36 protein-coding genes and 1 other RNA gene are annotated in these 41,103 nt (G+C 72.5%); 24 read left to right on the top strand and 13 right to left on the bottom strand.

The window, feature by feature from the left end; all coding sequences use genetic code 11:
• Positions 1-119 precede the first annotated feature (119 nt).
• Positions 120-1,964 carry a dihydroxy-acid dehydratase gene (gene ilvD, locus AB0J67_RS19570; protein ID WP_363484382.1) on the bottom strand — a complete coding sequence of 615 codons (1,845 nt, stop codon included), beginning with the start codon at positions 1,962-1,964 and terminating at the stop codon, positions 120-122.
• 134 nt (positions 1,965-2,098) lie between these two features.
• On the opposite strand from ilvD, the gene AB0J67_RS19575 reads away from it, so the two are divergent.
• The 10 genes from AB0J67_RS19575 to AB0J67_RS19620 all read left to right on the top strand — a co-directional run bounded on the left by AB0J67_RS19575 (position 2,099) and on the right by AB0J67_RS19620 (position 15,648).
• Positions 2,099-4,477, top strand: a complete 2,379-nt coding sequence (locus AB0J67_RS19575) for an EAL domain-containing protein (protein WP_363484385.1) — start codon at positions 2,099-2,101, stop codon at positions 4,475-4,477.
• Positions 4,478-4,662: 185 nt separating this feature from the next.
• Entirely contained in the window at positions 4,663-6,483 is a 1,821-nt protein-coding gene (locus tag AB0J67_RS19580; protein WP_363484388.1) for an acetolactate synthase large subunit, read from the top strand.
• A gap of 2 nt (positions 6,484-6,485) precedes the next feature.
• Positions 6,486-7,004: an acetolactate synthase small subunit gene (ilvN, locus tag AB0J67_RS19585; RefSeq protein WP_144120461.1), complete on the top strand. Its 519-nt coding sequence runs from the start codon at positions 6,486-6,488 to the stop codon at positions 7,002-7,004.
• A 272-nt stretch (positions 7,005-7,276) separates the two neighbouring features.
• Complete coding sequence (ilvC, locus tag AB0J67_RS19590) at positions 7,277-8,287, top strand: ketol-acid reductoisomerase (protein WP_363484392.1); 1,011 nt, start codon at positions 7,277-7,279, stop codon at positions 8,285-8,287.
• A 384-nt stretch (positions 8,288-8,671) separates the two neighbouring features.
• Positions 8,672-10,273, top strand: coding sequence for a phosphoglycerate dehydrogenase (serA, locus tag AB0J67_RS19595; protein WP_363484395.1), 1,602 nt, complete (start codon positions 8,672-8,674; stop codon positions 10,271-10,273).
• A gap of 220 nt (positions 10,274-10,493) precedes the next feature.
• The gene (locus tag AB0J67_RS19600) at positions 10,494-11,435 is read left to right on the top strand and encodes a hypothetical protein (protein ID WP_363484398.1); all 942 of its coding nucleotides are present in this window, start codon (positions 10,494-10,496) and stop codon (positions 11,433-11,435) included.
• Complete coding sequence (locus AB0J67_RS19605) at positions 11,428-11,976, top strand: GNAT family N-acetyltransferase (RefSeq protein ID WP_363484401.1); 549 nt, start codon at positions 11,428-11,430, stop codon at positions 11,974-11,976. The genes AB0J67_RS19600 and AB0J67_RS19605 overlap by 8 nt, the downstream gene beginning before the upstream one ends.
• Positions 11,977-12,186: 210 nt before the next feature.
• Positions 12,187-13,212: a 3-isopropylmalate dehydrogenase gene (locus AB0J67_RS19610; RefSeq protein WP_363484480.1), complete on the top strand. Its 1,026-nt coding sequence runs from the start codon at positions 12,187-12,189 to the stop codon at positions 13,210-13,212.
• A 135-nt stretch (positions 13,213-13,347) separates the two neighbouring features.
• Positions 13,348-14,442 (top strand): branched-chain amino acid aminotransferase, encoded by a 1,095-nt coding sequence (locus AB0J67_RS19615; protein ID WP_363484404.1) that lies wholly within the window; start codon positions 13,348-13,350, stop codon positions 14,440-14,442.
• Between the two features lie 222 nt (positions 14,443-14,664).
• On the top strand, positions 14,665-15,648 hold the full coding sequence (locus tag AB0J67_RS19620; RefSeq protein WP_363484406.1) for a type IV toxin-antitoxin system AbiEi family antitoxin domain-containing protein: 984 nt from the start codon (positions 14,665-14,667) through the stop codon (positions 15,646-15,648).
• Positions 15,649-15,972: 324 nt separating this feature from the next.
• Here the strand turns inward: AB0J67_RS19620 and AB0J67_RS19625 are convergent, their stop codons facing one another.
• Positions 15,973-16,695, bottom strand: a complete 723-nt coding sequence (locus AB0J67_RS19625; protein ID WP_363484409.1) for a bifunctional DNA primase/polymerase — start codon at positions 16,693-16,695, stop codon at positions 15,973-15,975.
• 261 nt (positions 16,696-16,956) lie between these two features.
• On the opposite strand from AB0J67_RS19625, the gene AB0J67_RS19630 reads away from it, so the two are divergent.
• From AB0J67_RS19630 to AB0J67_RS19650, 5 genes are all read left to right on the top strand, one after another.
• A complete protein-coding gene (locus tag AB0J67_RS19630) occupies positions 16,957-18,183 on the top strand; it encodes a helix-turn-helix domain-containing protein (protein WP_363484412.1) in 1,227 nt (408 codons plus the stop codon).
• Positions 18,184-18,229: 46 nt separating this feature from the next.
• Entirely contained in the window at positions 18,230-18,796 is a 567-nt protein-coding gene (locus tag AB0J67_RS19635) for a flavoprotein (protein ID WP_363484415.1), read from the top strand.
• A gap of 73 nt (positions 18,797-18,869) precedes the next feature.
• Positions 18,870-19,694 carry a Nif3-like dinuclear metal center hexameric protein gene (locus tag AB0J67_RS19640; protein ID WP_363484483.1) on the top strand — a complete coding sequence of 275 codons (825 nt, stop codon included), beginning with the start codon at positions 18,870-18,872 and terminating at the stop codon, positions 19,692-19,694.
• A 45-nt stretch (positions 19,695-19,739) separates the two neighbouring features.
• Positions 19,740-20,480, top strand: coding sequence for a C4-type zinc ribbon domain-containing protein (locus tag AB0J67_RS19645; protein ID WP_363484418.1), 741 nt, complete (start codon positions 19,740-19,742; stop codon positions 20,478-20,480).
• Complete coding sequence (locus AB0J67_RS19650; protein ID WP_363484421.1) at positions 20,477-21,757, top strand: bifunctional RNase H/acid phosphatase; 1,281 nt, start codon at positions 20,477-20,479, stop codon at positions 21,755-21,757. Before AB0J67_RS19645 ends, AB0J67_RS19650 begins: the two co-directional genes overlap by 4 nt.
• Positions 21,758-21,875: 118 nt before the next feature.
• On the opposite strand, the gene AB0J67_RS19655 is transcribed toward AB0J67_RS19650, so the two are convergent.
• Entirely contained in the window at positions 21,876-23,279 is a 1,404-nt protein-coding gene (locus AB0J67_RS19655; RefSeq protein ID WP_363484424.1) for an RNB domain-containing ribonuclease, read from the bottom strand.
• Between the two features lie 51 nt (positions 23,280-23,330).
• Positions 23,331-23,792 carry a hypothetical protein gene (locus AB0J67_RS19660; RefSeq protein ID WP_363484427.1) on the bottom strand — a complete coding sequence of 154 codons (462 nt, stop codon included), beginning with the start codon at positions 23,790-23,792 and terminating at the stop codon, positions 23,331-23,333.
• On the opposite strand from AB0J67_RS19660, the gene AB0J67_RS19665 reads away from it, so the two are divergent.
• Positions 23,758-24,558 (top strand): hypothetical protein, encoded by an 801-nt coding sequence (locus tag AB0J67_RS19665; protein ID WP_363484430.1) that lies wholly within the window; start codon positions 23,758-23,760, stop codon positions 24,556-24,558. The two genes, AB0J67_RS19660 and AB0J67_RS19665, sit on opposite strands and share 35 nt — an antisense overlap.
• 178 nt (positions 24,559-24,736) lie before the next feature.
• Here AB0J67_RS19665 and AB0J67_RS19670 read toward each other — a convergent pair whose 3' ends face one another.
• From AB0J67_RS19670 to AB0J67_RS19685, 4 genes are all read right to left on the bottom strand, one after another.
• Entirely contained in the window at positions 24,737-25,234 is a 498-nt protein-coding gene (locus tag AB0J67_RS19670; RefSeq protein WP_363484433.1) for a tyrosine protein phosphatase, read from the bottom strand.
• A 125-nt stretch (positions 25,235-25,359) separates the two neighbouring features.
• Complete coding sequence (locus AB0J67_RS19675; protein ID WP_363484436.1) at positions 25,360-26,331, bottom strand: cation diffusion facilitator family transporter; 972 nt, start codon at positions 26,329-26,331, stop codon at positions 25,360-25,362.
• Positions 26,332-26,396: 65 nt separating this feature from the next.
• A complete protein-coding gene (locus tag AB0J67_RS19680) occupies positions 26,397-26,897 on the bottom strand; it encodes a DUF1877 family protein (protein WP_363484439.1) in 501 nt (166 codons plus the stop codon).
• Positions 26,898-26,900: 3 nt separating this feature from the next.
• Positions 26,901-27,425, bottom strand: coding sequence for a hypothetical protein (locus tag AB0J67_RS19685; protein WP_363484442.1), 525 nt, complete (start codon positions 27,423-27,425; stop codon positions 26,901-26,903).
• An 82-nt stretch (positions 27,426-27,507) separates the two neighbouring features.
• Here AB0J67_RS19685 and AB0J67_RS19690 point away from each other — a divergent pair, with 82 nt between their 5' ends.
• The 4 genes from AB0J67_RS19690 (at position 27,508) to AB0J67_RS19705 (ending at position 31,963) form a co-directional block, all read left to right on the top strand.
• A complete protein-coding gene (locus AB0J67_RS19690) occupies positions 27,508-28,356 on the top strand; it encodes a hypothetical protein (RefSeq protein ID WP_363484445.1) in 849 nt (282 codons plus the stop codon).
• 75 nt (positions 28,357-28,431) lie between these two features.
• Entirely contained in the window at positions 28,432-28,956 is a 525-nt protein-coding gene (locus AB0J67_RS19695) for a PadR family transcriptional regulator (RefSeq protein ID WP_363484448.1), read from the top strand.
• Entirely contained in the window at positions 28,953-29,648 is a 696-nt protein-coding gene (locus AB0J67_RS19700) for an ABC transporter ATP-binding protein (RefSeq protein WP_363484451.1), read from the top strand. The genes AB0J67_RS19695 and AB0J67_RS19700 overlap by 4 nt, the downstream gene beginning before the upstream one ends.
• Positions 29,645-31,963, top strand: a complete 2,319-nt coding sequence (locus AB0J67_RS19705; RefSeq protein ID WP_363484454.1) for an FtsX-like permease family protein — start codon at positions 29,645-29,647, stop codon at positions 31,961-31,963. Before AB0J67_RS19700 ends, AB0J67_RS19705 begins: the two co-directional genes overlap by 4 nt.
• 39 nt (positions 31,964-32,002) lie before the next feature.
• Here the strand turns inward: AB0J67_RS19705 and AB0J67_RS19710 are convergent, their stop codons facing one another.
• Both AB0J67_RS19710 and rnpB read right to left on the bottom strand, forming a co-directional pair.
• Positions 32,003-32,797 (bottom strand): DUF6193 family natural product biosynthesis protein, encoded by a 795-nt coding sequence (locus tag AB0J67_RS19710; protein WP_363484457.1) that lies wholly within the window; start codon positions 32,795-32,797, stop codon positions 32,003-32,005.
• A 132-nt stretch (positions 32,798-32,929) separates the two neighbouring features.
• Positions 32,930-33,345, bottom strand: an RNA gene (gene rnpB / locus AB0J67_RS19715) — RNase P RNA component class A.
• Positions 33,346-33,665: 320 nt separating this feature from the next.
• Between rnpB and AB0J67_RS19720 the strand changes: the two genes are divergently transcribed.
• Together AB0J67_RS19720 and npdG are read left to right on the top strand one after the other, a co-directional pair.
• Positions 33,666-34,418 carry a sulfite exporter TauE/SafE family protein gene (locus AB0J67_RS19720; protein ID WP_363484460.1) on the top strand — a complete coding sequence of 251 codons (753 nt, stop codon included), beginning with the start codon at positions 33,666-33,668 and terminating at the stop codon, positions 34,416-34,418.
• 36 nt (positions 34,419-34,454) lie between these two features.
• Positions 34,455-35,141, top strand: a complete 687-nt coding sequence (gene npdG, locus AB0J67_RS19725; RefSeq protein ID WP_363484463.1) for an NADPH-dependent F420 reductase — start codon at positions 34,455-34,457, stop codon at positions 35,139-35,141.
• A 60-nt stretch (positions 35,142-35,201) separates the two neighbouring features.
• On the opposite strand, the gene panB is transcribed toward npdG, so the two are convergent.
• The 3 genes from panB to AB0J67_RS19740 form a co-directional block, all read right to left on the bottom strand.
• Complete coding sequence (panB, locus tag AB0J67_RS19730; RefSeq protein ID WP_363484465.1) at positions 35,202-36,041, bottom strand: 3-methyl-2-oxobutanoate hydroxymethyltransferase; 840 nt, start codon at positions 36,039-36,041, stop codon at positions 35,202-35,204.
• Positions 36,042-36,161: 120 nt separating this feature from the next.
• A complete protein-coding gene (locus AB0J67_RS19735) occupies positions 36,162-37,913 on the bottom strand; it encodes an NAD+ synthase (protein WP_363484468.1) in 1,752 nt (583 codons plus the stop codon).
• Positions 37,914-38,158: 245 nt separating this feature from the next.
• Entirely contained in the window at positions 38,159-38,977 is an 819-nt protein-coding gene (locus AB0J67_RS19740; RefSeq protein ID WP_363484471.1) for a hypothetical protein, read from the bottom strand.
• Positions 38,978-39,135: 158 nt separating this feature from the next.
• Between AB0J67_RS19740 and AB0J67_RS19745 the strand changes: the two genes are divergently transcribed.
• Positions 39,136-40,488 (top strand): glutamine synthetase family protein, encoded by a 1,353-nt coding sequence (locus tag AB0J67_RS19745; RefSeq protein WP_363484474.1) that lies wholly within the window; start codon positions 39,136-39,138, stop codon positions 40,486-40,488.
• A 110-nt stretch (positions 40,489-40,598) separates the two neighbouring features.
• Positions 40,599-41,024, top strand: a complete 426-nt coding sequence (locus AB0J67_RS19750) for a DUF350 domain-containing protein (RefSeq protein ID WP_363484477.1) — start codon at positions 40,599-40,601, stop codon at positions 41,022-41,024.
• Positions 41,025-41,103: the final 79 nt, after the last annotated feature.

The raw sequence follows: 41,103 nt of genomic DNA on the forward strand, positions 1-41,103 counted from the left end.
TCGACGCGCCGGTCTACCCGACCGCGCCGGATCTTGAGCGAGGCGGCGAGGTCGCCGGCGCCGACCGGCGTGAGGGAGCCCTCCCGCGGGGGCGGTGCCTGCGCGGGGGCTCGGGAGTCCTAGGGGACGCGACGGTACGCGCCGTCACTGGCGCTGGTGGCCATCGAGGCGTACGCCCGCAGTGCCGCGCTCACCGGCCGCTGCCGGTCGACGGGGCTGTACGGTTTCTCCCTCTTGTCCTGAAGGATACGCCGCTCGGCCAGCACCCCCTCCGGCACCTCAAGCACCAGCGAGCGTGCCGGGATGTCGATGGCGATGGTGTCGCCGTTCTCGACCAGCGCGATCAGGCCGCCGCCCGCCGCCTCGGGGGAGATGTGCCCGATGGACAGGCCGCTGGTGCCGCCGGAGAAGCGCCCGTCGGTGATCAGTGCGCAGGCCTTGCCCAGGCCCCGGCCCTTGAGGAACGAGGTCGGGTAGAGCATCTCCTGCATGCCGGGGCCGCCGCGGGGGCCCTCGTACCGGATGACGACCACGTCGCCGGCGACGATCTCGCCGCCCAGGATCGCGGTGACCGCGTCGTCCTGCGACTCGAACACCTTGGCCGGGCCGGTGAAGCGCAGGTTGTCCTCGGACACGCCCGCTGTCTTCACGACCGCGCCGTCCGGGGCCAGGTTGCCGAAGAGGATGGCCAGGCCGCCGTCGGCGGAGTACGCGTGCGCCCGGTCGCGGATGCAGCCGTTGGCCGCGTCGGTGTCCAGGGTGGACCACACGTTCTCGGTGCTGAACGGCTGCGTGGTGCGCACCCCGCCCGGCGCGGCGTGGAACAGCCGCTCCGCCTCGGGCAGCGTGGCGCCGCTGCGGATGTCCCAGTCGGACAGCCAGCTCGCCAGGTCGGGCGCGTGCACCGCGTGCACGCCGGTGTGCAGCAGCCCGGCGCGGTTGAGCTCGCCCAGCAGGGCCGGGATGCCACCGGCCCGGTGCACGTCCTCCATGTGGTACTGCTGGCTGTTCGGGGCGACCTTGGCCAGGCACGGCACGCGCCGGGAGACGGCGTCGATGTCGGCGACGCCGAAGTCCAGCTCCGCCTCGCGGGCCGCCGCGAGCAGGTGCAGCACCGTGTTGGTGGAGCCGCCCATGGCCACGTCGAGCGCGACGGCGTTCTCGAACGCCTCGCGGGTGGCGATGGCGCGCGGCAGCACGGAGGCGTCGTCGCCGTCGTAGTAGCGCTTGCACAGGTCGACGATCAGCTCGCCGGCCTTCTCGAACAGCGCCTTGCGGGCGGCGTGGGTGGCCAGCGTGGAGCCGTTGCCGGGCAGGGCCAGGCCGATCGCCTCGGTGAGGCAGTTCATCGAGTTCGCGGTGAACATGCCGGAGCAGGAGCCGCAGGTCGGGCAGGCGGAGCGCTCGATCTGGCCGAGCTGCTCGTCGCTGACCGCGTCGTTGGAGGCGGCGATCATCGCGTCGATCAGGTCCAGCTTGGTGTGCACCACGCCCTCGACGGCGACGGTCTTGCCGGCCTCCATCGGGCCTCCGGAGACGAAGACCGTGGGGATGTTCAGGCGCAGCGCCGCCAGCAGCATGCCGGGCGTGATCTTGTCGCAATTGGAGATGCAGACCAGCGCGTCGGCGCAGTGCGCGTTCACCATGTACTCCACCGCGTCGGCGATCAGCTCGCGGCTGGGCAGCGAGTAGAGCATGCCGCCGTGGCCCATGGCGATGCCGTCGTCGACGGCGATGGTGTTGAACTCGCGGCCCACCCCGCCGGCGGCGGCGATCGAGTCCGCGACGAGGCCGCCGAGGTCCTTGAGGTGTACGTGCCCCGGCACGAACTGGGTGAAGCTGTTCGCGATGGCGACGATCGGCTTGCCGAAGTCGTCGTCGGTCATTCCGGTGGCGCGCCACAGCGCGCGGGCGCCGGCCATCGTGCGACCGTGAGTGGAGGTGCGGGAACGCAGCTCGGGCATGTCGTAAGTGTGTCACTCGAACGGGAGCGCGCCCAGCTCAGCACCCTTGTGTCCACAGGCCGGGACGAGGGGCGGGTGGGAATGTCGCACACGGTGTCTCGCTTTGTGCTCTGCGCTGCGGCAGAGTGGTTGACGTGGACCTCCCCCCGGGGCTCGCGACAGCCGTACTGGCGAGCGTGTTGACCGCTGTGCCCGCGGTCTGGGCACTGGCGACGAATCGGTTGGTCGACCAGCACGGCCTGGTCGTCCGCGCGAACCGGCTCTGCGCCGGTGCGCTGATGGTGTACGCCCTCGCCGCCCCGATCGCCTGGCTGCACACGGCCGGGTGGCAGGACGGCTGGGACACCCTGACGAGCAGCCGCATCGTGCTCGGCGGGCTGTTCGGGCTGCCCGCGTCCATCGCGGCCCTGCTGCTGGTGGCGGCGCTGCTGGAGATCACCGATCAGGTGGTGGGCGACGGCGCCCGGCTGCGCCTGATGCTCGAGTCGCTCATGGTGGCCTCGGGCGTGTTCATCGTGGCGTGGACGTTCGTGCTGGCACCGGACAAGCCCGGCCACCACTCGCTGCCCGGAGCCTGCGTGCCGGTGCTGGTCGCGGCGGTGCTGTGCTGCGTGGTGCTGGGGTTGAGCACGGTGCTGGTGGTGCGCGCGCAGCCGCGCCGCGGTCCGCTGCTGCGGCACTGCGTGGGCGCGGGGCTGCTCGCGCTCGGCATGACCGGGGTGGCCGGCGGTGCGTGTTACGGCTCGGGCCTGGTGGTGCTGGTGGGCGCGGTGACCATCCCGGCCGGCGCCGGGCTGTGGTTCATCGGGCCGCCGCCGGCGGCGCGGGTCAGCGACGCCGAGTCCGTGTCGCCCAGCTCTGGCCTGGCCACCGGCCTGTTCCCGGTGCTGGCCATCTCGATCGTGGCGGTGGACGGCTACTCGCAGAGCACCGGCATCATGCTGGAGACCGCGCTGGTCGGCATCCTCAACGGCTTCTTCATGGTCGGCCGGCAGTACCTGGCCATCGTGGACGTGCGCAAGGCCAACAACCGGCTGGCCGAGAGCGAGTCGCACTTCCGCGAGCTGGCCCACACGGACCCGCTCACCGGCCTGGCCAACCGGCGCGGCCTGCTGCGCACCATGTACCTCGACGCCGCGGGCGGGCCGCCGTGCGTGCTGCTCACGCTCGACCTGGACGGCTTCAAGAACGTCAACGACATGCGCGGGCACGACGTGGGCGACGCGGTGCTGATCGAGGTCGGGCAGCGGCTGCGGCTCAACCTGCGCCCCGGCGACCTGGCCGCGCGCCTGGGCGGCGACGAGTTCGCCGTGCTCATGTGGAGCCGCCAGGCCGAGGCGGCCAAGGTCGCCCAGCGGCTGCTCGCGGTGCTCTCCCGGCCGTACCAGCACGGTGCGGCGGACATCTTCCTGTCGGCCAGCATCGGCCTGGCCGGGTGCGGCGCCGACGACGACATCCCCACCCTGCTCCGCAACGCCGACCTGGCCCTGCGCGCGGCCAAGCAGCGCGGCAAGAACCGGGTCGAGCTCTACGACGAGGTGTACGACAGGCAGCTGCGCCGCCGCACCCAGATCGAGCACGAGCTGCGCGGGGCGATCGAGCGCGACGAGCTGTCGCTGGCGTACCAGCCGGTGGTGGCCCTGCCCTCGACCCGGCCGGTCGGCGCGGAGGCCCTGATCCGCTGGCACCATCCGGAGCTGGGACAGGTCGGCCCGCTGGAGTTCATCCCGATCGCCGAGGAGACCGGCCAGATCGAGGTGCTGGGCGCGTGGGTGCTGGACCAGGCCTGCCGCCAGCTGTCGCGCTGGGTGCAGAAGGGCTACGACGTCTGGGTGTCGGTGAACATCTCGCCCCGCGAGCTGCACTCCACCAAGTACGTGACCGGCGTCAAGGAGGTGCTGCGCCGCCACCGGGTGCCGGCGCAGCGGCTGGTGCTGGAGGTGACCGAGCACGCCGTCGCCACCGACCTCGACGAGTTCCAGCGCACCCTGGCCGCGCTGCGCGCACTCGGCGTACGCATCGCGCTCGACGACTTTGGCGCGGGCTACTCCTCGCTGCGCCAGCTGCGCAACACCCCCGTCGACATCCTCAAGATCGACCGGGACCTGGTCATCGACGGGCCGACCGATCACGGCCCCGGCGCGCCCATGGTCGACGTCGTGGTGCGGCTCGGGCAGCGGCTCGGGCTGCAGGTCATTGCCGAGGGCATGAGCGAGCAGCAGCACCGCCGCCTGGTCGAGGCGACGGGCTGCCCGTTCGGGCAGGGCCAGCTGTTCGGCATGGGCGTGCCGGCCGAGCACCTGGAGGCGCGGCTGGCCGCGTCCGCCTCGGGCGTGCCCAAGGCGCTGCCCGCCGCGCCGGTCCGCCCGGTGGCCAACGGCTCGCCGCTGACGGCGCCGCACGGCAAGCTCGCGCAGCCGCTCAGCGGGCTCTCGCCGGCCCGTGTCAGCGAGGCCACCGGCAGCACCGTGGGACGTCACGACACGGTCGTCCCAACATCCGGGAGCAGTTGACTCAGCCGCTGAGATGAGACAAGCTAAGCCCATGTCGACCTCTCGGCCGTCTGCCCGAGTACTTACCTGAGCGCACTCTCACCCTGACGAGAGTGCGCTAGCCCCCGTGCGAACACTGCACGAGGGCTTTTTTGTTGGGATCGGCAGCCGACGCGAGACCTTCCAGATGCCAAAGGTGATCTGAAATGACCAGACCCAGCCCGGAGACACTGGCCCAGCGGGCCGCGGCGCAACGGTCCGCGCCCCCCGCCGCCACCAGCGCACAGACCGCCCCGGTCTCCGTGACCGGCGCGCAGAGCCTCGTCCGGTCACTGGAGGCGCTCGGGGTAGAGGTCGTCTTCGGCATCCCCGGCGGCGCCATCCTGCCCGCGTACGACCCGCTGTTCGACTCGAAGGTGCGCCACATCCTGGTCCGGCACGAGCAGGGCGGCGGCCACGCGGCCACCGGGTACGCCCAGGCCACCGGCAAGGTCGGCGTCTGCATGGCGACCTCCGGGCCGGGCGCGACCAACCTGGTCACCCCGATCGCGGACGCGTACATGGACTCGGTGCCGCTGGTGGCGATCACGGGCCAGGTGGCCCGGCCGGCCATCGGCACGGACGCCTTCCAGGAGGCCGACATCCAGGGCATCACGCTGCCGATCACCAAGCACAACTTCCTGGTGCAGTCCGGCGACGACCTGCCCCGGGTGCTGGCCGAGGCGTTCCACCTGGCGGCCACCGGCCGCCCCGGCCCGGTGCTGGTCGACATCCCGAAGGACGTGCTGCAGGCGCAGACCACGTTCAGCTGGCCGCCGACGCTCGACCTGCCCGGCTACCGCCCGACCCTGCACCCGCACGGCAAGCAGATCCGCGAGGCCTCGCGCCTGATCATGGCGGCGAAGCGGCCGGTGCTGTACGTCGGCGGCGGCGTGCTCAAGGCGCAGGCCACCGAGGTGCTGCGCGAGCTGGCCGAGCTGACCGGGATCCCGGTGATCACCACCCTGATGGCCCGCGGCGCGTTCCCCGACTCGCACCACCAGCACGTCGGCATGCCAGGCATGCACGGCTCGGTGTCGGCGGTGTACGCACTCCAGCGCAGCGACCTGCTGATCACGCTGGGCGCGCGGTTCGACGACCGGGTCACCGGCAAGCTGGACAGCTTCGCCCCCGACGCCCAGGTCATCCACGCCGACATCGACCCGGCCGAGATCGGCAAGAACCGCCACGCCGACGTGCCGATCGTGGGCGACGTCAAGCACGTGATCGAGGAGCTGATCACGGCGCTGCGGGGCGAGACCCACCCGCCGCGCGAGGAGTGGTGGAACGCGCTCAACGATCTGCGCAACCGCTACCCGCTGGGCTGGGAGGAGCCGGAGGACGGCACGCTGGCCCCGCAGTACGTGATCAAGCGGCTGGGCGAGATCGCCGGCCCCGACGCCGTCTACGTGGCGGGCGTCGGCCAGCACCAGATGTGGGCCAGCCAGTTCATCTCGTACGAGAAGCCCGCGACCTGGCTCAACTCCGGCGGCCTGGGCACCATGGGCTACGCGGTCCCGGCCGCGATGGGCGCCAAGGTGGCCCGGCCTGACGCGGTGGTCTGGGCGATCGACGGCGACGGCTGCTTCCAGATGACCAACCAGGAGCTGGCCACCTGCGCGCTGGAGGGCATCCCGATCAAGGTGGCCGTCATCAACAACGGCAACCTCGGCATGGTCCGGCAGTGGCAGACGCTGTTCTACGACTCGCGCTACTCCAACACGGACCTGGGCACCCACAAGCACCGCATCCCGGACTTCGTGAAGCTCGCCGAGGCGCTGGGCTGCATCGGCATGCGCTGCGAGTCGGCCGAGGACGTCGACAAGACGATCGAGGCCGCGATGGCGATCAACGACGCGCCCGTGGTCATCGACTTCGTGGTGGGCAAGGACGCGATGGTGTGGCCGATGGTGGCCGCCGGCACCAGCAACGACGAGATCATGTTCGCCCGGGGCGTGCGCCCCACGTTCGACGAGGACGACATCTAATCATGAGTAAGCACACGCTTTCCGTGCTCGTCGAGAACAAACCCGGCGTGCTGGCCCGGGTCGCGGGGCTGTTCTCGCGGCGCGGATTCAACATCGACTCGCTGGCGGTGGGGGAGACCGAGCACCCGGAGGTCTCCCGCATCACGGTCGTCGTCAACGCCGACGAGCAGCCGCTGGAGCAGGTCACCAAGCAGCTCAACAAGCTGGTGAACGTGCTCAAGATCGTGGAGCTGGAGCCGTCCACCGCGGTGCAGCGCGAGCTGCTGCTGGTCAAGGTGCGGGCGGACCGGCCGGTGCGCTCGCAGGTGCTGGAGACCGTCGAGCTGTTCCGGGCCAAGGTCGTCGACGTGGCCCCGGACGCGCTGACCATCGAGGCCACGGGCACCGCGGAGAAGCTCGACGCCCTGCTGCGCGACCTGGAGCCGTACGGCATCAAGGAGATGGTCCAGTCGGGTCTGGTCGCGATCGGCCGCGGCTCCCGCAGCATCACCGCCAACCCCGCGCTGCGCCTCGCAGCCTGACCCACCCGCCCGGCGGCGGGCCTGCGGGCCCGCCCCTGCCGCCGCAACTCTTAAGGAGTCGCGCCGACACCGGCCTTCCTTTGCCGCGACTCATTAAGAGTTGCGGCGAAGGGAGGGGCGAGGCCGCGACTCGTTAAGAGTTGCGGCAGGGGGACGGCCGGGCGGGCCAGAGACGATCAACTGGTGGGACGTGGCGTGGCCGCGTGCACCGACCGCCGGGGCACAGGGCGAAGATGCCCTGGCCCGGCGTGTGACCTTGAGAGGGAACGAGAATGGTTGAGATCTTCTACGACGACGACGCGGACCTGTCGATCATCCAGGGCCGCAAGGTCGCGGTGATCGGGTACGGCAGCCAGGGCCACGCCCACGCGCTGTCGCTGCGCGACTCGGGCGTCGACGTGCGCGTCGGCCTCAAGGAGGGCTCGAAGAGCCGCGCCAAGGCCGAGGAGCAGGGCCTGCGCGTGGTCACGCCGGCCGAGGCGGCGGCCGAGGCCGACGTCATCATGATCCTGGCGCCGGACACCGCGCAGCGCTTCATCTACGCCGAGTCCATCGCGCCCAACCTGACCTCCGGCAAGGCGCTGTTCTTCGGCCACGGCTTCAACATCCGGTACGGCCTGATCACCCCGCCTGCCGACGTGGACGTCGCCATGGTCGCCCCGAAGGGCCCCGGCCACCTGGTGCGCCGCCAGTACGTCGACGGCAAGGGCGTGCCGTGCCTCATCGCCATCGAGCAGGACCCCACCGGCGGCGCGCAGGCGCTGGCGCTGTCGTACGCCAAGGCGATCGGCGGCAGCCGGGCCGGCGTCATCAAGACCACCTTCAAGGAGGAGACCGAGACCGACCTGTTCGGTGAGCAGGCGGTCCTCTGCGGCGGTGCGTCGGCGCTGGTCCAGGCCGGCTTCGAGGTGCTGACCGAGGCGGGCTACGCGCCCGAGGTGGCGTACTTCGAGTGCCTGCACGAGCTGAAGCTGATCGTGGACCTGATGTACGAGGGCGGCATCGCCCGCATGCGCTACAGCGTCTCCGACACCGCCGAGTACGGCGACGTCACCCGCGGCCCGCGCGTCATCGACGGCCGGGTCAAGGAGGAGATGAAGCGCATCCTCGGCGAGATCCAGAACGGCGAGTTCGCCCGCGAGTGGGTCGCCGAGGACGACAACGGCCGCCCGAACTTCACCAAGCTGCAGGAGCAGGGCGCGGTTCACCCGATCGAGGAGACCGGCGCGAAGCTGCGGGCGATGATGAGCTGGGTCGACCGGCCGATCACCGAGACCGCCTGATCTTTCCTCTCCCATTCGTCCGGCCGCCGGTGGGGAGTCCGCGGTGGTCCGCCGTTCAGGCGGGCCGCCGGGACGAGCCACTGGCGGAGCCGAAACAAACGGCGGCCGGGCCTTCCGGGCCGTGCCCAGGCGATCCCTGGGTGCGGCCCGGTTTATTTGTTTTGCCCTGTTCGTCAGGCCGGGCCCGCCGAGGCCGCGCCCGGGCGTGGTTGACCGGTTAACGAGCCAGGTCGAAACGGACTGAGCAGCACGAACGTGAGTACCGTCACGGCGGTCGTTCGGCGTGCGAAGCACGGGCGAACCCGTAGCATCGCGGGGGTAGGGCCCGAAGCGCAGTGCGGCGGTCCGGGCTGAAGTCATCCAACTCTCTCCGTGAGGCAAGCTGTGACTCCCGTCGTTCTCATTGCCGAAGAACTCGCACCCGCCGCGCTCGACGTGCTGGCGCACGACTTCGACGTCAGGCACGTCGACGGCACGGACCGGGCGGCGCTGCTTGCCGCGCTGGCCGATGCCGACGCCGTGATCGTCCGTAGCGCCACCCAGATCGACGCCGAGGCCATCGCCGCCGCGCCGCGCCTGAAGGTGGTCGCCCGCGCCGGGGTCGGCCTCGACAACGTCGAGGTGCCCGCCGCCACCGCCCGTGGCGTCATGGTCGTGAACGCGCCGACCTCCAACATCGTCTCGGCCGCCGAGCAGGCCATCGCGCTGCTGCTGGCCGTCGCCCGCAACACCGCCTCGGCGTCGAGCGCGCTGAAGAACGGCGAGTGGAAGCGCTCGAAGTACACCGGTGTCGAGCTGCAGGGCAAGACCGTCGGCGTGGTCGGCCTCGGCCGCATCGGCGTGCTGTTCGCGCAGCGCATCGCCGCGTTCGGCACCCGCCTGATCGCGTACGACCCCTACGTGCAGCCGGCCCGCGCCGCGCAGCTCGGGGTCCGCCTGGTCGGGCTGGAGGAGCTGCTGCGCGAGAGCGACTTCATCTCGATCCACCTGCCCAAGACGCCGGAGACCGTGGGCCTCATCGGCGCCAAGGAGCTCCAGCTGGTCAAGCCCGACGTGCGGATCATCAACGCCGCCCGCGGTGGCCTGATCGACGAGGAGGCGCTGGCCGACGCGCTCGCCGAGGGCCGGGTCGCCGGCGCCGGCATCGACGTGTACCTCAAGGAGCCGTGCACCACCTCGCCGCTGTTCCAGTTCGACAACGTGGTGGCCACCCCGCACCTGGGCGCGTCGACCCACGAGGCGCAGGACAAGGCCGGTCTCGCGGTCGCCAAGAGCGTCAAGCTGGCACTGCAGGGCGAGTTCGTGCCGGACGCGGTGAACGTCCAGGCCGGCGGTGTGGTCGCCGAGGAGGTCCGCCCGCTGCTGCCGCTGGCGGAGAAGCTGGGCAAGGTCTTCACCGCCGTCGCGGGCGGCGTCGCCGCCGGCGTCACCGTCGAGGTGCGCGGCGAGATCGTCAACCAGCACGACGTGTCGGTGCTCAAGCTCGCCGCGAGCAAGGGCCTGTTCAGCCCGATCGTCGAGGAGCAGGTCACCTACGTCAACGCGCCGCTGATCGCGGCCGACCGCGGCGTCGAGATCGACCTGACCACCAACCCCGAGGTCAACGAGCACAAGAACCTGGTGACGGTACGCGGCGCGCTGCCCGACGGGCGTACCGTCTCGGTCGCCGGCGCGGTGGTCACCCACGGCCTGCGCGAGCAGCTCAAGCTCACCGAGCTCGACGGCTTCGACCTGGAGCTGGACGCCGAGGGCAACCTGCTGTTCTTCCGCTACCAGGACCGGCCCGGCGTGGTCGGCGCGGTCGGCACCGTGCTCGGCGCGGTCGGCGTGAACATCGCCGCGATGCAGGTGGCCCGGCGCGAGGCCGGCGGCGAGGCGCTGATGACGCTGACCGTCGACTCGCCGGTCCCGGCGGACCTGCTCCAGCGCGCCGCCGAGAACATCGGCGCGGTCTCGGTCAGCGCCGTCGACCTCACCGATGAGTGATTGGACGCTTGCGTAGCGTATTGATTGCTGGGTAACCTGCAAGGGTGTCCACTGCGGACACGCCCGTTACGCGGGTACGGACGGGTCTTCGGGTGACCTCTCCGCCTCACGCGTAGCGAGCGGCCAGGCTAGCAACGGTCGGCCCGGTGAGCTGTTTGCCGCAGCTCCCCGGGCCGACTGCTTTCTGCGCCCTGCGCCGCGGTTGCCCGGATGCCGGAAGATGACCGGCATGTGGCTGCGCCGGCTGTTCCCGCCCAAACCCGTGCGCGTGGCGGCGCGGGCCGCCCGCGCCGATCGACCCGACGGCGACCCGGCCGTGCGCGACGCGCTGCAGCTGCGGGCGCAACTGCTCCGGTACGCCGCCGGGACCGCCGGGTACGGCGTGTTCACCGCGCTCGCGCTGCGTGCCCTCGTGCCCGCCTGGCGCGAGGCGGTGGCGCTGCCGATGATCGCGCTACTGCTCGGCCACTACCGGCTCGCCCGGCCGCGCGACCGGGCGATGCACCAGGCGGTCGCGCAGTGGCCGGCCCTCGCGGCCCAGGCTGAGGCGCCGCCGGTCCCGGTCCGGCTGCGCCCGCCCGCTCCGTGGCATCCGGCCACCTTGGCCGGCCTGGCCGGTCTCCCGGTGCTGCTGGCCGCCGAACTGCGCGACCCGGGGCTGCTCCTGCCGGACTGGCCGTCCTCCGCCGGGTTCCTCGCCACCGTGGCGCAGGTGGCCGTCGTGCTCTGTGCCGGGCTGGTGCTGGTGCTCCATGCCGCGCTGCTGCTGTGGCTGGTCGACACGGTCCACACCGCGTGGCGGCGGGGGCGCCGCCCGGTGTACCTGGAACTCGACGCGGCCGGTGTCCGGCTGCCGACCCGCGGCCTCGAATTCAGCTGGGCGCAGGTCACCGAGGTCGCCGTCTGGCCGCGGGCCGCGCCGACCGGCCTGGCGCTGCGGGTCCGCCACCCGGTGGTGGCACGGCGCGGCGAGTGGCGGTCGATCGGGGACCGGATCATGAGCCGTGCCCACCGCCCGGACGGTTGGGTCGCGGTCGGCGTCGTCGACGTACGCGAGCCGCTCCTGCCCGCATACCGGGCCGCGCTGGCCTTTCACGCAGCTCACGGTGAGGCCGATGCGGCGGCGCGGCGCGGGTCCGTGACAGCATTCGGGCATGAGTGAGTCGTCCCAGACGGAGATCGTCATCGCGCCGGTCGGCTTCGAGCACCTGCGCCAGGTCCTGGACCTCGGCTACCGGGTCTTCGACACGACCGTGAAGCCGTACACCTCGTGGTCGCTGACCGCGGTCGCGGAGCACCTGGACAGCGGGGACAGCGCCTGCTGGGTGGCGCTGGACGGGGTGAAGGTGGTGGGGTTCGTGCTCGGCTCGCAGACGTTCGAGCTGCGCGACGACTGGGGCTACCTGGAGTGGATCGCGGTGGACCCGTCCTACCAGGGCCGGGGCATCGCCGGGCGGCTGGTGAACGCGTGCTGCGAGGCGCTGTTCGCGGGCGGGGCGAGCCGCGTGGTCACCGACGTCGAGGCGACCAACAACGCCTCGGCCACCCTCATGTCGCGCAACGGGTTCGCCCCCGCGGTGACGGTCACCCTGTTCGTCCGCAGCAGCCAGCCCGACGCCGATCCCGGCCGCGCCGTACGCGGCGTCTCCAAGCGCCCGCTGATCCGCAGCGGCCGCCTCCTCGGCGATCACCGCACCCCCTGACCGGAGCGGTGCGGTGGGTGTGGGTCTCCGGGATCGGTGGTTTCGGTCAGCAGCCCGCGGTCTGGCCCCTGAGCTGGACCGGGGACGGCGATCACCGTCCCGGCCGCGCGCCGGCCGTCCACATGATGGAACGGGTGTACCGTTGGGTGGGAGCGGGGCTTAACGTTCGGTAGAACAGTGGACATGGTTGTTGCTGAGGAGCGGGCTGGCATGCGCATCGCGGTCGTGGCAGGGGACGGGATCGGCGCCGAGGTGGTGGCCGAGGGCCTCAAGGTGCTCGACGCCGTGCTGCCGGGTGTGGAGACCACGCCCTACGACCTCGGCGCGGCGCGGTATCACCGGACGGGTGAGGTGTTCCCGGACTCGGTGCGTGACGAGCTGGCCCAGCACGACGCGATCCTGCTCGGTGCGGTCGGCGACCCCAGCGTGCCGCCGGGCGTGCTGGAGCGGGGTCTGCTGCTGAAGCTGCGCTTCGACTTCGACCAGTACGTCAACCTTCGCCCGTCGCGGCTGTGGCCGAACACGTCCGGCCCGCTGGCCGGGGTGAAGCCGGGCGAGATCGACTTCGTGGTGGTGCGCGAGGGCACCGAGGGCCTGTACGCGGGCGCCGGTGGCGGCCTGCACCGGGGCACCCCGGCCGAGATCGCCACCGAGGAGAGCCTGAACACCCGCCACGGGGTGGAGCGCGTGATCCGGGACGCCTTCGAGCGGGCCGGCCGGCGCACCCGCCGCAAGGTCACCATGGTGCACAAGACCAACGTGCTGACCCACGCCGGCGGCCTGTGGGCGCGCACCTTCGCCGAGGTGGCCAAGGAGTTCCCGGACATCGCCACGGAGTATCAGCACGTCGACGCGGCCGCCATGTTCATGGTGACCAACCCGCAGCGCTACGACGTGGTCGTCACCGACAACCTGTTCGGCGACATCCTGACCGACATCGCGGCCGCCGTCACCGGCGGCATCGGCCTGGCCGCGAGCGGCTGCATCAACCCGACCCGGGCATTCCCGTCGATGTTTGAGCCGGTGCACGGCTCCGCTCCGGACATCGCGGGCCAGGGCAAGGCCGACCCGGTGGCGGCCATCCTCTCGGTGGCGCTGTGCCTGGAGCACCTGGGCCACGCCGACGAGGCCCGCAAGATCGAGGAGGCCGTCGCGGCCGAGCTCTCCGGGCGCACCGGTGAGCCGATCCGCACCGCCGAGGTCGGCGACCGGGTTTCCGTACTCGTATCCGCATGACCGCAGGACCCCCGGTCCGCGCGGTGGCCGGGGGTGGATGCGCACAAACTGCCCAAGGCCATCGGCCGGGCTGGGGATGAACGTTCGTTAGAGGTAAGTTTTCCCCAGATCCCCGACCGATGGAGGGCAGCGCGCATGAGCGGCGGTGGCACGATCGACTTCGAGATCCGTCCGAGTTCGCAGCCGGTATCGGCCACGGAGCGCGAGGCGCTGCTGGCCAATCCCGGCTTCGGCAGGGTCTTCACCGATCACATGGTGACCATCCGGTACGCCGAGGGCAAAGGCTGGTACGACGCGCGCGTCGAGGCGCGGGCACCGATCCCGATGGACCCGGCGACCGCGGTACTGCACTACGCCCAGGAGATCTTCGAAGGCCTGAAGGCGTACCACCGCGCCGACGGCGGCACGGGCCTGTTCCGCGCCGACGCGAACGCGCGCCGCTTCGCCCAGTCGGCGCAGCGCATGGCCATGGCACCGCTGCCGGAGGAGCTGTTCCTGAGCTCCATCCGCGAGCTGGTCACCATCGACCGCCAGTGGATCCCGACCAGCACCGAGGGCAGCCTGTATCTGCGGCCGTTCCAGTACGCCAGCGAGGTCTTCCTCGGCGTGCGCCCGGCCCGGGAGTACCTCTACTGCCTGATCGCCTCGCCGGTCGGCCCGTACTTCGCGGGCGGCCTCAAGCCGGTCAGCATCTGGGTCTCCGACGAGTACACCCGGGCGGCGCCCGGCGGCACCGGCGCGGCCAAGTGCGGCGGCAACTACGCCGCCTCGCTGCTGGCCCAGGCGCAGGCCGCCGACAACGGCTGCGACCAGGTCGTCTACCTCGATGCCGTCGAGCGCAAGTGGGTCGACGAGCTGGGCGGCATGAACGTCTTCTTCGTCCGCGCCGACGGCTCGATGTTCACCCCCGAGCTCAACGGCTCGATCCTGCCCGGCATCACCCGCGACTCGGTCATCACGCTCGCCCGCGAGCAGGGCCGCCACGTCGAGGAGCGCCCGGTCAGCATCGACGAGTGGCGCGACGGCGCCCGCAGCGGCGAGATCGTGGAGACCTTCGCCTGCGGCACCGCCGCGGTGCTCACCCCCATCGGCACCGTCCGCGGCGTCGACGGCGAGTTCAAGCTCGGCGACGGCGGCACCGGCCCGGTCACCGCCGCCCTGCGCGAGACCCTCGTCGGCATCCAGTTCGGCCGCGTCCCCGACCCCCACAACTGGACCACCACCCTCTAGCTCCGAAAGGAAGGGCACCTTCTTAACGCTATGCGTGGTAGAAGGTGCCCTTCTTAACGTCTCCTGTTCCTGAGCTGGGCCGCCGTGGTCCGGGCCGCCGGGCAGGGGGCGGCATACCAGATCATCGTGGCGCGGCGGCGGTTGTCCACAAGCGCCCCGTCGTCCACAGGAACGCGCCGCGCTCGATTGCCGGGCGGCGTCACGGTGGCGACGCTGCGGCGCATGACTTCGGAAGCCTTCGCCGCGCTGGACGAGACGGCACACGCCCAGCTCCGGTTGCTGACCCGTGCGCAGGTGCTCCAGGCCGGGCACAGCGACATGCTGATCTACCGCCGCATCCGCTCGGGCCGCTGGCAGCGGGTGCTGTCCGGCGTGTACTGCATCGACGGCGGCCCGCTGACGGTCGAGCAGCGGCGGGTGGCCGGCGCGCTGTACGCGGGACCCGACGCCCAGCTCACCGGCCAGTCGGCGCTGGCCTGGCACGGCTTCTGCACCCTCCCCGCCACCGACGAGGTGCACCTGCTGGTGCCGCACGAGACGCGGTGCCGGTCCAACGGGTTCGCCGTGGTCAAGCGGTCGATGGCGCTCGACGGCAACGCCCGCCGGGCGGCGCTCTACCGGCTGACCAGCCCTGCCCGCGCGGTGGTCGACGCGTGTCGAGAGCTGCGCGAGCTGCGTACCGTGCGAGCGGTGGTCGCGGAGGCGGTGCAGCGATTCCGGGTGCCGCCGCGGGTGCTCGACGAGGAGGTCCGGCGGGCGGCCAGGAGCCGGACCGCGCTGGTGCGCAGGGCGCTGGCCGAGATCGCCGGCGGGGCACGCTCGGCGCCCGAAGCGCAGGCGCGGGCGGTGCTCGAAGCCAGTCCGCAGCTCCGGGGCCGGGTGCTGTGGAATCCGCGCCTCGCCCTGGCCGACGGGACGGCGCTGCCCACGCCCGACGGCTACCTACCGGACGTGGGGCTGGCGATCGAAGTCGACTCCCGTGAGTTCCACCTGAGTCCCGAGGACTGGGCGCGCTCGCTGGAACGGCACAACATCCTTGGCAGGTACGGCGTGCAGGTCCTGCACTTCGTTCCCTCGTTCGTGGCAGGTCAGCCGGACGAGGTACGCAGGATCGTCGAGGAGGCGGCGTCCCGGAGAGCGGGGGTGGTCACCGGCGTCCGGGTGACATTGGACGGTGGTTCGCCGCTCTTCAGGGAAAGGCGTTAAGAAGGTGCCCTTCCTCTACGCATAGCGTTAAGAAGGTGCCCTTCCTTCGCGGGGTCAGCGGGTGGGGCGGTGGGTGCTGGTGGGTCGGGATCCCGAAGGGCGGGAGCCGTGGGGACGCGCGCCCGAGGGCCGGGTGCCTGCCCAGCGCGCTGCTGCTGTCGATCGTATGACCCCGAATTGGGACTCGACGTGCGACAGGTGCCGTTCTAGGTTGTCAGGTGCCATGTCGGACCTCCTCGATACCTCGTTCAACGACCGCGCTGCCGGGCGGTCGCTGCCCGGCGCGTGTCGCCGGGCGGGTTCGAGGGGTGGTGGGTCCGCTGGTCAGACGGCTCGGCGCAGGGTCGGCGTGGGCTTGAGCGCCACCGGCCGGGACAGCGCGGCCGGAGCCAGCCGGCGCCGGGCGTTGACGGGCAGGTCGAGGAACGCGGCGTCCAGCGCCACGAGCGCCCGGACGAGGGCGGCCTGCATCTGGTCGGGATCGGGCAGCTGCCAGCCGACCCGCTGCGGGGACACCTGCCAGCGCAGCGGACCCTCGGGCAGCACCGTCGGCGGCGCGGGGATCCAGGAGCCGAGCGAGTGGTACACCACGTCGCTGCGGTGGTCCAGTTCGGGCGCGAGCGTGCCGCCGGAGCGCATGAGGAACATCCAGCGGCCGGCGGCGGTGACCGCGACCGGTCCGCGGACGCGCCCGGCCGAGGTGGCCACGCCGGGCCCGGTGGGCGGGCCGCACACGGCGCGGGCGCCCAGGAGCGCGGGCACCTCGATGACGTCGAAGGCGCGGCCGGCGGGCAGCAGCACCGCGTGCGGGCGCTCACTCCACCACTCGTCCAGCTGCGCACCGGCGGTGCTCGACCGGGCCTGCCAGTCGTCGTACAGCGGGTGGCCGCTGCTGGCGAGGCAGTCCGCCCGGTCGCAGGCCATGCGGCGGCCGTTGAAATATCCGCCCGGCGTGACCGCCCAGCCGTGGTCGGCGTACCGCTGTGCCGCCAGGCGCAGCCGACGTCGTAACAGGCCTTTGCCGAACGGCGCCTGTGGCCACCGCATGAGTCCGCCCCCCACTTCCGGGTTACGCCGGCGGCGCTCAGAGATCGACATCCACTGTTGCCGTCACCATCGCCGCGCGCTCTCGTTACATCGACATCAGTCCAGTAGTGAACGTCTGAATGCATTGCTCGTCTGGATGCATGTCCACTGAATGCATTGTCCAACTGCAACTTGCATCTGAAGATACGAGTGTCGGACCGGATGTGGGCGCACAGACTGTGCGACTCGGTCAGACCGACCCGATGAGGGGAGGGCTGTGAGATGGACGAGCTGCCGATCGGGCGCCGGGTGTCGTACTGGCGCAACCGCCGGAAGATGTCGCAGCAGGTCTTCGCCGACCGCCTGGGCAAGTCGAAGAGCTGGGTGGACAAGGTCGAGCGCGGGGTGCGCCGGCTGGACAAGTTCTCCGTCGTCTATGAGATCGCCGACGTGCTCCAGCTCGACGTCCAGCTGCTGCTGGGCAAGGACCCGGAGCGCCGGCCCGACAGCATGAACTGCATCGACCAGATCGAGGTCGCCGAGATCCGGTCCGCGCTGGAGCGCTACGACCAGATCAGCGCGTTCTTCTACGCCGCGCCCGAGCCGCCGCCGATCGCGGAGATGCGCAAGGCCGCGCTGCACGCCTGGCAGACCTGGGAGCACGGGCGCTACGGGGTGCTCGCCCGCGCGCTGCCGAGGCTGCTGCGCGATGCCCAGGCCGCCGACACCGCGTACGCCGGCACGGACGAGTCGCGCGAGGCGGCGCACCTGCTCGGCCAGGTGTACCAGCTCGCCTCGTCGGTGCTGCGCAAGCTGGGCGAGCTCGACCTGAGCTGGCTGGCCGCGGACCGTTCCATCGCCGTCTCCCAGCGCGCGGGCGACCAGCTGCTGGCCGGGGTGGCCACCACGCGCGTCGCGAACGCGCTGCGGGCGCTGGGCCGGCACCGGGCGGCGCTCGAGGTCAACGTGAACATCGCCAACCGGCTGTGCCCGAGCGGCCCGGACACCACCGAGGACCGGCTGTCGGTGTACGGCTTCCTGCTACTGCAGGGCGCGATGGCCGCCTCCTGCATCGGCGACAGCGCGACCATGCGCGACCTACTCACGGGTGCCCAGGACGCGGCGGCCGGGCTGGGCGGCGACAAGAACCACTACTGGACCAGCTTCGGGCCGACCAACGTGCAGGTGCACCGCGCCGCGGCCGCGGTCGAGCTGGGCGAGGGCGGCCAGGCGATCTCCATCCACGAGGGCCTGGACCCGGCGGCGTTCAACGCGCTGCTGCCCGAGCGCCGGGCCCACCACTACCTCGACATGGCGCGCGGCTTCGCCCAGGTGGGCGACGTGGAGCGGGCGGGGGAGATGCTGCTGGAGGGCGATCTGCTCGCGCCCGCCGAGATCCGCTGCCGCCCGATCGCGCACGAGGTGCTCAGCGACGTGCTGCGGCGCACCCGTGGCACGCCTTCGGCGGCGCTGGCGGAGCTGGCCGAGCAGATGGGGGTGGGGGTGTGAGCGCCCCGGCCGCCACGCCGCGCCGCCGCGGCGACCGGGAGGCGGCATGACCGCCGCCGCCCGGACCGGCGCAAGGCCGGTGCTGTACGCGATCGCCTGCGGTTCGCCGGTCGCCCGTGACGTCGGGCTGCTGGTCACGCTCGCGCAGGAGCGGGGGTACGACGTCTGCGTGGTGGTCAGCCCCGACGGCCGCAAGTTCGTCGACGTGCCGTCGCTGGCCGCCCAGACCGGGCACCCGGTGCGCAGCACGTTCAAGAACCCCGGCGACCCGGACGTGCTGCCGTCCCCGGACGTGCTGGTCGTCGCCCCGGCGACGGTCAACACGGTGAACAAGTGGGGCGCCGGCATCGCCGACACGCTGGCCCTGGGCCTGCTCGTGGAGAGCCAGGGCAAGGGCCTGCCGATCGTGGCGGTGCCGTACACCAACGAGGCGATGGCGCGGCACCCCGCGTTCGGCGAGAACATCACCCGCCTGCAGGGCTGGGGCATCACCGTGCTGTACGGCGACGACGTGCTCAAACTGCCCGCGCCCGGCGAGGGCGACGCCTACCGCCACGAGTTCCCCTGGTCGCTGGCGGTGGACGCCGCCGTGCGGGTCTGCCCGCCCGCCTGAGGGGGTTCGGCGGCTCCCAGGGGCCGGGCGCCGACCGAGCTGGCGCGGGCGCCGTGGGCACAGGCACTAATCTATTCGGGTGACCTGGACTGTCGCGTCGTTCACGCAGTTGCTGGAGGCCGAGTTCCCGCCGCGCTGGGCGGAGCCGTGGGACCGGGTGGGCCTGGTGACCGGGCGGCCCGAGCAGCCGGTGACCCGGGTGCTGGCGGTGGTCGACGTGCTGCCGCAGACCGTCGCCGAGGCGCTCGACACCGGCGCCGACATGATCATCGCGCATCACCCGCTGCTGCTCAGCGGGGTATCGTCGGTCGCCGCCACGACGTACCAGGGCCGCGTGATCCACGATCTGATCGGCAACGGCGTCGCGCTGTACGTCGCGCACACCAACGCCGACGTGGCGCGCCCCGGCGTCAGCGACGCGCTCGCCGACGCGCTCGGCCTGGTGGACACCCGCCCGCTGCGCCCCACCGAGGACGGCCGCGGGTTCGGGCGCGTCGGCCGCCTGCCCGCGCCGCTCACCCTCGGCGAGTTCGCGCACCTCGCCGCGGCCGGGCTGCCGGTCGCCGGCTGGGGCGTACGGGTCGCGGGCGACCCGGCCCGGCCCGTCGCCACGGTCGCGGTGTGCGGCGGCTCGGGCGACGAGTTCATCCCCGACGCGGTGGCGGCCGGGGTCGACGTCTACCTGACCGGGGACCTCAAGCACCACCGGGTCGCCGACGTGCTGGCCGCGGCCGGGCCCGCGCTGGTCGACGCGGGTCACTACGCCACCGAGCGGCCGTGGCTGACACCCCTGGCCGCCTGGCTGCGCGCACAGACCGGACTTGAGATCATCGTCTCCGACACGGCCACCGATCCGTTCCGGTTCCACGCCTGCGCGACACTTGACCCTGTCGCCTGAGCGCGCCGCCACGACGCAGACAACCGCAGAGAGAAGGAGTGCCGAATGAAGGCCGACCCGAAGGATCAGCAGCGGTTGCTCGACCTGCAGGCGATCGACACCACGCTGCAGCAGCTGGCGCACCGCCGCAAGAGCCTGCCGGAGCTCGCCGAGCTGGACGTGCTGGGTAAGGCGATCAGCCGGCTGGAGGACGAGCGGGTGCGCGCCGAGGTGGAAGTAGACGACCTGGACCGCGACATCACGAAGCTGGAGCGCGAGGTCGACTCGGTGCGCCAGCGGCGCGTCAAGGACCAGCAGCGGCTCGACGACGGGCGGCTGCCCGCGCGGGAGCTGACCGCGCTGGAGCACGAGATCGGCTCGCTCAACCGGCGGCAGTCGGAGCTGGAGGACGCCGAGCTGGAGCTGATGGAGAAGCGGGAGACGGCGCAGGCCACACTCGACGGCGTCGACGAGAAGATCTCCGTCGCCCGGGAGAAGCGCATCGCCGCCGAGAACCGCCGCGACGACGCGCTGACCGAGATCGCCCGCGAGATCGAGTGGAAGCAGGCGGCGCGCCGTCCGCTCGCCGGCGACCTGCCCGCCGACCTGGTCCAGCTGTACGAGAAGATCCGCGAGCAGTCCGGCGGCCTGGGCGCCGCGCTGGTGCAGCACGGCCGGTGCGGCGGCTGCCGCCTGGAGCTGTTCGGCGCGGACCGCAACCGGGTGAAGGCGGCCCCGCCGGACGAGGTCGTCCGGTGCGAGGAGTGCCGGCGCATCATGGTCCGCACCGCCGAGTCGGGCCTGTGAGCGTGGTGCGGGTCATCGTCGAGGCCGACGGCGGCGCCCGGGGCAACCCCGGCCCGGCCGGGTACGGCGCGGTCGTGCGCGACCCGGAGACCGGCGACGTGCTCGCCGAGCGCAACGGCGCCCTCGGGGTGACCACCAACAACGTCGCCGAGTACCGGGGGCTCATCGCCGGGCTGGAGGCCGCCGCCGAGCTGGGCGCGGCCCAGGTCGAGGCGCGGATGGACTCCAAGCTGGTGGTCGAGCAGATGTCCGGCCGCTGGCAGATCAAGCACCCGGGGCTGCGCCCGCTGGCCGCCGAGGTCGCGGCGCTGGTGCGCCGGTTCGACCGGGTCACCTACACGTGGATCCCGCGTGAGCGCAACCGCGCCGCCGACGCGCTGGCCAACGCCGCGATGGACGCCGCGGCCGGCCGGGGTGGCACGGTCGTCGCGACCATCTCCGACAGCTTCGGCGCCGACGAGGCCGACGAGCCCGCGCAGGTCGAGACCGGTGGGACGGGCCGGGCCGCCCGGGCCGAGACGGCGGCCACGGACCGCGCCGGACGGGCGGAGACCGCGGCGACGGGCCGGGCGGGCACCGCGGCGACGGGCGCGGCCGCGCGGGCCGAGACCGCCGCGACGGGCCGGCCCGCCCGCGAGGACTGGGCGCCGCGGACGTCCCCGGCGACCCGCCTGGTGCTGGTGCGCCACGGCGAGACCGAGCTGACCGCGCAGAAGCGCTACTCGGGCCGCGGTGACGTGCCGCTGTCGGCGGCGGGGCAGAAGCAGGCCGCTGCGGCCGCCGTGCGCGTCGCGGCCATGCGGCCCGACCGCGTGATCACCTCGCCGCTGGCCCGCTGCCGCGCCACCGCGGCGGCGATCGCCGAGGCCGCGGGAGGGGTGCCGGTGACGGTCGAGAAGGACCTCATCGAGTGCGACTTCGGCGCGTGGGAGGGGCTGACCTTCGGCGACGTGCGCGAGCGCTACCCGGCCGAGCTGGACGCGTGGCTGGCCTCGACGTCGGTCGCCCCGCCCAAGGGCGAGTCGTTCCAGCAGGTCGCCAAGCGGGTGCGCGGCGCCATGGGCCGGCTCCAGCAGGCATACGAAGGCCAGACGGTCGTCCTCGTCTCGCACGTCTCGCCGATCAAGCTGATCCTGCGCGACGCGCTGGCCGCCGGGGACGCGTTCCTCTTCCGGCTGCTGCTCGACCCGACGGGCATCTCGATCGTGGATGTGTGGCCCGACGGCGGCGTCTCGGTGCGGACCGTCAACGACACCTCCCACCTCGCCGAGAGCTGAGCGGCCCCGGCACAGGCTGTGTCCTGCGCGGCCGACAACTTCTGGGTTGTCTCGACAACCCAGAAGTTGTCGCGCAGAACGGCACCACGCCCGGCCCGGCCGGACGTCCGCCCGCGCATCAGGCGAGGGTGAAGCGGACCAGGCGTTTGGCGGGGTCGGCGGTGGTGAGGCGGACGGTGACGCGGTCGCCGGCGGTCAGCTGGCCGTCGCAGCGGGCGCGGACGGCGGGCTCGTCCAGGGCCACGGTGCCGCCGGGCTTGCCGTGGTTGGTGTCGAGCACCACGGCCGGGAACGTCTCGCCGATCCGCCCGGCGAGCACGGTCGCCTCGACCAGATCGACCGCGCCGCGCTCGGCCGCCGAGGCGACCCGGTCGGTGCCCGACATGACCGCGGGCAGCTTCGGCAGCGCCGCGGCGGCCCACAGGGGCACCTCCCGGCCCTCGTACAGGGCCAGGCAGACCTCGGTGACGTAGCGGTCGGCCAGCCGCCGCAGCGGGGCCGTCACGTGGGCGTACGTGTCCGCGACGGCGCTGTGCCGCGGGTCGGCCGGCAGCTCGCCGGCGAAGGCGGTGTACCCGGCGCCGCGCAGCAGCTCGGCGGCCTCGTCGACGAAGGCGGCCGCGCGGGGGTCGGCGGGGTCGAGCGCGGCGAGCACCTGGCCGACGGTCATCCCGTCCGGCCAGTTCACGCCCAGCCCGCCGGCGGCCACGCGCAGCCGGGCCACGGCCTCCGGGTCCGGCGGCGGCATGGTGCGCAGCAGGCCGATCTTCCCGGCCAGCATGATCCCGGCCGCGGCCCGGCCGGTGAGCAGGGAGATCTGGGCGTTCCACTCCTCGGCGGGCAGCGGTGCGCGCAGGGTCAGCCGCCAGCTGCCGTCGTGCCGCTCGATCTCCTGGTCGGGCATGGGCAGGTTGATCGCGCCCCGCTCCAGGCCCCGCGCGATGAGCAGCCGGCCCAGCTCGGGCAGCAGCGCGATCGCCTCGGTGAGCCGCCCGGCGTCCACATCGGCCTGCACACCCTCGTAGGCGAGCTTGGCGCGGCTGCGTACGCGCGCCCGCTCCAGGTGGACCGCGGTGGTGTCACCTGCCTCGTTCACGTCGATCGTCCACACGACCGCGGCCCGGTCCACGCCGGGCAGCAGGCTGGCCGCGCCCTCGCTGAGCACGGCCGGATGCAGCGGCACCTTGCTGTCGGGCAGGTACACCGTCTGCCCGCGGCGCCACGTCTCGGCCTCCAGCGGGCTGTCCGGGGCCACGTACGCGGCGACGTCGGCGATCGCGTAGTGCACGCGGTAGCCGCCGTCCGTGCGGAACAGGCACACGGCCTGGTCGAGGTCGCGCGAGCCGGGCGGGTCGATGGTGACGAAGGGCAGCTCGGTGCGGTCGACGCCGGGCAGCTTCACCTCGACGGCGGCCGCCTCGGCCTGCGCCTGCGCCGCGGGCGGGAAGCCTTCCGGCAGCTCCAGCTCGCGGCGCAGGGCGGCGAAGTCGATCGCCTCGACGTGCAGTCGGCGGTAGGCCATTGGTCATTCTTACCAGGTGCCCGCCCGCCGCGGCGGGGTCCGTCCGGCCGCCTACCGCCTGGCCGTCCTGGTGGCCTTCTTCAGCACGGTCTTGCGTACCGTCGACCTGCGGGCGGGCGCGGACTTCGCCGCCGTCCGGCGCGCGGGTGACGTGCTGCGGGCCATCACTGCCTTGCGCATCGGCGTCTTGCGGGCCGAGGTGGTCCGCTTCGCGGTCGCGCCCACCTTCTTGACCGCGGCCGTCTTGCGGGCGGCTGCCGTGGTTCTGGCAGGCGACGCCTTCTTGGCGGCCGTCTTCTTGGCCGCGGTGGTCTTCTTGGCGGTCGCCGACTTGCGCGCGGTGGTGGTCTTCTTCGCGGCGGTGCTCTTGCGGGCGGTGGTGGTCTTCCGGGCCGCCGTGGTCTTGCGGGCCGCCGTGGCGCTGCGCGCGGTGGTGGCCTTCTTCGCCGGTGCCTTCTTGGCGGTGGTCTTCTTCGCCGTGGTGGTCTTGCGGGCCGGCGCGGCCTTCCGCATCGGCGTCGTCTTCTTCGTGGCCGTGGTCTTCCTGGCGGTCGCCTTCTTCGCGGCGGTCTTCTTCACCGCGGCGGTGACCTTCCTGACGCCGGTGGCGCGGGCGGCGGCCGTGGTCTTCTTCGCGGTCGCGCGCGCGGTCGTCGTCGTCTTCTTCGCCGCCGTCGACTTCGTGGCCGGCGAGGTCTTCCTGGCCGCCGTCGACTTCGCGGCCGGCGAGGTCTTCCTGGCGGTGGTCTTCTTCGCCGTGGTGGTCTTGCGGGCCGTCGTGGTCTTCTTGGCCGGCGCCGTCTTCTTCGCGGCCGTGGTCTTCTTGGCGGTGGTCGACTTGGCGGCCGTGGTCTTCCTCGCGGTGGTCGTCTTCGCGGCCGTGGTCTTCCTGGCAGTGGTCGACTTCGCGGCCGTGGTCTTCTTCGCGGCGGTCGACTTCGCGGCCGGCGAGGTCTTCTTCGCGGTGGTCGTCTTCTTCGCGGCAGTGGTCTTCTTCGCGGTCGCGCGGGCGGTCGTCGTCTTCTTCGCCGCGGTCGACTTCGTGGCCGGCGAGGTCTTCTTCGCCGTCGTCTTCCGGGCGGGCGACGTCTTCTTGGCGGCCGCGGCCTTCTTCGCCGCGGCCGGCCGGCTCGGGGCCTTCTTGGCCACGGCCTTCTTGGCAGCGGCCTTCTTGACTGGGGCCTTCTTCGCTGCGGCCTTGGCTACGGCCATCGCTAGTCCTCCTCACGGATCACGTCCTGCCGGACACGTCTCCGGCGGAACCGTGGAACGGCCGTGATGCGGTGCCATGTCCGCGCACTGCTGCTCCAGACATCACTGTGCGCCGCAAAAGGAACATGTGCTGGCTAAATCCGTAAAAAAGTCAAATTGCTATGACCGCCGATGTGACCGCTCCACAGTGCACGTATCGCGGCATCGCCTGCGCCATCGCCTTTTGCGGCACGCGGGGCCCGTGTCTACCGGGGAGCAGACGTCTCGGCCAGCCGCGCCAGAATCGCCCGCTGCGCCTCGGTCTCCGGCACCGGAAAGCCCCGTGCCGCACCGATCCTGGCGATCGCGTCCGCCGCCGTGGCGCCCAGCCGGACGAGCACGCCGCCCGCGACCACCGTGGCCCGTCCGATCCCGCCGAAGCAGTGCGCCAGCACGAACCGCCCTGCGGTGACCTGTGCCGCGAGCCGCGCGGTCAGCTCCTGGTAGGCCGCGAAGTCCGGCACCCCCAGGTCGGGGATGGGAAACGGCGTGAAGTCCATGCCCGCGGCCCGCACCGCCTGCTCCTCAGCACGCAGGTCGAGGCGGTCGTACTCGGGTCCGGTGAGCGCGGAGACGACGGTGTCCACACCCATGCGGCGCAGCCGGGCCATGTCGTCGTCGAGCCAGTCCCCGCCCGCGGGCCGCGGCATCACCGCGATCCGCCCCGGCGCGGGCCAGTCGACGAGGTACGGCACGGAGAACACCCCGCGATTATGCCGTCTCCCCGTCCCGCCTCACGGGTTCGGGAGACTGCGCGAAAGCGGAGGTCGTTTGAGCGGTTTCCCCGAAACTGCGGCCGGACACCGCATCGCCCGAGGCGGCGCCGTGGTCACGCCGGGCGGTACGTCGCGCCGTGCGGGTCGGCGCAGTGCGCGGCGGCGATCGCGGCCGGGCTGTCGTGCTCGTCGGTGTGGTCCACCTGCAGCGTGGTGTGGTCGATGTGGTGCCGCGCGCGCAGCAGCTCCTCCACGGCCCGGCGCACCGCGTGGCAGTCCCCGCCGCGCTGCACCAGGATGTGCGCCGACAGCGCCGGATAGCTCGACGTCACCTGCCACACGTGCAGGTCGTGCACCTCCACCACCCCCGGCACGCAGGCCAGCTCGGTGCCGAGCGCGTCCGGGTCCACGCCAGCCGGGGCCGCCTCCAGCAGGATCCGGCCCGACGCGCCGAGCAGGCCCACCCCCGCCTTCACCATCAGCGCCACCACCACCAGCGAGGCGATGCCGTCGGCGCGGTCGAAACCGGTCAGCAGCACCACGAGACCGGCCACCGCGGTCGCGATGAAGGCGAACAGGTCGTTGAGGATGTGCTGGAACGCGCCCTCCACGTTGAGGCTGGTGCGGTTGGCCCGCGACAGGCACCAGACCGCCCCGAGGTTGACCGCGATGCCGGCCAGCGCGGTGACCAGCACCGCGCCGCCCGCGACGGCCTCCGGATGCAGCAGCCGCTGCACCGACTCGTACCCCAGCCAGGCGGCCAGCAGCAGCAGCGTGATGCCGTTGGCCTGCGCCGAGAGGATCTCCGCGCGTTTCAGCCCGTACGTGTAGCCGCCGCGCGGCGGCCGCGCGGCAAGCCGCATGGCGATCAGCGCCAGCACGATGGCGGCGGCGTCGGTGAGCATGTGCGCGGCGTCGGAGAGCAGGGCCAGTGAGCGGGCCAGGATGCCCACCACGACCTCGACGGCCATGAAGCCGACGATCAGGGCGAGCGCGATGCTGAGCCAGCGGCGGTCCGCGTCGGCGGTGACGCCGTGCCCGTGGGAGTGTCCGTGCGAGTGGTCGTGCCCGTGTCCGGTGCCCATCAGCGCACCCCCTCGGCTCCGACGCAGGCCAGCAGCACCCGTCGATCCTACAGCGGGGCCGGGTCTCAGCCGACCAGCACCTTCACGACCGCCTCGCCCGCGTCGGCGGCCCGGTGGTAGAACGCGGTCAGCGCCCGCGCGTGCCCGGCCAGGTGCGCGGCCCGCCGCTCGTCCCACGGGTGCGGCGAGTAGCCGCGCAGCACCGCGGCGAGCTCCGTCTCCCGCCGGGCGATCCACTCCGCGGGCTGCGCGTTCGCCAGGTACGCCGACACGGCGCGCACCTCGTCCGGTGCGAGCAGCCCGATCTCGTCGTCGCCGGCCGCGTCGACCGGATACCAGCCGCCGCCCGACACCACCAGCCCCGCGACCTCGTCGCCGGGGTCGGCGCCCGCGAACAGCACCTCCAGCAGCAGGTAGTCCTCGGCCACGGCGACCACGGTGCCGTCGGCCAGCGCCGCCTCGTGGCCCTCGGCGCCGAACACCGGCACCCGCTCCCACAGGCTGCGCTGCGCGTACGCGAAGTCGGTCGCGGGCACCCGGTGCCAGTACATGTCCACGCCGGTCACGTCTCAGACCTTCGCCTTCGCCGGGCTCTGCGAGCGCTGTGCCGGGGCCTTGGCCTTCTCGGCGCCCACGCCCCACTTGTCGAGGTCGAACCGGAACCAGCCGCCCTTGACGTCGCGGCCGCTGCCCAGCGCCAGCACCGCGCGGATCTTCGCGTTCTGCTTGCCGTACACCTTCAGCAACTCGGCGACGTCGGTGACCGGTACCGTCCAGGTCGCCGAGTGGTGACCCTCCACCTTGTACGGCAGCTCGGGTCCCTTGCGGCTCTGGCCGCCCACCATGTGCCGCCCGCGCAGGCCCTTCACCTCGAACTCGCAGGTCACCACCTGCACCGCGCCCAGCGTCCCGTTCGTCACCGTGGTGGCGATCAGGAACTCCTTGGCGTCACCGGGCCCGAAGTTGTTGATGTGGTAGAGCCGCGCCCTCGGGCGCACCCGCGTGCGCCGGAAGCCGGCCAGCGCGACGGCCAGGCTGGCGAGGGCGATCAGGACACCGGCGAGCGCGAGCATCCGGGCAGGGGTATCGGACACGGGGTGACTATGGCACAAGACCGGCCGGGGGCGGAACCTGCGTACACCGTGCTGTGGACGGCCGCCGCCTCGTTGGTCAGGCGTGAGACTGGACATCCCGGCATCCCGGCTGCTGCGCCTGCTGTTGTGGAGCGTCGCCGCGATCCACCTGCTGAGCCTCGGGTTCACGATCGTGTACCACGGCTTCGGGGTGTACGACCTGATCCCGTACTGGGGCCGGATCGTCAAGTTCTTCTACGTCGACAAGGAGCAGAACCTGCCGACCTGGTTCTCCAGCGGCATCCTGTTCCTCGCCGCGCTGCTGCTGTGGCGGGTCGGCGCGGCGGTGGCGGCGTCCGGCGGCCGCCACCGGTGGCACTGGCGGGCGCTGGCGGCCGTCTTCACGGTGCTGTCGCTGGACGAGTTCTCCCAGTTCCACGAGCTGGGGGCGCAGTCCGACGTGCTCGACGCGGGCGGCGCGTCCTACCTGTCCTGGCTGGTCCTGGCGGCCCCGCTGGTGCTGGCCCTGGGCCTGGCATACCTGCGCCCGCTGCTGCGCCTGCCCGCCCGGATACGCTGGCTCATGCTCGCCTCGGCCGCCCTCTACCTGGGCGGTGCCGCCGGGATCGAGGTCCTCGGCGCGTTCACCGGTCGCGAGAACATCGGTTTCACGCCCGGCTGGGCGTCCATGGGCTACGTGCTGGCCGCCTCCGCCGAGGAGCTCTGCGAGATGCTCGGCGTCACCCTCTTCGTGTACGCCGTCGCCGTCCACCTCCAGGATCTGGAAAGAACGGGCACCTTCGTCGGCGCGCGTCAGCGTGACGAGCAGCCGCTCGGCACCGCGTCCGGAGCGCAGGGGAGCCCTGTCGACGCTCGCGCGGCCGAGCCCTCCCGGCGGCGGACGCCGTCGCCGGCGCGCCAGTCGGACACCGCTGCGACCAGGCACGACTGACACGGACCGACGCCGTCGGACGGAGGTCGCGTCGCGTATACACAAGGTGTATACACGATGTGTATAGTCGCACTCATGTCACTCGGCCAGATGCTGCTCGGGCTCCTCGAGGCGGGCCCCCGGCACGGATACGACCTCAAGCACAGCTACGACGAGCGGTTCGGCCAGGGACGGCCGCTGCACTACGGGCAGGTCTACTCGACGCTGGCCCGGCTGCTGCGGCACGGCCTCGTGGAGGTCGAGGCCGTGGAGCCCGGCGAGGGCCCGGACCGCAAGCGCTACGCGATCACCGACGCCGGGGTGACCGACGTGGCACAGTGGCTGGCCCGGCCCGAGAAGCCGGAGCTGTACCTGCAGAACGTGCTCTACGCCAAGGTGGTGCTGGCGCTGCTCACCGGCCGGCCCGCCGCCGACCTGCTGGACGTGCAGCGGGCCGAGCACCTGAAGCTGATGCGCGAGCTGACCCGCCGCCGCGACGGCGGCGACCTGGCCGACCAGATGGTGTGCGACTTCGCGCTGTTCCACCTGGAGGCCGACCTGCGCTGGCTGGAGCTGACCGCGGCCCGGCTGGACGAGCTGGCCGAGCGGGTGCGCTCGTGAGCGCCGCGGCACCGGCCGAGCCGCTGCTCGTGGCGACCGGCGTGCACAAGTCGTTCGGGCCGACGCCCGCGCTGCGCGGCGCCTCGCTGGCGGTCGACGCGGGCGAGGTGGTCGCGGTCATGGGGCCGTCCGGGTCCGGCAAGTCCACGCTGCTGCACTGCGTCGCCGGTGTCATCCGCCCGGACGACGGCGTGGTCGGCTATCGCGGGCGCGACCTGGTGCTGATGTCCGACCGGGAGCGCAGCGCCCTGCGCCGGGGCGAGTTCGGGTTCGTGTTCCAGTTCGGCCAGCTCGTGCCGGAGCTGACCTGCCTGGAGAACGTCGCGCTGCCGCTGCGGCTGAACGGGATGCGGTGGGCGGAGGCCGGCCGCCGGGCTGCGGACTGGCTGGCGCGGCTGGAGGTCGCCGACGTGGCCGGTCAGCGACCGGGCGAGGTCTCCGGCGGGCAGGGGCAGCGGGTGGCGGTGGCCCGGGCGCTGGTCACCGAGCCGCGCGTGCTGTTCGCCGACGAGCCGACCGGCGCGCTCGACTCGCTCAACGGCGAGCGGGTGATGCGGCTGCTCATCGGCATGGCTCGGGACCGCGGGGTGGCCGTCGTGCTGGTCACCCACGAGCCGCGGGTGGCGGCGTACGCCGACCGCGAGGTGGTGGTGCGCGACGGGCGCACCCGGGATCTGGCGGTGGCGGCATGACCCGGTTCTGGCGCGACCTGGCCCTCGGCGTCCGGCTGGCGACGTCCGGCGGGCGGGAGGGCCGGCTGCGGCTGCTGCTGACCGCCGTCGGGGTCGGCCTGGGCGTCGTGCTGCTCATCGCCGCCACCGCGATGCCGGCCGCCGTCGACAGCCGGCGCCTGCGCATGGAGGCCGCCGAGCTGGGCCAGTCGGCGGAACCCCCGGCCAGGTCCGCGCACACGCTGCTGGTGCAGCGCTGGCAGACCGAGTTCCGGGAACGCAGCGTGTTCGGGCTGGTGGTCGAGCCGGAAGGGCCGGCGGCTCCGGTGCCGCCGGGCCTGACCGCGCTGCCCCGGCCGGGGGAGATGTTCGTCTCGCCCGCCCTGCGCCGGCTGCTGGACTCCCCGGAGGGCGCGCTGCTGCGCCCCCGGCTGCCGTACCAGGTCGTCGGCGTCATCGGCGAGGACGGCCTGTCCGGGCCGAGTGAGCACAGGCTCTACATCGGGGGGTCCGGACTGGCCGCCGCCGATGACGCCGAGCGCATCACCCACTTCGGCAACCCCGGCCACGAGCCCCCGTTCCGCCCCATCCAGCTGCTGCTGATCCTGATCATCTTCGTGGTGCTGCTGCTGCCGATCGCGGTGTTCATCGTGGCCGCCGTCCGGTTCGGCGGAGAGCAGCGCGACCGGCGGCTGGCGGCGCTGCGGCTGGCCGGCGCGGACGCCCGGATGACCCAGCGCATCGCGGCCGGCGAGGTGCTGGCCGCCACCGGGCTGGGCCTGCTCCTCGGGCTGCTGCTGTTCTTCGGCGCCCGGCCCTGGATCGACCACGTCTCGGCGTACGGCTTCGACGCTTTCGGCAGCGACCTGCGGCCCTCGCCCCTGCTGCTGGCGGCGCTGCTGGTGGCGGTGCCCGCGACGGCGGTGGGCGTGGCGCTGCTGGCGATGCGCCGGGTGGTCGTCGAGCCGCTGGGGGTGGTGCGCCGGGCGGCTGCCCGGCGACGCCGGCTGTGGTGGCGGCTGGTCGCCCCGGCCGCGGGCTTGGCGCTGGTCTACCCGCTCGCGGGCCAGGCGGCCGGCGCCACCGGGGAGATCGACGAACTCCGGGTGGCAGCCGGCGCGGCGGCGCTGCTGATCGGGGTCACCGCCCTGCTGCCCTGGCTGGTCGAGGCGGTGGTGCGGCGGCTCGGCCGCGGCCCGGTCGCCTGGCAGCTGGCGGTGCGCCGGTTGCAGGCCGACAGCGGCACCTCCGCCCGGGTGGTCAACGGCATGGCGGTGGCGGTGGCCGGGGCGATCGCGCTGCAGATGCTCTACTCCGCGGCGCAGGTGCAGGACGCCGTCCGGACCGGGCAGGACCCCCGCCGGGCCCAGGCGCTGGTCTCCGGCTTCGCGGCCACTCCCGAGGTGGTGCCGTCGCTGGCCGTGGTCCGGGGCGTACGCGCCGCAGCGGCCGTCACCACCACGATGGCGCGGCCCGCCGGCGAGCCCGCCACCGGCGGTGGACCGGACCAGCCCATGGTTGTGTACCAGGTCGGTGTCGGCGACTGCGCCTCGCTCGCCGAGCTGGCCGAGCTCGACCGGTGCGCCGACGGCGACGTGTTCCGCACCACCGGCGCGCCCGATGCCGCCGTGCCGCCACCCGGGACCAGGCTGGCGTTCGGCATCCAGCCGGAGGAGACCGTCCACTGGACGGTGCCCGCCGACGCCCCCGAGGTGCCCGCGCGGATCGACCCGACCGGCAACCACACCCGGGGCGTGCTGCTCACCCCCGCCGCGGCGGCCGCCGCGGGGCTGCCGCCGGTGCTGCGGTACGACATGACCACCGTCTACCTCCAGCTCGACCCGGCGGAGCCGGACGCGATCGAGCACGTCCGCAACACGGTCCTCGCCTCCTGGCCGCACGGTCGCGTGCAGCAGCTGCGGGAGACCGCCGAGACCGAACGGTTCACCGTGATCCGGCGCGCCCTGTCCGCCGGGGCCCTCGTGGTGCTCGGGCTGATCGGCGTCAGCATGGTGGTGGCCATGCTGGAGCAGCTGCACGAACGGCGCCGGCTGCTCGCCGTGCTGGCCGCGTTCGGCACGCGGCGGGCCACGCTGGCCTGGTCGGTGCTCTGGCAGACCGCCATCCCGGTGCTGCTGGGGTTGGTGCTGGCCGTGCTCACCGGCGTCGGGCTGGGGGTGCTGCTGCTGCGGATGACCGGCACCACGGTCCACCTGGACTGGTCGTCGGTCGGTGGCATGGCGGCCGCCGGGGCCGGGCTGATCCTGCTGGTCACCGCACTCACCATGCCCGCCCTGTGGCGCCTGATGCGCGCGGACGGGCTGCGTACCGAATGACCTACCGGACCGATCCGTCCCCGTTGTTACTTGACGCGCCTAGTCCTGGCCCCCGGGCGCTGCCGAGACCGGCCGACCCAGGTCGCCGGGCAAGAGGCGCGCTGCAACACCTGCCGCTTCCTCCGCGGTCGTCGCCTCGGCGAGAATCGGACCGTAGAAGGGTGTCCGCACCTTGTAGCTCCCGTCGTGCGACGCCATCAGGCAGATCAAGGCCTCCGAGAACGAGTGCGTGGAGTTCGCCTGCCCTGCCGGTGCTGCCTCCAAGGTCGGGACCACGGCGGAGAACAGCAGGTTCCAGTGGCTGGTGAAGGGGTACAGGTGCCGTAACTCTGGATGCGCATACGTCGCCTCGATCAGCGCTTGGTATTCAGGCCGGCCGGCATCCCGCGCCTCTTTGCGAAGGTATGCCCACTCGGAGGCGACCAGGTGGGCCGGGCTGTCGTCCGGCACCTCGTAACGCCCCGTCAGCTCCACGAACGAGGCCAGCCGGTCGATGTCACGCAGCGGTACGCCGTCGCGCCACGCCAGCGCCACCAACGGCACTTCCCTCAGGTCCTGGGTGGTTCCCTCGACCAGCAACTGAGGCTTTCCAGAGCCGTTGCCTCGGCCGCGGCCGGCGATGGACCACTTTCGCTCGACGTGCCAGGCGCTCACGGTCAGCGCCTCGCGGCCCGGGGCGTAACTCGGAACTCTCGCGTGGAAGAGATCGGACTCCGGGGCGACCGCGATAGGAGACAGCCCTTGTTCCGCGGCCACGGCCTGGAGCGCCGCTGCGAGGCTGCCTTCGGCCGCCACGTCCGGATACAGCGCAGCAGGGTCGGGAGGAGTCCGCATGATCGAGAGTCTGCCCTACGAGTCACGCGTGCCGCTGTCCTCGAACTCCGTCTGGTCGCCTGCCTCGTGTGGTGTTTACACAGACCCCAAGAGGCTCGAAGCCACTGCTCGGCGCCGCAGGCTGTACAGGGACGGACGAGTCGGCCTGTACGCCGGATTCTGTGCCCCGCGCTCGCGCGCGGGCGGCGGTCATCCATCTAGGCCTGCCGTCACCGGCAGGCTCGAGCAACCTACCCGCGGACATCGGGCGGGCCGCCCTCGATCGTCCGCGCGGCCACCCGCCCGCCGAGGCGGGTCGAGCGGCCTTTCTTGGTCTTGCTCCGGGTGGGGTTTACCGAGCCACCCCGGTCACCCGGGGTGCTGGTGAGCTCTTACCTCACCGTTTCACCCTTACCCGCCGCTCCGAGGAGCAGCGGGCGGTCTGTTCTCTGTGGCACTGTCCCGCGGGTCGCCCCGGGTTGCCGTTAGCAACCACCCTGCCCTGTGGAGTCCGGACGTTCCTCGGCACCAGCGGTTTCCCGCGGTGACGCGACCGCCCAGCCGACTCGTCCGTCGCCGACCATGATACGGCCTCCACGGCCGGCGCCTCGCGCCGCGAGGGGTCACACGGTCGGCGGGAAGACCGCAGTCCCCGGTCGAAACCCGCACTCCCGCCACACACTCTCGACCGGAACCCGCGATCAAGCCCCCGACCCCGCCCTCGGGGCCCGCTGAAGATCGCGGGTTCGGGTCAGGAAGTGCGGTGGGGCCGCACTTTTCGGCACGAACTCGCGATCATGCCCGGCGCGGCGGCGCGGCGGCGCGGCGGCGCGGCGGGGTGGTACGCCGCGGGGCGCGCTGGGCGGGCGACCGGCTAGCCTCGGCGGCGATGGATGTCGCCGCGTTGCTGCTGCTGGGGGCCGTCGGCGTGGCGGCCGGGGGCGTGAACGCCGTCGCCGGGGGCGGCTCGCTGATCATGCTGCCTGCCCTGCTGGCGCTGGGCGTGCCGCCCATCCAGGCCACCGTCACCAACTCAATCTCGGTCACCGGCGGCTACTCGGCGAGCGTGCTGGGCACCCGCCAGGACCTGCAAGGCCAGGGGGTACGCCTGCGCACCCTCGCGCCGACCGTGCTGGCGGGCGCGGTGACGGGCTGCGTGCTGCTGCTGCACACGCCGCCCGGGGTCTTCGCGAAGGTGATGCCGCTGCTGGTGCTGGCGGCGTCGCTGCTGCTGGCGTTCCAGGAGCGGGTGGTGCGCCTGGTGGGGGAGCCGCACGGGCAGCCCGCCTGGCTGCGCCAGGTGCTGGTCTTCGGCGTCGGGGTGTACGGCGGCTACTTCAACTCGGTGCTCGGCGTGATCCTGATCGCCGTGCTCGGCATCGTCGTGGTGGAGACCATGAACCGCGTGGTGGCGCTGAAGAACGCCCTCCAGCTCGCCGTGGGCGCGGTGGCCACCACGATGTACACCCTGTTCGGGCCGGTCTACTGGCCGGCGGTGGCGGTGCTGGTGCCCGCGACGCTGCTCGGCGGCTTCCTCGGCGCGCGGCTGGGCAGGCGGCTGCCGGCCCGTACGCTGCGCGCGGTCATCGTGGGGTTCGGGGTGACGGTGGCGGGCGTCCTGCTGGTGCGAGCCATGTCATAGCGCGCTGAACGCTCGTTCGGTGCAAGGATCAGGCGTATGGCATTGGATCTCGCTTCCCTCCCCGACGTCAGCGGGCTGACGGTCGGCATCCTCGGCGGCACCGGCGACCAGGGCCGCGGCCTGGCGTACCGGCTGGCGCTGGCGGGTCAGCAGGTGCTGATCGGCTCGCGCAGCGCCGAGCGGGCGCAGGCGGCGGCGCAGGAGCTGACGGAGCTGTCCGGCGCGAGCGTGGGCGGCGGCGAGAACGCCGACGTCGCGGCCCGCTCGGACGTGCTGATCGTCGCGGTGCCGTACGCCGGGCACGCCGACACCCTGGCCGGGCTGGCCGACGCGCTGGTCGGCAAGATCGTGGTGGACTGCGTGAACCCGCTCGGCTTCGACAAGCAGGGCCCGTACGCGCTGAAAGTCGCCGAAGGCAGCGCGGCGCAGCAGGCGGAGGCGCTGCTGCCGGGGGCGCGGGTGACCGCCGCCTTCCACCACGTGAGCGCGGAGCTGCTGGCCGACCCGTCCGTGACGAGCATGGACCTGGACATCCTGGTGCTCGGCGACGACCGGGACGCGGTCGCGGTGGTGCAGGCGCTGGCCGGCCGCATCCCGGGCATGCGCGGCGTGCACGCCGGCCGCCTGCGCAACGCCGGCCAGGTCGAGGCGCTCACCGCCAACCTGATCGCCATGAACAAGCGCTACAAGGCCCACTCCGGCATCCGCGTCACCGACGTCTGACCGGCGTTAGAAAGGGCACCTTCTTATACGCATACCGTCAAGAAGGTGCCCTTCCTCTCGTCAGAAGGTGTGGTCGGCGGTGGGGAAGGCGCCTTCGCGGACGTCGGCGGCGAAGGCGGACGCGGCCTGGGCGAGGATGCCGTGCAGGTCGGCGTACTTCTTGACGAAGCGCGGGGTGGGGCCGGCGCTCGCTGGGCGCAGGCCGGCCATGTCCTGCCAGACCAGCACCTGGGCGTCGGTGTCGGGGCCCGCGCCGATGCCGATGGTCGGCACCGGGAGCTCGGCGGTCACCTGCTTGGCGACGTCGCCGGGGACCATCTCCAGCACCACGGCGAACGCACCCGCCTCGACGGCCTCACGGGCCTGCTGGAGCACCGTCGCGGCGGCGTCGGCGCCGCGGCCCTGCACCCGGTAGCCGCCGATCTGGTGCTCGGACTGCGGCGTGAAGCCCAGGTGCGCCATGACCGGGATGCCCGCGCCGGTGATCGCGGCGATCTGCGCGGGGCGGTGCCCCTCCAGCTTCACCGCGTGGCAGCGGGCCTCCTTCATGAACCGGACCGCGGTGCGCAGCGCCTGCACCGGGCCCTCCTCGTACGCGCCGAACGGCAGGTCGCCGACGACCAGCGCCCGCTTCGTGGCGCCGACCACGGCGCGTACCAGCGGGAGCAGCTCCTCGACGGTGACCGGCAGGGTGGACTCGAAGCCGAACACGTTGTTGGCGGCCGAGTCGCCGACGAGCAGCACGGGGATGCCCGCCTCGTCGAAGATCTGGGCGGTGTACTGGTCGTACGAGGTGAGCATGGCCCACTTCTCACCGCGCTCCTTGGCCAGCTGCAGGTGTCGGGTGCGTACCCGCGTGCCGGCCGGCCCGCCGTAGAGGGAGGGCACACTGTCGGACATCGCTGTCTCCTCTCGCCTCGAGGCCGCACACGCGGTCCCCGGGTTCCGAGGAAGATGTTTCCACCTGTTGAACACCGGATGTCAGGGTCCAGTGCAGTAATTCACTGCCGAACGGACCGCTCAGGCCTCCCGCCAGCGGTTGGTGACGGGCATGCGGCGGTCGCGGCCGAACGACTTGAACGAGATCTTGGTGCCGGGCGCGGACTGGCGGCGCTTGTACTCCGCCCCGTCGACCAGGCGCAGCACGCGGTCGACCAGCGCCGGGTCGTGCCCCTCGGCGACCAGGTCGTCGCGGCCCTTGTCGCCGTCCACGTAGCCCAGGATGATCGGGTCGAGGATGTCGTAGTCCGGCAGCGAGTCCGTGTCGAGCTGGCCGGGGCGCAGCTCGGCGCTGGGCGGCTTCGCGATGGAGTTCTCCGGGATCGCCTCGCCGATGGTGTTGCGCCACCGCGCGAGCTTCCAGACCATCGTCTTGGGCACGTCCTTGAGCGGGTTGAACGCGCCCACCGAGTCGCCGTAGAGGGTCGAGTAGCCGACGGCCAGCTCGCTCTTGTTGCCGGTGGTGAGCACCAGGTGCCCCTCCTGGTTGGACAGCGCCATCAGGATCACCGCGCGCACCCGGGCCTGCAGGTTCTCCACGGCCAGGCCGGACAGGTTCAGGTTGGCCAGGAAGCCGTCGACCATCTGCTGAATCGGCTCGACCCGGTAGTCCAGGCCGGTGAGCCGGGCCAGCTCGGCGGCGTCGTCGCGGGAGTGCTGCGAGGAGTGGCCGCTGGGCATCGAGACGCCGACGACGTGCTCGGCGCCGAGCGCGTCCACCGCGATCGCGGCCACCACCGCCGAGTCGATGCCGCCGGACAGGCCGAGCAGCACCGACTTCGCGCCGTTCTTGCGTACGTAGTCGCGCAGGCCGAGGACCAGGGCGTTCCACACCTCGGCCTCGTCGCCCAGGCGCGGGGCGATGCCGGCGTCGGCGGCCGGGTCCGCGGGCGCGGCCCACGAGGTGGGCAGCAGCACCCGCTCGACCCGCATCGCGCCCAGGTGCCCGTCGGGGGCGTCCGGGTCGGCCTCGGGCAGCGGCAGGTCGTGCACCAGCAGTGCCTGGTGGAACTGGGGTCCGCGGGTCAGCAGCGTGCCGTCCGCCCCCACGATCATCGAGTCGCCGTCGAAGGTCAGCTCGTCCTGGCCGCCGATCATGTTGACGTACGCCACGGTCGCGCCGGCCTCCTGCGCCCGGCGCACCACCAGCGGCAGCCGCACGTCGTCCTTGTTCAGCTCGTACGGCGAGCCGTTGATGTTGATCACGAGCCCGACCCGGGCCGACGCGGCCACCGCGAACGGGCCGCCCGCCTGCCAGATGTCCTCGCACACGGTCAGCGCGACGTCGGCCTGGCTGCCGTCGGCCCACACGGCCCGCACCACGGTCAGGGTGTCGCCGGGCACGAAGTAGCGGTCTTCGTCGAAGACGCCGTAGTTGGGCAGGTGGTGCTTGTTGTACCGGGCGGCGACGACGCCGCGGTGCAGCAGCGCCAGCGAGTCGCGCGGCCCGACCGGCGCGGTGCTGTCCGCGCCCATCCGGGCCGGGCCGTCCGCGTCCAGGTAGCCCACGACGACCGCGAGCTCGCCCAGCCCGTCGGCGTGCAGGTCGGCCGCGAGCCGGGTCAGCGCCTGCCGGGAGGCCTCGACGAAGGACTGCCGGAACACCAGGTCCTCGACCGGGTAGCCGGTCACCATCATCTCCGGGAACGCGACGACGTGCGCGCCGGCCTCGGCGGCGCGGGCGGACCACTCGCGGATGATCGAGCAGTTCCCGGCGATGTCGCCGACGGTGGGGTTGACCTGGGCGAGAGCGAGACGCAGCGTGGCGGTCATGCCCTCATCTTCTCGCACACCCCGCCCACCGCGTGTCTCCCGCACCCCGTGTGCCCCACCACATCACGCCCGCCACGACCCCTGACCGGTCCGCCCCGCCGCCACGCGCCGGCCCGCGCCGGACCGGCCTGCCCGGCGGCCAAGATCGCTCGACTTGCCAGGCAAGTGGGCGAATGAGCGGCCAAGATACGCACATGTGCCCGGCAAGTCGGACGATCTTGCCGGGCACATGTGGGTGAGCGGGGTCAGCCGAGGGGCTTGGGGCCGAGGGTGATGGGGAGGAGCTTGCGGGCGGCCTGCTCCAGCAGGCCGGTGAAGCGGGTCAGGTCGGCGACGGCGCCGGTGCGCTCGCCGGAGTCCATCTCGCGCAGCACCGACAGCACCTCGCCGACCCGGCCCAGTGCCAGGTAGCCGGTCATGGTCTTGTCCCGGCCGGTGAGGGTGAACCGGATCGCGAACGCGTCGCCCTCCAGCTTCAGCAGGTCGGCGGGCAGCCGGTCGCGGGGCACGTCGTCGACGCGTACGCGCACCGACGTCCCGTCGTCGAGCACCGCGTTGAAGTCGCGGCAGCGCTGGCCCATCCGGCGCAGCTCGCTGAGGGTGCCCGCGGCCCCGTCGCCGGCGAACGTGGTCAGCACCTGCGTGATCAGCGTCGGGCCGCGGTGCTTGGAGATCGCCTGGGCGCTGGGCTCGATCCGGGACTTCGGGTGGGTGGAGACCGTGGCCGCGGCGGTGCGGATCAGCTCGTCGGGCGCGCTCAGCAGGGCGGCGCAGCGCTCCGGCCGGGGCGCCTTCGGCTTGGGCGAGGCGATCACCGGCGGCTGCTGCTGCGGCGCGTAGCTCGCGGGCAGGTCGATCGGCGCCAGCAGGGCCGCCTGCAGCTCGGGCTGGCTGGCGGTGATGGTGTCGGTCTGGCGTACCCCGGTGGCCTGGGCCTGCTGCTGCCGGTGCGAGGCGCCGAGCACCCCGGCCAGCGTGAGCGCGGTGATCAGCAGACCGCCGAGGGCGATGCCGCCGGCGATCGTGCGGTGCCGGACGGGAAAGACGCGGTCCAGGCGGTTCATGGGCGCTCCTGCTCCTTGTTGCTGCCCCGTCCAACGCGGTGAAGGGCGTCGAAGTTGCGGGATCACCGTGCCCCGGCGTAAGGCTGAGGTATGGCGTAACGTGCCCGTAATGAGGCCGCGCCAGACTGGCCCGGAGATCTCGTCGAGAGAGGCATGCCGTGGATCGTCAGCAGGAGTTCGTGCTGCGCACGCTTGAGGAGCGCGACATCCGGTTCGTGCGCCTCTGGTTCACCGACGTGCTCGGCACCCTGAAGTCGGTCAGCGTCGCGCCGGCGGAGCTGGAGGCCGCCTTCGAGGAGGGCATCGGCTTCGACGGATCGGCCATCGAGGGCTTCGCCCGGGTGTACGAGTCCGACATGATCGCGATGCCGGACCCGACCACGTTCCAGGTGTTCCCGTTCGAGGGCGGCGGCTCCGGCGAGAGCGCCCGGATGTTCTGCGACATCCTCATGCCCGACGGCACCCCGAGCTGGGCCGACCCGCGCCACGTGCTGCGCCGGGCGCTGTCGAAGGCGGCCGACAAGGGCTTCACCTTCTACACCCACCCCGAGGTCGAGTTCTTCCTGCTGGCCGACGCGCCCGCGGACGGCGGCGTGCCGACCCCGGTCGACGCGGGCGGCTACTTCGACCACACCACGCACGCCATCGCGCGCGACTTCCGCCGCCAGGCGGTGCTGGCGCTGGAGCGCATCGGCATCTCGGTGGAGTTCAGCCACCACGAGGTCGCCCCCGGCCAGCAGGAGATCGACCTGCGGTACGCGGACGCGCTGACCACCGCCGACAACATCATGACGTTCCGGCACGTGATGCGGGAGGTGGCGCTGTCGCACGGGGTGCGCGCCACGTTCATGCCCAAGCCGTTCACCGACCAGCCCGGCAGCGGCATGCACACGCACCTGTCGCTGTTCGAGGGCGAGCGCAACGCGTTCCACGACCCGGCCGACCCGCACAAGCTGTCGAAGACCGCCAAGGCGTTCATCGCGGGCGTGCTGACCCACGCGCGGGAGTTCACCGCGGTGACCAACCAGTGGGTCAACTCGTACAAGCGGCTGTTCCCGCAGATGATCCCGGACCGGATCGCCGAGGCCCCGGCGTACGTCTGCTGGGGCCACCTGAACCGTTCCGCCCTGGTCCGCGTGCCGGCGTACGGCAAGCCGAACTCGGCCCGGGTCGAGGTCCGCTCGCTGGACTCGGCCTGCAACCCCTACCTCGCCTTCGCGGTGCTGCTCGGCGCCGGCATGAAGGGCATCGAGGAGGGCTACGAGCTGCCCCCGGGCGCCGAGGACGACGTGTGGGCGCTGTCCAACGCCGAGCGCCGCGCGATGGGCTACTCGGCCCTGCCGGAGAACCTGTCCGAGGCGATCGACGTGATGGCCGGCTCGGAGCTGGTCGCCGACGTGCTGGGCGAGCACGTGTTCGACTTCTTCCTGCGCAACAAGCGCGCGGAGTGGGAGGAGTACCGGCGCGAGGTGACGCCGTTCGAGCGCATCAAGTACCTGGGCGCGCTGTAGTCCGGCACCCGGGGTGCGCTGTAAACCACCTGCGGATACCTGTGTGGCGGGCCCCCTTGCGGGGGTCCGCTAGCCTGCCCCACGACATCTGACCTAGTGGAGGCGGTTTCATGCTGCAGGATCTGATCACGGGCGCGTGGCAGAGTGTGGTCTTCGGGGTGGCCGGCATCTGCCTGATGGCCGTGGGCTTCATCGTGGTGGACCTGCTGACGCCGGGCCGCCTGCGCGAGCTCATCTGGCACCAGCGCAGCAGCAACGCGGCCCTGCTGCTGGCCGCGAACCAGCTCGGCATCGCGCTCATCGTGTTCACCGCGATCTTCACGAGCTACCAGGACTTCGGCAAGGGCTTGGCCTCGACCGTGCTCTTCGGCCTGCTCGGCATCGGCCTGATGGCCCTGGCCTTCTTCGTCCTGGACTGGCTCACCCCCGGCCGCCTCGGCGAGATGATCGCCGAGATCGAGCCCCACCCCGCCGCCAAGGTCGTCGCCGCCACCCACTTCGGCGCCGCCCTCATCGTCTGCGCCTGCATCGCCTGACCCCCGGGCGGCCGCCTATCTCGCGTCGATCTTGCGTGAACTGTGGGGATGACACGCCCCAAAGGGGCAGTACACCAAC

Origin of the sequence: Catellatospora sp. NPDC049609 (assembly GCF_040675365.1) — a bacterium.
GTDB lineage: Bacteria > Actinomycetota > Actinomycetes > Mycobacteriales > Micromonosporaceae > Catellatospora.

What these genes read in the sequence shown, in the direction of transcription:
- ilvD (WP_363484382.1), bottom strand. Translation starts at nt 1,964, where the DNA reads ATGCCCGAGCTGCGTTCCCGCACCTCCACTCACGGTCGCACGATGGCC.
- AB0J67_RS19580 (WP_363484388.1), top strand. Translation starts at nt 4,663, where the DNA reads ATGACCAGACCCAGCCCGGAGACACTGGCCCAGCGGGCCGCGGCGCAA.
- ilvN (WP_144120461.1), top strand. Translation starts at nt 6,486, where the DNA reads ATGAGTAAGCACACGCTTTCCGTGCTCGTCGAGAACAAACCCGGCGTG.
- ilvC (WP_363484392.1), top strand. Translation starts at nt 7,277, where the DNA reads ATGGTTGAGATCTTCTACGACGACGACGCGGACCTGTCGATCATCCAG.
- AB0J67_RS19600 (WP_363484398.1), top strand. Translation starts at nt 10,494, where the DNA reads ATGACCGGCATGTGGCTGCGCCGGCTGTTCCCGCCCAAACCCGTGCGC.
- AB0J67_RS19605 (WP_363484401.1), top strand. Translation starts at nt 11,428, where the DNA reads ATGAGTGAGTCGTCCCAGACGGAGATCGTCATCGCGCCGGTCGGCTTC.
- AB0J67_RS19610 (WP_363484480.1), top strand. Translation starts at nt 12,187, where the DNA reads ATGCGCATCGCGGTCGTGGCAGGGGACGGGATCGGCGCCGAGGTGGTG.
- AB0J67_RS19615 (WP_363484404.1), top strand. Translation starts at nt 13,348, where the DNA reads ATGAGCGGCGGTGGCACGATCGACTTCGAGATCCGTCCGAGTTCGCAG.
- AB0J67_RS19620 (WP_363484406.1), top strand. Translation starts at nt 14,665, where the DNA reads ATGACTTCGGAAGCCTTCGCCGCGCTGGACGAGACGGCACACGCCCAG.
- AB0J67_RS19625 (WP_363484409.1), bottom strand. Translation starts at nt 16,695, where the DNA reads ATGCGGTGGCCACAGGCGCCGTTCGGCAAAGGCCTGTTACGACGTCGG.
- AB0J67_RS19630 (WP_363484412.1), top strand. Translation starts at nt 16,957, where the DNA reads ATGGACGAGCTGCCGATCGGGCGCCGGGTGTCGTACTGGCGCAACCGC.
- AB0J67_RS19635 (WP_363484415.1), top strand. Translation starts at nt 18,230, where the DNA reads ATGACCGCCGCCGCCCGGACCGGCGCAAGGCCGGTGCTGTACGCGATC.
- AB0J67_RS19645 (WP_363484418.1), top strand. Translation starts at nt 19,740, where the DNA reads ATGAAGGCCGACCCGAAGGATCAGCAGCGGTTGCTCGACCTGCAGGCG.
- AB0J67_RS19655 (WP_363484424.1), bottom strand. Translation starts at nt 23,279, where the DNA reads ATGGCCTACCGCCGACTGCACGTCGAGGCGATCGACTTCGCCGCCCTG.
- AB0J67_RS19660 (WP_363484427.1), bottom strand. Translation starts at nt 23,792, where the DNA reads ATGCGGAAGGCCGCGCCGGCCCGCAAGACCACCACGGCGAAGAAGACC.
- AB0J67_RS19675 (WP_363484436.1), bottom strand. Translation starts at nt 26,331, where the DNA reads ATGGGCACCGGACACGGGCACGACCACTCGCACGGACACTCCCACGGG.
- AB0J67_RS19695 (WP_363484448.1), top strand. Translation starts at nt 28,432, where the DNA reads ATGTCACTCGGCCAGATGCTGCTCGGGCTCCTCGAGGCGGGCCCCCGG.
- AB0J67_RS19705 (WP_363484454.1), top strand. Translation starts at nt 29,645, where the DNA reads ATGACCCGGTTCTGGCGCGACCTGGCCCTCGGCGTCCGGCTGGCGACG.
- AB0J67_RS19710 (WP_363484457.1), bottom strand. Translation starts at nt 32,797, where the DNA reads ATGCGGACTCCTCCCGACCCTGCTGCGCTGTATCCGGACGTGGCGGCC.
- AB0J67_RS19720 (WP_363484460.1), top strand. Translation starts at nt 33,666, where the DNA reads ATGGATGTCGCCGCGTTGCTGCTGCTGGGGGCCGTCGGCGTGGCGGCC.
- npdG (WP_363484463.1), top strand. Translation starts at nt 34,455, where the DNA reads ATGGCATTGGATCTCGCTTCCCTCCCCGACGTCAGCGGGCTGACGGTC.
- panB (WP_363484465.1), bottom strand. Translation starts at nt 36,041, where the DNA reads ATGTCCGACAGTGTGCCCTCCCTCTACGGCGGGCCGGCCGGCACGCGG.
- AB0J67_RS19735 (WP_363484468.1), bottom strand. Translation starts at nt 37,913, where the DNA reads ATGACCGCCACGCTGCGTCTCGCTCTCGCCCAGGTCAACCCCACCGTC.
- AB0J67_RS19740 (WP_363484471.1), bottom strand. Translation starts at nt 38,977, where the DNA reads ATGAACCGCCTGGACCGCGTCTTTCCCGTCCGGCACCGCACGATCGCC.
- AB0J67_RS19750 (WP_363484477.1), top strand. Translation starts at nt 40,599, where the DNA reads ATGCTGCAGGATCTGATCACGGGCGCGTGGCAGAGTGTGGTCTTCGGG.